This window comes from Actinoplanes sp. NPDC024001 (assembly GCF_040638955.1).
In the GTDB taxonomy this organism is placed as follows: Bacteria; Actinomycetota; Actinomycetes; order Mycobacteriales; family Micromonosporaceae; genus Actinoplanes.
This window is the reverse complement of record NZ_JBEZZB010000073.1, coordinates 1-49,549: the sequence shown is the minus strand read 5'-3', so window position 1 is coordinate 49,549 and position 49,549 is coordinate 1. Positions and strand designations below refer to the sequence as shown.

Sequence of the window (49,549 nt, the reverse complement as noted above, 5' to 3'; positions counted from 1 at the left end):
GCGCCCAACGTTTACAGCGTGGACTACCAGGGTATCTAATCCTGTTCGCTCCCCACGCTTTCGCTCCTCAGCGTCAGTATCGGCCCAGAGACCCGCCTTCGCCACCGGTGTTCCTCCTGATATCTGCGCATTTCACCGCTACACCAGGAATTCCAGTCTCCCCTACCGAACTCTAGCCTGCCCGTATCGAATGCAAGCTCGGAGTTGAGCCCCGAGTTTTCACATTCGACGCGACAAGCCGCCTACGAGCTCTTTACGCCCAATAAATCCGGACAACGCTCGCGCCCTACGTCTTACCGCGGCTGCTGGCACGTAGTTGGCCGGCGCTTCTTCTGCAGGTACCGTCACTTGCGCTTCGTCCCTGCTGAAAGAGGTTTACAACCCGAAGGCCGTCATCCCTCACGCGGCGTCGCTGCATCAGGCTTCCGCCCATTGTGCAATATTCCCCACTGCTGCCTCCCGTAGGAGTCTGGGCCGTGTCTCAGTCCCAGTGTGGCCGGTCGCCCTCTCAGGCCGGCTACCCGTCGTCGCCTTGGTAGGCCATTACCCCACCAACAAGCTGATAGGCCGCGAGTCCATCCCAAACCGAAAAACTTTCCACGTCCATGCCATGCGGCAGGAAGTCGTATTCGGTATTAGCCCCCGTTTCCGAGGGTTATCCCAAAGTCTGGGGCAGGTTACTCACGTGTTACTCACCCGTTCGCCGCTCGAGTACCCCGAAGGGCCTTTCCGCTCGACTTGCATGTGTTAAGCACGCCGCCAGCGTTCGTCCTGAGCCAGGATCAAACTCTCCAACAAAATCTTTGGAAAAGCGTCCCGGCAACAAAATGTTGCCAAAGGAATCTCCCACCCATCGCCTAAACGATGAGCCGGGGTATTGCCATAATTGGCACTGGCTTATCAAGCACCCTGTTGAGTTCTCAAAGAACAACCGCACACCATCCTGCGTTCCGCTTTCGCGGCCCGCCGCCCGGGGCACTCGCTCTACTTTACTAGGCCTTCCTGGCGTTGTCAACCGGTTGATCCCGGTTGGTGCCGATCTAGCCGAGTAAGTCCCTTAGCCGAGCCCACAGCGCTGCCATGGTCTCGATTCAGAGGATTTGGCAGGACGGCCGCTGCGGATCTCTCCGCTCGCTCGCCCGTTTCCCTGCCGGCTCGGAGAACATTACCCGCCGGTTTCCGCGACCTCCAAACCGGGTCCCAGTGTTCCGCGTCTCCCCAGGTCAGCGCAGGGAAATCGCGAACCCCAGCGCGGTAGGGAGGTCGGAAGGCTCGAAGCCGGCAGGGAGAACTCGGATGGCTCAAGGCAGGCAGGAGGACGCGCAGGCCTCAAGGCCGGCAGGGGAAGCCGGAAGCCTCAAGGCCGGCGGACCTCGACCGAGCCGGCGCGGACCCGGACCGGCAACACCGGCTGGTCGTTGCCCGCAGGGCCGTGCACCACGAGACCGTCGGCCAACCGGAAGGTGCTCCCGTGCCACGGGCAGACCACACACGCGTCCGAGCCGCTGCCCTCGACGTCACCCTCACCGAGCGGTCCGCCCTCGTGCGAGCAGCGCTCGATCAGCGCGGTCACCCGGTCCCCCTGCCGGAAGAGCAGCACCGGTACGTCACCGGCCCGGCGTACGGCCGGTTTGCCCTCGGGCAGTGAGGAGAGCGAGCTGACCTCGGTCCATTCCTCGGGGACGCGAGCCACCTCCGTCGCCGCGTGGCTGATGCCCCCGCCCTGGGCGTACGAGAGATGGCCGCCCAGATAGGCCCCTGCCCCCGCAACCGACAGGCCGGCGAAGGCCAGCGCCCGGCCCTGCGCATGCCGCCCTCGCAGCCGGGCCACCAGCGAGCTCGCGTAGAGACCGACCGCGACCGCGTTGGTCATCGCGTGGACCAGGCCGACGCGGCGCCGGTCCTTGGTCATGTCGGACCAGTCGACCCAGCCGGCAACCGCCGCGGGCGCGACACCCACCGTGCCGGCGGCGATCAGAGCCGTTGCCGCCCGCCCGCTCCCGGGCACGAGACGCTCCGAAAGCAGGTCGAGAACCGCGGCGGACATGAACGCCCCGACCGGAACCTGCACGAGGACCGGGTGCAGCGGATGCCCCAGCCAGGTCCCGTGCAGCAGGTCGCGCAGGCGACGTGGCCGCACCACGCTGGTAACCGCGGACTGGATCTTGTCGCTGGCGCCGTCGAGGGCGTCTGCCTGTTCGAGCCGGGAGAGTGCCTGCCGCAACATAACTAGGCGGTTCCCGGCGGCGGGCCGGTCAAACACCGCCGGCCGCATGAAGGGCCGCACCGCCGGGTAGGCAAGCGGCCGACAGTGGGCGCGAGGGAGAAGACCATGGCTGCCGTCTCGGTGGATCGGCTCCAGCCGGGTGATCACGCGTGCCTGACCTACACCGATCCGGAGGAGCGGCTGGACCTGCTCACCGCCTTCGTCAGCGCCGGCCGCACGCGCAACGAGCGGGTCGTCTGTTTCTCCGACAGGGCCGAGGTGAAGGCGCTGCCTCTCTGGGGGCCGGGTCAGAGCCCGGATGCGAAAGCCATGGTCGCCCGGCTGGCCGAGGAGATGTCGGCGGCCGAGCGGGACGGGAACGCGGGCCTGCGGGTCGCCACGGACATGTGCTGGGCGATTCGTCCCCGGGCTGGCGCCGAGCAGTTGCTGGTCTTCGAGAACGAGGTGGGCGCGCTCTTCGGGACCGGCCGACTCACGATGATCTGCGAGTACGACCGGGAGAGCTTCGACCCGGTGACGCTGGGGTACGCGGCGCGGGTCCATCCGCGGATCGTCGCGGCCACGGTCTATCACGAGGACGGCCGGCTGCGGATCTGCCGCCAGCACGTGCCCCCGGGCGTACGGGTGAGCGGTGAGCTGGCCGCCGCCGGGGCGGAGCCGCTGGCCGCCGCCCTGGCCGAGGCGGTTCGCCTCGACCCGGACGTGCACGTGAACCTGAACCGGGTCACGGCCATGGACCCGGCGGTGGCCGCCTGCCTGATCCAGGTCGCGGAAGCCCTGCCGTGGGGGCGGCACATGGTGGTGACCTGTCCCACCCCCATCGGGCGGATGCTGGAGGGCGTACCCGCTCTGAAGGTGATCAGCCGAGAGCTTTGAGCGCGTCGCCGATGCCGCGGTGGAACGTGGGGTACGCCCAGATGGTGCTGAGCAGGGTCGAAATCGGCACCTCGGCGTGGATCGCCACCGACAGCGCGCCGATCATCTCCCCGCCGGACGGGCCGGCCGTGGTGGCGCCGACCAGCACCCCGCGGTCCTGATCGGCGACGACCTTGATCAGGCCCTCGTTGCCGGGCCCGTGGATGAAACCGCGCGAGGTGGCGGAGAGCGGCACCTGGCCGACGCGGACGTTCAGCCCGGCGTCGCGGGCCTGCTTCTCGGTGAGGCCGACCGCGCCGATCTCCGGGTCGAGGAAGGTGACCCGGGGCCGGGCCCGGTAGTCGGCACCGGGACCGCCCTGGCCGAGGATGTCGCGGACCGCGATGTCGGCTTCGTACATGGCCATGTGGGTGAAGTTGCCGTTGCCGGTGACGTCACCGACCGCCCAGACCCCGTCGGTGACGCGCATGCGGTCGTCGGTGGTGAGGGCACGCGCGGACGGGTCGAGGCCCAGTTGGTCGACGCCGAGGTCGTGCAGCCGCGCTGTACGCCCGGTCGCCACCAGCAGCTTCTCGCCGGTGAGGGTGGAACCGTCGGAGAGGGTGACGGTGAAACCGTGGTCGTACCCGACGTGGGTGGCGCGGACTGCGGTGTGGATGCGGATCCCGTCCGCCTTCATGGCCGCCGCGGCGACCTCGGACGACTCCGGCTCCTCCATGGCGAGCACCCGGTCACTGCCCTCGATGATCGTGACCTGGACCCCGAAGCGGGCGAAGGCCTGCGCGAACTCGCAGCCGATCGCGCCGCCGCCGAGCACCAGCATCGAGCTCGGCAGGGTGGGCGTCTCGACCGCGTCCCGGTTGGTCCAGTACGGCGTATCGGCGAGACCGTCGACCGGCGGGATGACGGCCGCGGTGCCGGTGGCGATGACCAGGCCGCGGCCCGCCACGAACTCCTCGTCGCCGGCCCGGACCCGGCCCGGGCCGGTGATCGTCGCCGTGCCACGGACGAAGGTCCCGCCCTTGCCGGTGAAGCGGTCCACCGCGACCTTGTCGTTCCAGTCGTCGGTGGCCTCGTCGCGGATGCGCTTGGCGACCGGGCCCCAGTCGGGGTCCACTGTGGCCGATCCGGCCAGGCCGGGGATCCGCCGCGCCTCGGCCAGAGCCGTGCCGGCCCGGACCATGATCTTCGTCGGGATGCAGCCCCAGTACGGGCACTCGCCTCCGACCAGCGTGTTCTCGACGCCGACCACGTTCAGTCCGGCCGCGGCCAGCCGGCCCGCGACCTCCTCGCCGCCGACTCCGAGGCCGACGACCACCACGTCCACTTGCCGCTCTGTCCCCATGGGGTTCAGCTAAGCACTAGATCCGCGCCGAGAAGTTCTCATGTGTCGCGCGCCGCAGACGATTTCTGACCTTCGCAAGCGGGAACACCGGCGGCCGTGAGGGGGCGGTGACGGGCATGGCTGGTGCCTGTCATCCTCACGGCCGCCACCCGTTTCTCGACCGCGGTGACGTGGGGCGCGGGACCCGCCGGTTGAACGTTTTGACGGACGCAACCTCCGACGGGCCCCGCCCACACCCGCCCGGACAACCGGGCGGAGGTCAGGGCCGCAGCCAGACCGCCTCATCCCGGTGTGACTCGAGCGGGCCGGGGTAGTCGAGGCCACGGCGCACCGGATCGGCAAGACGCCACGGCTGGTGCACGGCGGCGCCGTCGATTCCCTTCAACTCCGGTACGTAGCGACGAACGTACACGCCTTCGGGGTCGAAACGCAGGGCCTGGCGGATCGGGTTGAAGCGCCGGTAGGGCCGGGTGTCGTTGCCGGTGCCCGCAACCCACTGCCAGTTGCCGGAATTGTTGGGGACGTCCCCGTCGAGCAGCCAGCGGAAGAACCACTCCACACCGATCCGCCAGTCCAGGCCGAGGTGCTTGGTGAGGAACGCGGCGGTGATCAGACGTGCCCGGTTGTGCATCCAGCCCTCGGCACGCAGCTGGCGCATGCCGGCGTCGACGATCGGCACCCCGGTCAGCCCGTCCTGCCAGTGCTCGCGGGCGTCGTCGTCATAGCGCCACCCCTGGTCGCCGGCGGGCCGCATGGGCTCGGTGGAGAGTTTCGGGAACGCGTGCGCCACCTGGTAGTAGAAATCCCGCCAGCAGAGCTGGCGGACGAAAGCCTCGGCGCCACGCGATCGGGCAGCCTCGGCGACGGCGAGCGGCGAGACACAACCCCAGCGCAGGTACGGGCTGAGCCGGCTCGTTCCGTCCGCGGGCATGTCGTCGTGTGCGCCCTCGTACCCCTCGATCTGGCGCAACCAGCCGCTCAGCCGGCGGCGGCCGATGGTCTCGCCGCCCTCGGCGGCGTGGGGTGACTCGCCGTCGGGAATCTTCGGCAGGCTCCCGGTCGCGACCCCGTCCGGCAGCGTGATCCGCTGCGGGGTGGCGACCGGCGATCGCCAGGCCGCGGCCGACCAGGCCCGGAAATAGGGCGAGAACACCCGGTACGACTCGCCGCCGCCACCGGGGCGCACCGCTCCCGGCGACAGCACCGTGACGCCGGGTGTGACGCGCAACTCGGTCCGCTCGCGCTCGCACTCGTCGCGCAGCCGGCGCTCCCGGCGCCGGGCGTAGCCGGTGACGTCACCGGCCACCGCGACCCGGTCGGCGCCGGTCTCCCGAGCCAGGCGCATCGTCTCCGCCACCGGATCGCCCTCGCGGATCACCAGGTCGCCGCCGAGGCGGCGCAGCGACTCGCGGAGATCGGCCAGCGACTGGTGCAGGAATCGCAGCCGGTTGGCGGAGAGGCCGGCCAGGGTCGGGTCGAGCACGTAGAGCGGAACGATCCGGTCAGCGCCGGCCAGCACCGGGTTGTCGTGCACCCGCAGGTCACGGGTGAGCAGGGCGACCGTGACACCCATGTCAGACCGGGATCTGGACCGGGGTGCCGGGCCGGGTGAGCAGGTTGCGGACGGCGACCGCCACCCGGCGCTGGTTCGGCACCTTGGCGCGGCGGGCGAACACGTCGTAGCCGGCCGCCTCGATCTCGTTGAGGATGCCGCCGTAGAGCTGGTAGGCGGTGCGCATGCAGGCCTGCGAGGCCGGTTCGAGCAGCGGGATCCCGGGGGCGGCGGCCGCGTAGTGCTCGCGGGCCCGGGCCACCTCCGACTTGATCAGCTCCTTGATCGCCGGGGTGGCGACACCGCGCTGGAGGATGCGGCGGGTCACCCCGTACTCCGAGAGGTGTTCCTCGGGCAGGTAGATCCGGCCGCGCTGGAGATCCTCGGCGACGTCCCGGATGAAGTTGGTGAGCTGGAAGGCGAAGCCGAGCTGGCGGGCCGGCTCGCGGGCCGCGGCCGGGTCGGAGGAGCCGAGGATCGGCAGCATCATCGTGCCGATCACCGCCGCCGAGCCCTCCATGTAGTCGAGCAGGTCGTCGTAGGTGCGGTAGCCGGTGACCGTGATGTCCATGGCCATGCTGCGCAGGAACTTCTCGAAGTCATCGAGGTCCAGGTCGAACACCGCGATGGTGTGCAGCACGGCGGGCAGCAGCTCGTCGTCGATCTCCTCGCCGCGCAGGCCGGCGAGGAAGCGCTCGGACCACGCGGTGAGCAGCGCGGCCCGCTCGGCGGACGGTCGCGACTCGGTGCGATCGACGATCTCGTCCGCATATCGGGTGAATCCATAGAGGGCATGCACATGCCGGCGCTTCCACGCCGGTAGCAACCGGGTCGCCAGGTAGTACGTCCGCCCGTGCTCTCGGTGCAACTCACGGCAGCGCGCATAAGCGGCCGCCAAATCGGTATCCATGCCGGGCCTCCGGGCTAAATCGACGCACGAATCGACGCAACTTCTCAAAATTAGGGTACGGTACTGAGCGTGGCCAATCACACCCTCGAGGGAAATCGGCTCGATACGATCCCCCGCCAGCCGGTCTCACACCCTGCGCTGATCAGCGCCGTCGAGGGGACGCTGGCCGATTTCCTCGCCTGCCAGATCGCCGCCCTGGACGCCGTCGACCCCGCCCTCGGCGGGTTCGCTCGCACCGCCCGGGATCTCGTCATGGCCGGCGGCAAGCGACTCCGCCCGACCTTCGCCTACTGGGGGTGGCGCGGCGTGGCCGGCGCCGCCGAACCGGTCGAGGCGGTATTACCCGCCCTCGGCGCACTCGAACTCATGCACACGTTCGCGCTGGTCCACGACGACCTGATGGACGAGTCCGACACCCGCCGCGGCCGGCCGACCGCACACCGGCTCTTCGCCGCGCAGCACGGCGACAAGTTCGGCGGTTCCGCCGCCATCCTGGTCGGCGACCTCTGCCTGGTCTGGGCGGATCAGCTGTTGGCGCGGACCGCGCTGCCGGCGACCGCCCTGCTGGAGGTTCGTGCCCGTTACGACCGGATGCGGGTCGAGGCGATCGCCGGGCAGTACCTCGACGTGCTCGGCGAGACCGACCCCGGCTCGTGGTCGGTGGAGCGGGCCCTGCTCGTCGCCCGGCACAAGACCGCTAGCTACACGGTGCAGTGGCCGCTCGGATTCGGGCTCGCCCTGGCCGGCGGCGACTCCCGCCTCGAGGAGGCGTACCGGGATTACGGGCTCGCGGTCGGCGAGGCGTTCCAGCTCCGCGACGACCTGCTCGGTGTCTACGGCGACCCGGCGATCACCGGCAAGCCGGCCGCCGACGACCTGCGCACCGGCAAACCCACCACTCTGCTGATGCTGGCTCATCAGCTGGCCACACCGGAACAGCGGGCGGAACTGTCCAGCCCGCTGCCCACCGACCTCGCCGGAGCCGTCAACCCCGCCGAGGGCTCCGGCGAGCTCATCGCCCGGCGTGCCCGGATCATCACCGAGACCGGCGCTCCGGCGCGGGTCGAGGAGATGATCCGGGCCCGGGTCGCGGAAGGAGTGGCGGCGCTGACCGGCGCCCCGATCCATCCCGACGCGCGCACCGCCCTCATCGAGCTGGCGACCACCGCCACGTGCCGCCCGGCATGATGAGACTCCACCTCCCCCCGATCCTTGGAGCCGTGACGTGCGTACCGTGACCGGAGCCACCGACCATGTCGTCGTGGTCGGCGCAGGCCTGGGCGGACTGGCCTGTGCTCTCCATCTCGCCGCGGCCGGGCGCCAGGTGACCGTCGTCGAACGCGAGACGGTGCCCGGTGGCCGGGCCGGCCGCCTCTCGGTCGGCGGCTACGAGTTCGACACCGGGCCGACTGTGCTGACCATGCCGGACCTGATCGCCGAACCCCTCGCGGCGGTCGGTGAGAAGCTGAGCGACTGGCTGGAACTACAGCCGCTGGACCCGGCGTACCGGGCGTACTACCCGGACGGCTCCACTCTGGACGTGCGTACCGACACGACCCGGATGGCCGCCGAGATCGCCCGCGTCTGCGGCCCCCGCGAGGCCGACGGATATCTGCGGTTCGTCGACTTCACCCGGCAGCTCTGGCATCTGGAGCGCGACCACTTCATCGGCCGGAACCTCGACACCCCGGTCGATCTGATGAACCTCAACCTGCTGAAACTGCTCGGCATGGGCGGGTTCCGGCGGCTGCAGCCGAAGATCAACGAGTACTTCCGGGACCCCCGGACCCAGCGGATCTTCTCGTTCCAGGCCATGTACGCCGGGCTGGCGCCACACGACGCGCTGGCCATCTACGCCGTCATCGCGTACCTCGACTCGGTCGCCGGCGTCTACTTCCCGGTCGGCGGCATGCACGCCGTGCCCAAGGCCCTGGCCGGCGCCGCCGAGAAGCACGGAGTCACGTTCCGCTACGACACCACTGTGGAGCGGGTGACCACCGCGAACGGCCGGGCCACCGGAGTGATCACCGCCGGCGGCGAACACATCCCGGCTGACGTGGTCGTGCTCAACCCGGACCTGCCGGTCGCCTACCGCGACCTGCTCCCGGCCCGCCGGCAGTGGCGCCCGCTGCGTTACTCGCCGTCATGCGTGGTCCTGCACATCGGGTCGAACCAGCACTACTCGAAGATCGCCCACCACAACATCCATTTCGGCAGGGCATGGAAGGGCACCTTCGACGAGGTGATCAACAAGGGTCTCCTGATGAGCGATCCGTCCCTGCTCGTCACCAACCCGTCGCACACCGACCCGTCCGCGGCGCCCGAGGGCAAGCAGTCGTACTACGTGCTGGCGCCCGCACCCAACCTCGAGGCCGGCCCGATGGACTGGCGGGGCGGCCTGGACCGGCGCTACGCCGATGAGCTGCTGCGCGTGCTGGAAGGCCGCGGCTACATCGGCTTCCGCGACGGGGTCGAGGTGCAGCGCATCGTCACCCCGGCCGACTGGGCGGACGACGGCATGGCTGCCGGCACCCCGTTCGCGGCCGCGCACACGTTCGCGCAGACCGGCCCGTTCCGCCCGTCGAACCTGCACCCGACGCTGGAGAACGTGGTGTTCACCGGGTCGGGCACCCAGCCCGGCGTCGGCGTGCCGATGGTCCTGATCTCCGGAAAGCTGGCCGCCGCCCGGATCACCGCTGGGAGAAATGCGTGACGATTCGGGAGACCCACCTGGTCGAGCTCGTCGACGAGATCGGCACACCACTCGGCTCGGCAACCGTGCGGGAGGCGCACCAGGCGCCGGGGCAGCTGCACCGCGCGTTCTCGGTGTTCCTCGCCGACGACACCGGCCGGGTGCTCCTGCAGCAGCGGGCGGCGGCGAAGACCCGCTTCCCGCTGCGGTGGGCCAACACCTGCTGCGGGCACCCCGCGCCGGGCGAGGACCTCGCGGTCGCGGCCGGGCGGCGGCTCACCGAGGAACTCGGGATCCCGGCGGTGCCGCTGACCGAGGTGGGGGTGTACACGTACCGCGCCGAGGACCCGGTCACCGGGCGGGTCGAGCACGAGTACGACCACGTGCTGCTCGGGCGAGTCCCGGACGGCATCGAGTTCCAGCCCGAACCGGCCGAGGTGGCACGGCTGCTCTGGGTGGCGCCGGCCGACCTGCCGGAGCGGGTGGCGGGGGATCCGGAGTCGTACGCGCCCTGGCTCGGCGGTGTCGCCGAACGGCTCCTGACCGCGCTCCCCTCGTCCACGCCGGCGGAGCGGCCGGGTGGGAACTGATGGCCTGAGCGCCGGCGCTGCCGCACGCCGCCTGGGCGTCGCGGTGACCACCTTGCGCACCTGGCACCAGCGGTACGGCCTCGGCCCGAGCCGCCACGAGCCGGGACACCACCGGCGGTACACCGTCGAGGACATGGTCCGGCTGCAGGTCATGCAGCGGCTCACCGCGCAGGGCGTGGCCCCCGCGGAAGCCGCTGCCTGGGCGCGCCGATCGCCGGTGCCGGACGAGACCACTCCGGTCGACGCCCCGGCCACCACTCCGGTCGACGCCCCCGCCGGCGGAGGCCAGGCGATCGCCCTGGGCGTGCGGGCCGACCCGGCCGCGCGCGGGCTGGCCCGGGCCGCCATGCGCCTGGACGCGCCGTCGATGCGCTACATCATCGAGGGCGCGATCACCGGGCGCGGCGTCGTGCCCACCTGGAACCAGGTGATCATGCCGGTGCTCATCGGCATCGGCGACCGGTACGAAGCCACCACCCGCTTCGTCGAGGTCGAGCACCTGCTCTCCCGCACGGTCACCGAGGCCCTGGCCGCCGTGCCCCGGCCGCCCCGCGACCGCGCCCCGCGCGTCCTGCTCGCCGCCGCCGACGAGGAGCAGCACACGCTGCCGCTGGAGGCGCTGGCCGCGGCGCTGGCCGAGCTGGGGGTGCCCACCCGCCTTTTCGGGGCCCGGGTGCCGCCCCGGGCGCTCCTGGACGCCGTGGACCGGACGGGCCCGGCTGTGGTGGTGCTCTGGTCCCAGCTGCCGACCACGGGCGGTGTGGAGCAGCTGGAGCGGGTGCTCGCCGTACCCCGTCCGCCGTTGATCGTCGCCGCGGCCGGACCGGGCTGGCCGGTCACCGATCTGCCCCCCGAAGTGACTCCGCTGGGCAATCTCGCCGACGCGGTCCGTACGGTTGCCGCCGGCGCCGCCGAGTGAGCCGCGCGTTTGCGCTGGTCAGAGGCGCGCGCAAAGAAAAGGGGGTACCGATTTGGAGACCGCTCGGTCGATCACATATGCTTTGCAGGCCTCAAGCGGGGCGGGCGAAAGCCACCAAGCACTGCCGATCGCACAGCCAGAGCGATATGCAATGATGGCGGAGTTGCCCTCATCGTCTAGTGGCCTAGGACGCCGCCCTTTCAAGGCGGTAGCACGGGTTCGAATCCCGTTGGGGGTACTGGTAAGTTAGCTGCGCGAGCGGCTGACAAGCCGGAGCAAGACAGTTACATAGCAAGGTCCTGTGGAGCAGTTGGAGTGCTCGCCGCCCTGTCAAGGCGGAGGTCGCGGGTTCAAGTCCCGTCAGGACCGCAACACCAGCCACGGCCAGGTAGCTCAGTTGGTACGAGCGTCCGACTGAAAATCGGAAGGTCGGCGGTTCGACCCCGCCCCTGGCCACCAAGCCTCTCGCCGGGCTTTGAGCGTCGTCCACCTGCGGAAACGTATGGTGGACGTTCTGCTTTTCCGATGCCTTGATGGCGGCTTGGTCGTTCTTCCGGCTGGTTGACGCCCACCGGCCCGCGTGCTCGCATGATTTGATGCGATTCGACGTCGACACGAAGGCCACGCCCGAGCAGGTGCGCCGCGCGCTTACGGACTTCACCGACCGCAGGTTGCAGATCTGGAACCGCACCCTCGACCCGAAGAAGTACGAGCTGCGCGAGCAGGGCGACACCTGGGCGGTGGCTCGGGAGAGCACGCCGGGGTCACCGTTCTGGGTGGTCTCGCGCTACGACTGGTCCGACGCCGCCGTGATCCGCTGGACGGTCGTGGAGAGCAGCTACGGGGGAAGCGGCGGCGGGTTCGTGCGCATCGCTCCGGCCGAGCACGGAGGCAGCCGGCTCCACGTCGAGTGGGTCAACACCGGCGCCCGCCTCGCCCAGCGGCCGCTGCTCGTCCTGCTGCATCACGGCCCGATGGCCCGGGTGATCCGCGGGATGTGGGCCTCCGCGCTGGATCGGTATGCCCAGTCTCACCAGGGGATGTAGTACTCACAGTTGATCTGGATGTCCGAGGGCTCGCGCACCTGGCAGTTGTCCCCGGCAACGGTCGCGTTCGGGCCGCCGTCGAGGGTGTCCGGGCCGTCGCCGTGCCCGCCGGAGTCGAGCATGTCCTCGCCCTCCTCGCCGTAGAGCAGGTCGCGGCCGCTGTCGCCTTCCAGCCGGTCGTTGCCGGCGCCACCGCGGATGACGTCGTCACCGGCCAGGCCGACGATCCGGTTGCCGGAGGCGTTGCCGGTCAGCCGGTCCGCGCCGGGGCCGCCCCTGATGTCCTCGACGTCCGCGCCGACCGTGTCGCGCTCCCCGGCCTGGCCGTCGTCGCGGGAGGCACCGTCCAGGTCGACGGTGAGCGCCTTGCGGTAGGTGCGGTAGTCGGCCGTGTCGCGGCCGGAGCCGCCGAGCAGCACGTCGGCGGAGACCGTGGACTGGCCGCTGTCGCCGGCGAGAACATCGTTCCCGGAGTCACCTGCCAGGCGGTCGCTGCCGTGATCGCCGAAGAGGCTGTCGTCGCCGGAGTCGCCGGAGAGCTTGTCGTTGCCGTATCCGCCGCTCAGGACGTCGTTGTCGGCGCCGCCGTGGAGGACGTCAGCCGAACCGCCGCCGATGATCTGGTCGTGGCCGGCACCGCCGTACAGATAGTCGGTGCCGTCGTCGCCGGAGAGCCGATCGTTGCCGGAGCCGGCGGAGATGCGGTCGTTGCCGGTGCCGCCGGTCAGGCGGTCGGCGAGCGGGCCGCCGAAGAGTTGGTCGCTGCCGGTGCCGCCGCTCGCGGAGATCGCCAGGCCGCTCCGGTTGGTCACCGAGTCGTTCCGGTCGTAGGTGTAGACCCGCACCCGGGTCGGCGCCTTCGACGGCGTGCAGCGCACCTTCGTCCTGTCGCCCTTGACCTTCTTGCAGCCCTTGCCGGCCTTGACCGCAACGCTGTCGTCGATCGTGACGGTCTTGCCGGAGCGGGTCACCACGACCCGGTTCTGCTTGCCCTTGGCCGCCTTGAACTGCACCGTCGTGGCCTCGACCACGGACGCCGTGCCGGTGCTCGCCGCCTGCGCCGGGGAGACACCGGAGCCGACCATCGCGACGACGGCGAGAAGGGTGAGACCGACAGGGGTAGGGCGCACCTGGAACCTCCTCGGGGCGGTGCGAAGGATCATAGAACGATGCTGATACGAATGTGGCCCCGCCGGGACACCGGCGGGGCCACACAACGCTGCTCGTTACTGCTTGCTGGACTCGCAGTTCACCACGGTGTCAGCGGAGTCCGTCACGCAGGTGTCGCCGGCGGCGGTGGCGTTCGCTCCACCGTCGACCTTGTCCGCGGGCTTGCCCGGGGAGTTGGTGCGGATGAAGTCGTCGCCGTCCTCACCGTGGATCTCGTTGTTGCCGGACTCGCCGATGAGCCGGTCGTTGCCGGCCCCGCCACGGATGACGTCGCCGCCCCACCAGCCGCCTTCGATGTTGTTGGCGGCGGCGTTGCCGGTCAGCGTGTCGCCGTACTGGCCACCGGTGATGTTCTCGACGTCGGCGCCCACGGTGTCGTACTCACCGGCCTGGCCGTCGTCGCGGGCGGCGCCGTCGAGATCGATGGTGAGCGGCTTGCGGTAACCGGAGTAGTCGACCGTGTCCACACCGGAACCACCGAGCAGAACGTCCGCGTAGACCCGCTGAGGGCCATTGGTGCTGGCGTCGATCCACTCGCCCGTGAGGTTGTCGTTGCCGGCGCCGCCCTCGAGCCGGTCGTCGCCCTCGTAACCGATCAGGTAGTCGTCGCCGTCGCCGCCGCGGAGCGTGTCGTTGCCGACGTCACTCACCGGGTCACCGATGATGGAGACGCCACCGCCGTAGGCGATGTCGTTGCCGGTGCCGCCGTCGATGATGTCGTTGCCGAGGTCACCGATGCCCCAGTCGCGGTCGTCGCCGAGCGCGATCCGGTCGTTGCCGTCCCCGCCGTAAACGGTGTCCTGGCCGCCCTCGCCGTAGGCGATGTCGTTGCCACCACCCAGGTAGATCTTGTCCCGGTCAGCACCGCCGGCGACCCAGTCCGTACCGGTGCCGGTGTAGATCGTGTCGAGACCGTTCTCGCCGCGAACGGTGTCGGCGCCGGTGCCCGAGTCGATGTAGTCGCTGCCGGAACCGCCCCAGATCTTGTCGCTGCCGGACTCGCCGGCCAGGTAGTCGGCGCCCGACCCGCCGATCAGCCGGTCGTCACCGGTGCTGCCGTACGCCGTCATCGGCAAGCTGGTCCGGTTGGTCACCGAGTCGTTGCGCGAACCGAGGTACACCCGCACGCGCTTCGGCGTCTTCGACGTCTTGCACTTGACCTTGGTCTTGTCGCCCTTGACGGCCTTGCAGCCCTTGCCGGCCTTGACCGCGACCTTGTCGTCGATGGTGACCGTCTTGCCCGACCGGGTCACCACGACCTTGTTCGTCTTGCCGGAGGCCGCCTTGTACTGCACCGTGCCGCCGCTCATGGACGCGAGGCCGGCGGAGGCGGCCTGCGCCGGAAGGGCCGTGACACCGACGACAGCGACGGTGGTGAAGAGAGTGAGGCCGACCCCGGTCAGCCTTTTCATGGATGCCATCTCGAACTCCCCGTGTATTCGCGGGTACCGATCCTAGGCCCTGACAGCAAGAGGTCCGCGCCGTCACGGGGGGAACGGCGCGGACCCGCGCCCAAAGATAGTCGTCATCACCGAGATGTTCGACCTGAGCGGCCGAACACATAGCTACTCCACAGGTGGCCGGAACCGAAACGGCCCGGTCCGAAGAGACCGGGCCGTTTCGTTCAAAGCTGTGTCTCAGCCGCGCAGGTCCGCGAGACGCGCCGCAACGCCAGCCGCCTCCTTGGACGCCGTCACACCGAGCTCGCAGCCGGTGGTGGCGCCGGCGTTGAGCACCAGGCAGAAGTCCTTGCCGGAGCCGCCGTCCAGGCGGTCGCGGGCGCTGTTGCTGCCGATCTGCTCCCCGGCCGAGGTGAGGCTCTCACCGATGAGGTAGTCGTTGCCACCCTCACCCTTGATGGTGTCGTGGCCGCCCTCGCCGAACCCGTAGTCGACGCCGGTTCCCAGGAACACACGGTCGTTGCCGGTGCCCGCCTCGACGATGTCGTCGCCGGTGCTCCCGTAGATCGTGTCGGCACCGGACTCGCCGAAGATGACGTCCGCGCCGCCCTTGCCGTACAGCGTGTCGCTGCCGCTGCCGCCCTGCAGCTGGTCGGCGCCCGAGCCGCCCCACAGCTTGTCGCTGCCGGTGCCGCCGGCGGTCAGCAGGAAGACCGAGGTCTTGTTCTTGACCCAGTCGTTCTTGTCGCCGAGCGCGACGCTCAGGGTCTTGGTCTTCTTGCTGGTGGTGCACTTCACCTTGGTGCGGCTGACCGACTTGCAGCCCTTGCCGGCCTTGATGGCGACCTTGTCGGTGATGGTGACGGTGCGGCCCTTGATGGTCAGGGTCACGCCGTTGGCCTTGCCCATCAGGGCGCGGAACTCGACCTTGCCGGTTCCGACGGTCCGCACCAGGCCGGCGCTGGCGGCCTGGGCCGGGGTGGCGAGAACGGCGGTGGAGGCGACGGCCGCGGCGGTCGCGCCGAGCAGAGCCAGAGCCTTGCGGTTGAACAGGAACATGTGATTCCCCCGTGTGGGCATCGTGATCGACTGTGCAGCCTAGGCAGGGCAGGCAAGCCCGGCGACCTTCACAGTGATCGACAGTCGGTCAAGCGGATCAGAGAGCCGGTTCTGCAGAACGGCACCGTATCGACGCGTTGCTCGCGCAGCCTACCCATAGTCAGGCGTCGAGATCAAGCTCAGCAACCGAGTTCGGCGCCGTACCGGCTCGAAGTGGCGTGCATCACTATCCAGACACGCTCCACTCCGGGCAGTCGCCGGATGCCCGGGACCGGCCCGCAGTCGAACTCCCGACCCACCGCCACCAGGCGGAACGACTCGGACATGGTCTCCACCTGGATGCCCTCGACCCGGTCCGGCTGGTGCTTCCACGCCTCGCGCAGCCTAGCCAGCGCTTGATCACGTGTCTCCAGGCGAACGTCACCGGCGCCCGGGAACCCGGTCAACTCCGACCGGATGGCCGACCTCTGCTCGGCCGTGATGCCCGGCTCCAGGAAGACGGCCACCTCGAATTGGCGATCCGGCTGATAACGCCACCCGGCGGCGATCATCACCGAGGTGGCCGCGACCGCGCCGATGACCAGCGCGGCCCCGGCCACGGCCACCAGCAGGAGCCAGCGCCGCGGCGATTCGCGGCGCTCGGCCTCTGCCTCTGGCGTGTCCAGGGCCAGCAGCTCGGCTTCAAGATCACGGTCGGGCATGATCCGAAGCTATCTCAGGCGCGCTCGCAGCCCACCCGAGTGTCCGACGTGGAGGCCGCGCAGAAGTCCCCGAGAGGACCGTGCGTGCCGCCGTCGAGCGAGTCCCGGCCCGCGCCGCCGTAGAGGTCGTCGGTGCCGGCGCCGCCGAAGAGGGCGTCGTTGCCGTTCCAGCCGGAGATCGTGTTGTCGCCGTTGTTGCCGGTGAGGCGGTCGTTGCCCGGACCGCCGAGCAGCTGCTCCACGTCGGCGCCGATGGTGTCGTGCTCACCCGGCTGGCCGTCGTCGCGGCTCGCCCCGTCCAGGTCCGCGGTCACCGGCCGGTACGCGTGGTGGTAGTCGACCAGGTCGACGCCCGAACCGCCGAGCATGACGTCAGCCGCGTAGCAGCCGGCTTTGCCGGAGCCGTCCCGGCAGTCGTCGCCCTGGAGCCGGTCGTTGCCGTGCCCGCCGTCGATCCAGTCCCGGCCGTCGCCGCCGTAGAGGATGTCGTCGTCGGCGCCGCCGTAGACCTTGTCGTTCCCGCCCAGCGTCATGATGTGGTCGTAGCCGCCCTCGCCGTAGACCACGTCGTTGCCCGAGTTGCGGCCGGCGGAGTCCATGACCCCGTCGTCGCCCGGCCCGGCGTAGATCACGTCGTTGCCGTCGTCGCTGTCCAGGGTGTCGTTGCCGGCGTACCCGTAAAGCGTGTCGTTGCCGGTCCAGCCGCGCAGGATGTCGCCGCGCGGGCCGCCGTGGAGCTTGTCGCTGCCGGTGCCGCCGTCCGCGGTCATGGCCAGGCCGGTCCGGTTGGTCACCGAGTCGTTCCGGTCGTAGGTGTAGACCCGCACCCGGGCCGGCGCCTTCGACGGGGTGCAGCGCACCTTCGTCCTGTCGCCCTTGACCTTCTTGCAGCCCTTGCCGGCCTTGACCGCGACCCGGTCGTCGATCGTGACGGTGTTCCCGGAGCGGGTCACCACGACCCGGTTCTGCTTGCCCTTGGCCGCCTTGTACTGGACCTTCGTCGCCGAGACGACCGAGGCGACGCCGGTGGGAGCCGCTGCGGCCGGGGCTGCGAACGCCCCGATCGCAACGATCGTGGTGGCCAGACTGAGGGCGAGAGGCGTCGTGTATGGCATGCGATCTCCTGGATCAGCAGCGGTGAATACCGCAAGTCCGAAGATCATAGAACGATACCGTTACGACGCGCCGCCCCGAAGGCTCATGCTTCGCAGTTGGTCACGGTGTCGGTGGCATCCGCCTTGCAGGTGTCGGTGTTCGCCCCACCGTCCGCCCGGTCCGGGCCCCGACCGGAGTCCGTCTCGGTGTTGATCCGGTCGTCGCCGTCCTCGCCGTAGACCTGGTCGTTGCCGTCCTGACCGCCCCAGAGGTCGTCGTTGCCGGCGCCACCACGGATGACGTCGTTGCCGAGAACTCCGTAGATTCCGTTGGCGGCCGCGTTACCGGTCAGCACGTCGTTGCTCCAGCCGCCGCTGAGGTCCTCGACGTCCGCGCCGACCGTGTCGTACTCGCCGGCCTGACCGTCGTCGCGGGCGGCGCCGTCCAGGTCGACGGTGACCGGCTGGCGGCGGGCGCTGTAGGTGACGGAGTCGACGCCGGAACCACCCAGGATGACGTCCGCGCCCACGTGCGGCTGGGCCGGGTCGAAGTTCGTGAAGTCGCCGGCGAGGTGGTCGTTCCCGGCGCCGCCCTCGATCCGGTCGTTGCCCTGGAAGCCCTCGATGTTGTCGTTGCCGTCGCCGCCCCGGAGCGTGTCGTTGCCGAAGTCGGCGATCCGCTCACCGTCGACAGCGATGCCCCCGCCGTTGAGGTTGTCGTTGCCGGCACCGCCCTCGATGAGGTCGTGGCCGGACGTCTGGTACGCGTCCTCCCCGATCCCGAAGTCGGCACCGTCACCGAGGTAGATCCGGTCGTTGCCGTCGCCACCCCAGACCTTGTCGTCACCGGCCTCGCCGTAGACAGCGTCGTTGCCGTCGCTCGCGTTGATGCTGTCGTTGCCGGTGCCGCCGGCGATCCAGTCCGCGCCGGTGCCACTGTTGATCCGGTCGTTGCCGGACTCGCCGCGCACGCTGTCTGCGGCGGAGCCCGCCTCGATCCGGTCGTTGCCCGCGCCGCCCCAGATGCTGTCCTTACCGCTCTGGCCGGAGAGGTAGTCCGCCGCCGACCCGCCGACCAGACGATCGTTGCCGGAGCTGCCGTAGGCCGTGAGCGCCACACCGCTCCGGTTGGTCACCGAGTCGTTGCGGGCGCCGAGGTAGACCCGGACCCCGGTGGGCGCACTCTTCGTCGTGCACTTGACCTTGGTCTTGTTGACCTTCTTGCAGCCCTTGCCGGGCTTGAGCGCGACCGTGTCGTCGATCGTGATCGTCTTGCCGGACCGCGTGATGACGACCCTGTTCGTCTTACCCGCGCCCGCCTTGAACTGCACGACCTTCGAGCCGACCACCGAGGCGACGCCGGAGGACGCCGCCTGCGCCGGGGTCGCCGTGAGGCCGGCAACCGCGATGCTGGTGAAGATCGTCAGGCCGACGCCGGCCAGCCGACGGGAATGTGACATCGATGGATCCTCCCCATGAATCCGGCGGCAGCGAAGCCGCAGCGCGCCGATCAAAGGGCTTGTCTACAAGGGAAGTCGGAGCACGAAGGCGGTGACACCGACCGCGCCGAGCGCCATCGCGCCGGCCGCCATCGCCCGGCCGGTCGCCGGCAGTCCGGACCGGGCCCAGCCGCCGGCCCGGCGCAGACCGGCGGCTCCCCAGACCAGGGCGACGATCGACGGCACCAGCAGCGGGCTGAGCACCAACCCCACGATGCCGAAGACCAGCGCGTGCAAGGCGGGCGAGTTCCGGCCCGCGGCCAGATCCGCGGCCGGCTCACCCATCCCCCAGCGGAACCTCCGCTTCGGTACGGACGGTGACGTGATCGACATCACAAACGGTGCCGGCTGGAGATGACCCGTCCAGCGAAAGCCGTCCCACCACCGCTGTTGTGGTGACCCCGCCGGATCGGCGTACCAGCCGGCGGGCACAGCCGTGGCGGTCGCGTCACTCATCGTGGTGCTCCAACTCTGTACGGGCCGACGGTCCGGAACTGATCGGGCGTCGCCGATCAGACTTAAGGGATTGCACCGCGCGAAACGGCACCTCTTGTAGGCCGCCGTCCCGTCAATCAGAGTGATATCGAGATCGGTGCTGAACCTGGAGCGTGGCGAGGAGACAACGTCGTGCAGACCTTCACGAACGAGGCTGAGCATGCGGCTTTCACCCTGGCGGAGGCGCTGAGCGAGAAGGCGATGACCTGCATGAAGTACGCCGAGGAGGCGGCCGAGGCGTTCCGCACCGGCCGGATCGCGATGCGGCGGCAGTTCAAGGCCCGCGGCTTGTCCGAAGCAGAGGCTGACATTCGCTGGTCCGGCACGTCGCAGGCGACCCGCGCCATCGCCAACAACGATTTCTTCATCTCCCAGGCGTCGATGTACAACAACGCCGCCGCCGCGCAGTACGCGAAGGCTCTCTACCTCAAGATGAAGTGACCGCGCTGCCGCCCAGCTGGGCGTTCTGCCCGGCCCGGTAACCCCGGGACCGCCCGCTGCCCTGCAACCGCCGCGGTGGCAGTTTGGCCAGCTGCGGGTAGGCCTCGTTGCGGCGCCGCTCGACGAGATCGGTGCGGTCGACGAGCGCCAGCTCGGCGCCGGGCGTCCCGGCCGCCGCCGATCGCTCGGCCTCCCACAGCCGCGCGCTGATCGCCTGGCTGTAACCGACCAGCCAGGACCGCCGGTAGGCGGCCGGATGCTCACCCCACGGCACCGGGCTGGCGGCCAGGCCGTGCGCCGCCTGCACCAGCAGTGAGGTGAAGAGCAGCTCGACCCGTTCCAGGTCGGCGGCGTGCCCGAAGAGGTGGCTGCGCGCGAGACTGCGCCGGTCCAGGTGCACCACCCGGCAGCGCAGCGGCGCGGCCACCGCCGCAAGCAGCCCGGCCTTGTCCCGCGCGTAGGGCGCGTCGATGGTGATCACCCGATCGCCGATCGGGTCGGCCGCCGGATCGGCGACCGCGAGCATGGCCTGATCCACGCCGTATTTCGCGATCAGCTCGGCGGCCTTCTCGGTGAAGGCCTCGGCCTCGTCCGGCGTGCACGCCGGATCCTCGGCCATAGCGAGCAGCTTGCGCACGCGCGCCAGCAGAGCATCAGACATGAGTCGTACGCGTGGAGCCGGTCACGCAGCCCGGTGCCGCAGTGTGGCGACCGTGGAACCGGCGAGGGCGAGCAGGCAGTCGGGCAGCCGCCCGTCCGCGATCGCGGCGCCGAACAGGGCCTCACCGGTGGGGAAGTCACCGTTGACGTAGGCGCTGACGAACCGGGCCACCCAGCGCTTGTCATAGCGCGCGTCGTCGATCCCGGGGAACTCCAGCGTCCACGCGCCACCCGGCGGCACCTGGCCGACCATGGTCGCCGCGAGGCACCAGGCCACGTCCCACGCCCCGACGACGCCGTCCCGGTCGACGACCGCGTCGAAGGTGTCGGCGACGGCGGCGCTGTCGCCGGTGAGGGCGCAACGCAGGATCTGCGCGGCGTCGTCGAACGCGTCCTGTGGTACTTCGGTCACGTCAGAAAAGGTACGTCCAACCGTCAAGGAACGCTCGTCGACGAGGGAATTCAGGCACCACGAAGGAGACAGGTAATCCTTGCGGTACACACCCGGTCGCCGGCCTCGTCCTCGATGACCACCTCGTACGTCGCGACCGCCCGGCCCCGGTGCACCGGCAGTGCGACACCGGTCACCAGACCGGAACGGGCCGCCTTGTGGTGGGTGGCGTTGATGTCGACGCCGACCGCGAACGGCCGGTCCACGGTCTGCCCGTGCAGCACCGCGCCGACCGAACCGAGCGTCTCGGCGAGCACGCACGAGGCCCCGCCGTGCAGCAGCCCGTACGGCTGGGTGTTGCCCTCGACCGGCATCGTGCCGACCACCCGGTCCGCGCTGGCCTCGGTGATCTCGATACCCATCCGCTCGGCGAGCGCACCGCCACCGTTGCTGGTGAAGAGGTGCTGCAGACCGTCTTTCGCGATATCCACGTCGGCGTACGTTACCGGCGAGTGAACGCCGTACCAGCGACAACCGTCACAGCCGGGTTGACTGATCCGGCGATCATTCGGGTACTGACGGGCGATCGGGGCCGGACGGACCGGCCAGGGGAGGAACGTCGTGAGCGAGCCGCAGGAGATCATCGAGACCCGCGGGGACGACCGCGTCGACCTGGTGACCAGCGACGCGAACGGTGACGGCCGGACCGATGTCTGGGTGGCCGACACCGACGGCGACGGCAAGCCGGACCTGTACCAGTTCGACACCGACGGCGACGGCAAGGTCGACATCACGATGGTGGACCTGGATGAGGACGGCACGCCGGACGTGGTCGTCGACGGCGACGGCGGGCTGCCCCCGCAGTCCTGATCAGGAGCCGCCGAGGGCGGAGAGCGCCACCCACACCACCGCGATAGCCACGACGGTGGTGCCGACCGTGGAGGCGGTGTGCCGCCAGGAGCGGGCACCCTCCACCGCCTCCGGATGGCCGAGTTCTTCCAGGACCGCCCGGTGCTCGCGGACCGCGGCACAGTGCGGGGTCGCCGCGTCCGGGTCACGGCTCAACTCGACGGCCAACTGGGCCTGGGCGCGCTGCAGACGTCGTACCGCTGCTCTGCCGCGACGGCCGGCACGCGCCGCGGCGTGCCGGCGGGCCGCCGCGCGCCGCGACCCGGAGCCCAGCACCCGCAGCTCGCCGGCCGTGATCAGCTGCGGGTCGCGCAGCGTGGCGAGCTTGGCCACGTAGTAGGCCGCCTCCTGGTCGTGCGCGCGCCGCACCAGATAGAGGATGAGCAGCAGCGGCGGCAGGCCCTTGAAGACCAGCACCGCGAGCAGCGCCAGCGCGCCGTCGCCCAGGCCGTCGCGGAAGAGCGGCGAGTTCCAGAGCACGTGGGACGCCCACGCGCCGAAGAGGGCGAGCCCGGCGATCGCGAGCCGGTGCGTGCGGGTCCGGTGCGGGTTCACCACCAGATAGCCGATGCCCGCGCCGGCCAGCGCACCGAACAGGGTGTGACTCCAGACGCCGGCCAGGAAGCCGCGTACCAGGAAGGTGGTGACCACCGGCTGGACCTGGTCGCCCTGACCGGCCATCGCCACCGCACCGATCGCGAACACCACGTCCTCGACGATCTGGAATCCGAGCCCGACCAGGGCGCCGTAGACGACCCCGTCGAGCACGCTGTTCACCTGCGCCCGGGCGATCAGGACGATGGCCACCACGCCGAGCGTCTTGGCGATCTCCTCGACGGTGGGACCGGCGAGCGCGGAACCCCACTCGGCGGCGAGGCCCGGCGAGCCGAACTTGGCGATCAGGTTGTCCAGCGCGGTGCTGCCCGGGATGGACACCGTGGTGGCGACCAGGCCACCCCACGCGAAGGCCAGAACACGCAGGCTCGGCGGTTCCCGCTCCAGGAAGTCCAGCTCGGAGACAAAGAGCCAGAAGGGTACGGCGAGCAGCGCGAACAGCAGGATCGCGGTGACCGTGGCCACCGGGTACACGCTGAGGAACCGCCCGGCGATCTGGGAGATCCGCAGCGCGCCGACCGCCAGCAGAGCGGCGACCACCCAGAACGCGGGCTGACGGGTGAGCGCGGCCGCCCGGTCAGCCCCGGGCCGGACCGGCTCGCTCATCTAACGCCCTCGAAGCGCAGGCTGCGGGTGCTGGTGTCGATGGCCGGCAGGGTGCGCCCGAGGTCGAGGTCCGCGCCGGTGACCGTGACCTCGATGGTGAAGCCGTGCGCGACGAAGACGGCGTACCGGCCGCCGCGGTCCCCCGCCGTGTACCCGCCCTGGATGCCGGCCAGCCCACCGGCGGTCGAGACCGCCAGCTGGGTGCCGGTGACCTGGTAGCCGGAGGTGCCGGTGATGCGCTGGCGCAACCGCAGCGCGGCGGCGGTCAGGTCGCCGTCGAACGGCTGGACGACGATCGCGTACTGCACCGGGCCGAGCCGGAAGAGCGCCGAGCCGCGCTCGTCGCCGGGCCGGGTGCCGGTCAGGTCGAGCGTCGCGCCCTCGGGCGGGACGATGGTGACCCCCGCACCGACCTCGTAGGGCCGGCCCGCGGCGACCGCGCGCTCGGCCGGGACGGCCCGGTCCAGCCGGGGCAGCCCGAAAGCGAGACCGGCCAGGATCAGAACGATGACGAGCGCCAGGGGCAGGCCGACGGTACCGGGGAGATCGGTGACCTGACTCCGCGTAACCCTCCCCATCCGTCCAAGTTAACGGCGGTTACCCGTTGATGTCCGGAGAACCGGTGGCCGGCCACTGTGGATGGTCGATCAACCTGGCAGATTACGCATTTGTCCGTTTTACCGACAGGTGCTGTGATGGCACGACAGCGGTAAGCCATACCCCGTTGTCACTGCGGTGAAAGACGTGACCCTCGTCCGCCATCACGTCTGCGGCGACGCGGAGAACCACCACATCCGCCGAGCGCCGGCGACCGACAGTGATCGCGGTCGGCAGGTCGATCGAGAGGTGCACGTGGTGCCGGCTCCGCGGCCGCAACCCGTCCCGCAGGATCGACTCCAGGTTGGCCCGGGGCGTCCCGTGGAACAGCTCGTCCGGCGGCACGGCCGGCGGCAGATCGAGGTCGACGGCGACCCGGCGGGAATGCCCCTGGCTGGCGCGGATCCGGTCCACCCCGTCCGGACCCGGCACCACCGCGAACCGGGCCTTGTCATTGCCGGCCACCACGATGTCGAGCTCGGCCCGGCTGATGCCGAGGGCCCCCAGCAGCTCCGGGACCGGCACCCAGCCGTTCGCGTCGAGGATCAGGCCGGCCACCTCGGGCCGGTGCCGCAGCACCAGCGACAGGCGCTTGCTCAGCCGCACCTGCTCGCGGCTCAGGCTCATCCGGCGAACTCCATGACGGCAAGGTAGTACGGCCGGTCCCCGTCGTCGATCGCTTTCAACCGCCACGCGGTGCCGGCCAGCAGGTCCTCCAGCTCGGTCACGGAGCAGTTCAGATAGTCGAACCACTCGGTGGTGAGCTCCCGGTACCGCAGCCGCAACCGCAGCTGACCGCCGAGCCGCCCGCGCTCACGGTTCCACCGGTGGTACGCCACATGCAGCGGATCGCGGGTCCCGTACGGATCGGTGCCCTGCGCGACGATCCGGGCCCCCGGGGCCGCGAGCCGGGCCAGGGCGGCCAGGAAGACCGGCGCCCGCTCGGGTCCCTCGAGCAGCCCCAGGTTGTTGCCGAGCAGCAGGAAGGTGTCGTAGCGGACGCTGGCCCGGGAGAACTCGTCCACGGTGTTCAGCACGGTGTCGTTCAGGCCGCGCTTGCGGGCCACCTCGATCGCGCCGAGCGAGGTGTCCAGCCCGGTCACCGCGAAGCCGCGGCGCTGCAGTTCGAGCGCCGACCGCCCGGCGCCGACCCCGACGTCGAGCACCCGGCCCCGGCACAGCCGCAGGGCCCGATGGTCGTACGGCTGCCAGGCGTCCGGCTCGTCCAGGTAGTGATCGGCGGGCGCCCCGTTGATCAGCCCGTCGTCGCGCTCGATGACCTCGATGACCGGCCGCGGCAACCGCCCGCCGGCCAGTGGCCTCGGCCCGATCCCGGTGCGCACCGCGTACGCGTCCCTGATCATCTCGCCGAAGGCGTCACCGATCACGGGGGCAGTCATGGTCACTACTCTTGAGGACATGGCCGCCCTGGAGCAACTCGGTTCGGAGAAGTACGTCCTGCTCACCACGTTCCGCCGGGACGGGCGCGCGGTCGGCACCCCGCTGTGGGTGGTGCCGGACGGCGCGGGTCTGGGGTTCTGGACCGTCGCCGGCAGCGGCAAGCTGAAGCGGATCCGCAACAGCGGCCGGGTCACCGTGGCCGCCTGCGACGTCCGGGGCAACCCCACCGGCGAGCCGCTGGAGGCCACCGCCCGGATCGGCGATCACAGCGACCGGCTGCGCATCGGCGAGAGCATCAAGAAGAAGTACGGCCTGATCGGTCGCCTGACCATGCTCGGCAGCAGGCTCCGCCGGGGCGTCGACGGCACGGTCGCCGTCCTCGTCGACTGACCACTGCCGGACCCCGGAAATGACAGACGGCGCCGGCTGATGCCGGCGCCGTACTGACATACACGTCGGAACGAAGAAGGGGCGATCGCCTTCCCCAGCGCTCGCCCCTTACAACGATCTCGGTCGACTCGGTCAGTCGCCCTGGCGCTGCGTGGGGATCTGCCCCTGCAGCAGGGCGCGGACCTCCGACTCCCGGTAGCGACGGTGGCCACCCAACGTGCGAATTGCGCTGAGCTTGCCCGCCTTCGCCCACCGAGTAACGGTCTTCGGGTCGACACGGAACATCGACGCCACCTCGGCCGGCGTTAGTAGCGGCTCAGGATCGTGCGTACGCGATGCCATCGGTCACTCCTCCACAGGTACCTAAAAACATCGGCCGGGGTCCCGCCGGCCGGTGCGTCTCTCATGGTCCGGCTAGTCCCCGATGTCCGACATGGGCCGAACGGACGAACGTCCCCAGATAGATGGATGAAGCATGCCCGATTTTTACGCGTTTTCTACGCCAGATAGTGTCTCGTTTAGTCCGATTATCACGCTTCGCGGACCGGCGATTACGAAGAGTGTTCGCTTCGGGAGCGCTCCCCGTGGTTGAGAAAAATACCCGTCTGTCCTATTTCCGCAGGTCAGTTGCATCGCTCGAGAAGCTGGACCAGACGCCACCGAGCGACCAGCTTCTCGTAGGCCTCGCTGGCTGACTCAGCGTCACCGCGAGAAAGTGCCGAAAGTCCGGCTGCCACCAGTCCGGGGGAATCGTCCTCCGCAAGGCTGTCCTCCGGGAGGAGGTTGACGAGGCCGCCGTAGTCGAGCTCCACCACCGACCGGGGATGGAACTCCTCCAGCCAGCGGGTGCCCTCCTCGACCGCCTCGGTGATCGGGGCGTCACCCAGCGCCTTGCGCAGCACCGACACCGCCCGGTGCGCCCGGCGCCGCGCCTTGGAGATCTCGGTGCGGTAGCGCAGCGTGCGCCGCCGGCCGGAGAGCGAGATCTCCCGCTCCTCGAGGTCGACGAAGGCGAACCATCGCAGCGGCACGCCCCAGGTGGCGATCTGCTCGTGCACCCGCGGCACGCCCTGCTCCAGCACCTTGGCGCCGCTGCGCCAGTCCTCCACCACGGCCTTGGCCTGACCGGCGAGCACCGGCGGCACGAACGCGTCGGCGAGCACCGCCGGCACGCCGTCCCGCGCGTTCAGGGCAGCTTCGGCGACCCGCAACCGCAGGTTCCACGGGCACACCAGAATGGAGTTGTCCCACTCCAGCACGTACGCCTCGTCGGGCAGGTCGGGCAGGCGGGTCCAGCCGGCGCCGAGCGCCTCCAGCACGGCGGTGCGCTGCCGGACCGGACCCTCGATCGGACCCAGATCCCGGCCCTCGCGCGCGTACTGGCGCCAGAAGACCTGCCGGTCCCGGTCGAAGGCGGTCAGCGGTTCGTAAACCCGTAGGTAGGACGCGAACAGTGACGGCACGGCGCGATCCTTTCACGAATTCGGCCGGGTGGAATCTCCCGCGCGGACGTAATCGCCGTGGCTTGCGCGCGACTACGCTCGCAAGCACCGGCCCACCCCGCCGGGCACCGTGGCCCCACGAAGGCCGAATCCAGATCAGGAGAACAAGCGATGGGTGTGTTCGACACCGACGGCAGCGAAGCCACCGGGCACGAACAGGTCGTCTTCTGCCAGGACCGGGCGACCGGTCTGAAGGCGATCATCGGTATCTACTCGACGGCGCTCGGACCAGCGCTGGGTGGCACCCGGTTCTACCCGTACGAGAGCGAGGAGGCCGCCCTCGCCGACGTGCTGAAGCTGTCCCGCGGCATGGCCTACAAGAACGCCCTGGCCGGCCTGGACCTCGGCGGCGGCAAGGCGGTCATCTGGGGCGACCCGGTCCGCGACAAGAGCGAGGCGCTGCTGCGGGCGTACGGCCGCTTCGTGGAGTCGCTGCGCGGCCGCTACTACACCGCCTGTGACGTCGGCACCTACGTCCCGGACATGGACGTGGTCTCCCGCGAGACCCGCTACGTGACCGGGCGCAGCGTGCAGAACGGCGGCGCCGGCGACTCCTCGGTTCTCACCGCCTGGGGCGTCTTCCAGGGCATGCGCGCTGCCGCCGAGCACACCTGGGGCAGCCCGTCGCTCAGCGGCCGCACCGTGGGCATCGCCGGTCTCGGCAAGGTCGGCAAGTACCTGGCCGGGCACCTGCTCACCGACGGCGCCACCGTGGTCGCCACCGACGTGAACCCGCTGGCGCTGGAGTGGGCCCGCACCACCCACCCGGAGATCGAGCTGGTGGCCGACACCCAGGCCCTGATCACCTCCGACATCGACGTCTACGCCCCCTGCGCGCTCGGTGGCGCCCTGAACGACGACACCGTGCCGGCGCTGCGGGCCAGGGTGGTGGCCGGTGGCGCCAACAACCAGCTCGCCCACCCCGGCATCGGCAAGAGGCTGCAGGACGACGGCATCCTCTACATCCCCGACTATCTGCTGAACGCCGGCGGCGTGATCCAGGTGGCCGACGAGATCCAGGGCTTCGACTTCGAGCGCGCCAAGCTCCGGGCGACCGGGATCTTCGACACCACCCGCCGGATCCTTCAGCTCGCCGGGGACGAGGGTGTGCCGCCCGCGGTCGCCGCGGACCGGCTCGCCGAACGGCGGATGGCGGAGGTCGGCCGCCTCCGCTCGATCTACCTCAGCTGAGACGGTTAAGTCGGGTGAGATGGCTGCCGCGCGGCGCTGGAATGAATGAACTGCGACGCGCGGCAGTGTCACACGCAACCCGAGGTGCCGAACGCGCCGTCGTCCATGTACCGTAAGACCCACGAGAGATGCCTGACGTCATCGGGGCCCGCCTTCGGGCTGCCCCGAATTCTGTGCGAGGGGGTCGAGCCATGGGGCGCGGCCGTGCTAAGGCCAAGCAGACGAAGGTGGCCCGGGAGTTGAAGTACCACTCCCCGAACACCGACCTCACCGCCTTGCAGCGCGAACTGGCGGGTGCCCGTCAATCCGACCGTCATTTCGACGACGACAACGATGAGTTCGTCGACGATGACGAGGATGACGCTGAGGACGACCAGGACACCTGGTCGCCGACAAGGCGGCGCTGACCCGTATTGCACAGAGCACGCGGACTGACCGCGTGCTTCCGTGTGTCGTGGTCACCCACATCCAACGGTTACAACGATGAAGCCCACGCGGGCCTTTCTGGCCGCGTGGGCTTCGACTCCGGTCACGCCTCAGCGCGGCCGGTTGTTCCAGTTGTAGAACGTCGGAATGTTTTCGAAGTGGTTCCAGGCGCAGACCGCCGAGCCGCCGTCCTGCGGCGTTTCCTCGGCACGTCTCTGCCTGGCGGCCTCCCCCTCCGCGATGAGCGCGGCCAGGCCGGCTCGGGTGTCGTGCACCCGTGCCGTCACCGGATCCGTCTCCACGCCGTCAGACAGCCGTGGCTTCGTGATCTCGGGCATGGTCCAGCACTCCCTCCAATAGGCGAATCTTGCTGTTGCGGCAGTGGTCCGTCTCGGTGATGTCGAAACGGCCACGTTCGAAGTAGCGGTTGGCCGCGTGGGCACCGCCACAGAAACCGAAGTAGGGGCAGGTCTGCCGGCATGCCTCGATGCCGCGCAGGAACTCGCCGATCCACGGTGTGCCCTCGGCCTCGGCGAGAATCCGGGGCAGCGGGGTGCTCAGCACGTTGCCGCTGCTGAAGTCGCCGTACCGGGGATCGTGGAAGCCGGCCAGCTCGGGCGAGAGCAGCACGACCGAGCCGTCGTGGGCGATCGTGGGGATCGGGTCCAGCTGCCGGGGCAGCAACTCGTCGGCGGTGCCGTCGAGGACCGCTGCCGCGTACCGCAGGGACCACTCCACCTCGCGCAGGTGGATCCGCGGGTCACGGCGCCACGCGGCGACCAGCTCGGCCCAGAAGGCGCTCACCGCGGCGGCGTCGTGACGGTTCTGCCGCTTGTTGACGCCTTCCAGCTCCTCGACGTTGATGCCGAGCACCTCGCAGCCGAGGTCGAGGAAGTACTCGTACAGCTCGGTGGCGACGCCCGGCTTCGGATCACCGACCACGCACAGCGTGGAGAACGGGATGCCGTGCCGGCGTAGCGCTTCGACGCCCCGCATGATCAGGTCGTAGGCCGGCTTGTTGCCCCGGTCCACCCGGTCACCGTTGCGTTCCCGCGGCCCGTCCACGCTCACGCTGACCCGGACGTCGTGCTCGACGAAGAACTCGCACCAGGCGTCGTCGATCAGCGTCGCGTTCGTCTGCACGTGGTGCTCGATGCCCGCGCCGAACGGCGCGAACAGCGCGGCCAGGTGGGCCGGACCCGCGGCGAGCGGCTCACCCCCGTGCCACACCACGGAGAACCGCCCGGTACGCGCGAAGTCCGCCACCCCGTCCGCGACAGCGGCCGCCACCTCGACCGGCATCTTCCGGTTCTCCTGCCGGAACGGCAGGTAGCAGTAGTCGCATGCGAGGTTGCACAGCGTAGTGGGCTGCATGACGACGTAACTGGGAACCGCCGAGATGCCCCGCATCCCACTCCAGGCACAGCCCATATCACTCCTGTCCGGCACCCAGCCCCCGCCCGGGGCCGGCAGGCCCCAGCCGTTGAGCGGCACCATCCCACCCAGCTCAGGCCGGTATCGGCCTCGAGCCGGTGACCCGTGCGGCGCCAGCCCACCCAGCTCAGGCCGGTATCGGCCTCGAACCGGTGACCCGTGCGGCGCCAGCCCACCCAGCTCAGGGCCGGTATCGGCCTCGAGCCGGTGACCCGTGCGGCGCCAGCCCACCCAGCTCAGGGCCGGTATCGGCCTCGAACCGGTGACCCGTGCGGCGCCAGCCGCCCGGGTCGGACCGTGCGGCGCTAGCCGCCCGGTCATGCTAGGCCTCGCGGTCCACCCTCAATGCGAAAGATCCGCATGTGCCGGACATCGACACACGCGGATCATTTCACGTTTGCGCTATCGCGAACCAGACTCGCTTTTCCGAAGGGTCAGCCCCGGGTGTAGGAGCCCATCATCTGCACCTCGCCGGAGCCCTCCAGGACCTCGCCGACCTGCCAGGCCTCGACACCACGCCCGGTCAGGTACGCCATCGCGCGGTCCGCGTCGTCCGCGGACACGATCGCGAACATGCCGACGCCCATGTTGAAGGTGGCCTCCATCTCGGAGTCCTCGATGCGGCCCTTCGCCTGGATCAGGTCGAAGATCGGCTGCGGGCGCCAGGTGGACCGGTCCACCACGGCGTCCACGTGGTCGGGCAGGATGCGCACCAGGTTGCCCGGGATGCCGCCGCCGGTGACGTGCGAGAACGCCCGGACGTCGGTCTCCTCGATCAGGCCCAGGCAGTCCTTGGCGTAGATCTTGGTGGGGGTGAGCAGCTCCTCGCCCAGGGTGCGCTGGGTGCCGAAGTCGTCGACCACGGTGTCCAGCCGCATCCGGCCGGCGCCGAGCAGCACGTGACGCACCAGCGAGTAGCCGTTGGAGTGCAGGCCGGACGAGCGCATCGCGATCACCGCGTCGCCCACCTCGACCCGCTCACGGCCGAGGATCTCGCTCTCCTCGACGACGCCGACGCCGGTCGCGGACACGTCGTACTCGTCCGGGCGCAGCACGCCGGGGTGCTCCGCGGTCTCGCCGCCGAGCAGGGCACAACCCGCGTAGCGGCAGCCGTCGGCGATGCCGGCGCCGATCTCGGCCACCTTGTCCGGCACGACCTCGCCGCAGGCGATGTAGTCGAGCAGGAAGAGCGGCTCGGCGCCACACGCGACCAGGTCGTCCACGACCATGGCGACCAGGTCGATGCCGATCGTGTCGTGGATGTCGAGCTGCTGCGCGATCACCAGCTTGGTGCCGACGCCGTCGGTGGACGAGGCCAGGATCGGGCTCTTGTACTTCTGGGTGTTCAGCCGGAACAGGCCGGAGAAGCCGCCCAGGTCACCGATCACCTCGGGCCGGGTGGTCTTCTTGACCTTCGACTTGAGCAGCTCGACGGCCCGGTCACCCGCATCAATCGAGACACCCGCGTCCGCGTACGTCGCCGAGCGCTTACGAGTGCCGCGGCCGCCACCGGCTGTCCACAGCTGGCGGTCCGCGCGCTGGGCTTGCTCACTCTCAGCGCCGTTCGATCCGGCACTGTTGCGCTCGGACACGTGCGTCACGGTTCTCCCCTTAGCGGTTCTGTGAATCTGAAAGTCACGGGTGGTGCAGCGCGCCGGCCCCACCGGGGCTGGCGACCAACGGGGTCGACGCTGACCGCTCGTCGTCGGCGTATTCACGCGCCTCGTAGTCGGACTCGAGCTCGGAGACCGCCGCGTCGGTCGCCTCTTTCGAGGCGCCCGGCATGCTGGCACGCCGGCCGACGCCCTCCAGCACGTGTTTCCCGATGAGGTCCCCGGTCGGGAGCTCGATCGGGTACTCACCATCGAAGCAGGCCATGCAGAGGCGCGTCTTCGGCTGCTCGGTCGCCTGGACCAAGCCGTCCAGCGAAACATAACCCAGGCTGTCGGCACCGATCGAGCGGCGGATGCCGTCGATCTCCAGGCCGTTGGCGATCAGCTCGGCGCGGGTGGCGAAGTCGATGCCGTAGAAACACGGCCACTTCACCGGCGGCGAGGAGATCCGGACGTGCACCTCGAGGGCACCGGCCTCCCGCAGCATCCGGATCTGCGCCCGCTGGGTGTTGCCCCGCACGATCGAATCGTCGATCACCACGATCCGCTTGCCGCGCACGACCTCGCGCAACGGGTTCAGCTTCAGCCGGATGCCGAGCTGGCGGATGGTCTGCGACGGCTGGATGAAGGTCCGGCCGACGTAGGCGTTCTTCATGAAGCCCGCGCTGTACGGGATCCCGGAGGCCTCGGCGTAGCCGATCGCGGCCGGGATGCCCGACTCCGGCACACCGATCACCAGGTCGGCCTCGACCGGGTGCTCCTTGGCCAGCTTGCGGCCGACCTCGACGCGGGCCGAGTAGATGTTGCGGCCGGCGATCGTGGTGTCCGGACGGGCGAGATACACGTACTCGAACAGGCAGCCCTTGGGCTCGGGCGCGGCGAACCGCGACGACCGCAGGCCGTGCTCGTCGATCGCGATGATCTCGCCCGGCTCCACCTCGCGGACGAAGCTGGCGCCGGTGATGTCGAGGGCGGCGGTCTCGCTGGCGACCACCCAGCCGCGCTCCATCCGGCCCAGGACCAGCGGGCGAACACCCTGCGGGTCGCGAGCCGCGTACAACGTGTTCTCGTCCATGAAGACGAAGCTGAAGGCGCCGCGCAGAGTCGGCAGCAGCTCGAGGGCCGCGGCCTCGACCGAAAGGTCGGGGCGGCTCGCCAGCAGCGTGGTGACCAGCGCCGTGTCGGATGTGGCGTCGCCCACCTCGAGGCCGCGCTCGGCGACCTCCTTGGCGAGCTCCGCGGTGTTGACCAGGTTGCCGTTGTGGGCCAGCGCGATCGTGGTGCCGGCCGGGGTGGCCCGGATCGTCGGCTGCGCGTTCTCCCAGTTCGACCCGCCGGTGGTCGAGTAGCGGGCGTGGCCGATCGCGAGGTGGCCGCGCAGGCTCGCCAGGGTCGGCTCGTCGAAGACCTGGGAGACCAGGCCGATGTCCTTGTAGACGACGACTCCGGAACCGTCGCTCACCGCGATGCCGGCAGCCTCCTGGCCACGGTGCTGGAGAGCGTAAAGCCCGAAGTACGTGAGTTTGGCAACTTCTTCCTCGGGGGCCCAGACGCCGAAGACGCCGCAGGCATCCTGGGGGCCGCGCTCCTGGGGGTCGAGATCGTCGGTCAACCGGCCGTCGCCTCGGGGCACCTGCTCGCTCCCTCGCGTTGTTAAATCTGCGCAGTGGATCTGCATAAACGGCTCGAAGCGCTGATCTGCTCGAACTCGCGGGTCCGCTCCGATCGCCCAGTGTACGCGAGCCCGGGGGCACCGGCCCCGGGCTCATCAGCCGGTGAGCGGCAGGTACTCGGAGAGATCGGTCCGGATGCCGCTCGCCCGCAGGCGCCCGTCGCGGACCGCGTCGTTCCAGTCCAGGCGCCCGGAGGCCACGAGCAGCCAGGTCACCGGGTCCGTTTCGACCACATTGGGCGGTGTGCCGCGCGTATGCCGCGGTCCGGCAACGCACTGAATAGCACCGAAAGGTGGAATCCGTACCTCCACCGATCGGCCAGGCGCTCGTCGGGACAACTCGGTCAGCAGGGCTCGGACGGCGTCACGGAGCACCGGACGGTCAGGGTCGACACCCCGATCCAGCGCGTCCAACGCCTCGGACACCGACTCGGATTTATTGTGCGCAGGGGACACGTCGGGACGATACGACCCGGTCTGCCGACAACGGCACACCGCCCTGGGTCGCGCGAGAGACGTGTGGCAGGGCATAGTTGCCGACGGTGTACAAGTCGCGGGATCTCATCGGGCGCCGAAACCGGTGACCGCGACCGGAAGGCGGTGGACGTGACGACGCACCTACGAGGCCGGACGACTCAGGCCGGTGCGTTCCTGGCGCTGGTCGTCGGCCTGGTGGCCGGCGTGCAGACGGCTGCTCTGGCGGACCCACCCTCCGTGCAGATCCAGTCACTGTCGTCGACCGAGGTCGATGCTGGAAGTACTGTAACCATGCAGTACACCGTTAGTAACCCCGGGCCTGGAGATGGCGAGGAAGAGCCGGGCGGCGGTAACAACGGCAACAACAACTCGGCGACCATCAAGGTCAGCGGCATGAGCTGCCGGGGCGACTGCAGCCCAGTACGGCAGATCCAGCAGTCCGAGTCGTTCACTGCGACGCTGACCGCGCCGAACGTCAACCCCGGCGAGCAGCAGTCGATCACCGTCACCGTCACCGCCACGATCAACGGCGAGACCGGCCAGGCCAGTCAGACCGTCGTCGTCCGCGGGCCGGAGGCGCCGCAGACCGTGCGGCAGGTTTCCGGCACGGTGCGCGACAACGACGGCAAGAAGCTCTCCGGTGTCTCGGTCGCCATGCAGGACAGCGCCGGGCACCAGTACGACACGACCACCAACGGCGACGGCGGCTTCTCGTTCACGTCGTCGGACAGTAACCCCATCGCGCCCGGCCGGATCACCGTCGGCGCGATCAAGGACGGCTACCAGGCCAAGAAGATCGACGTGCAGGGCAACGCGGGCCGCTCGGTGAGCACGAAGATCACGCTGAAGAAGCTCGCCACCGAGACGCCCTCGGCGTCGCCGTCGGTCAGCGCCTCGGCCACGGTCGAGCCGACCGAGGAGCCCGCCGAGGACGACGCCACCGAGGAGGACGCCGCGTCCGCCCCGCCGCCCAACACCGGCCAGCAGACCACCTCCGGCGAGTCCGGTGGCAGCAACTGGCTGCTGATCATCATGGGTGCGCTGCTGGTGGCGGCCGGTATCGGCGCCTTCATCCTGGTCTGGCTGCGCCGCAAGAACAGCGGCGGCGAGGACAGCTCGCTGGACGGGCCGACGCCCGGCTTCGGCGGTCCGGGTGGCGTGCCGGCGACCGGTAACCAGTTCGACGCGACGCGGGTCGCTGCTCCGGTCGGGGCCGGCCCGGGCGGCGACGCCACGATGGTCGCCCCGGCGGGCGGCATGCCCGGCGACATCAGCAACGCCCCGACCATGGTTCACCGCCCGGTCGTCGAGGACGAGTTCCCCGACCCGTACGGCGCTCCGGTCCCGCCCGCGGGCGGCTTCGCCGGCAACCAGTGGGGCGGCGAGCAGGGCGGCGGCTACGGCGGCGACCAGCCGTACGGGCAGCAGACCAACGGGTACGGCGGTCCGCAGGGCGGCTACGGCAACGAGGGCGCCCCGCCGCAGCGCTACGACGAGCACACCAGCCTGTACCAGCCGGAGCAGTCGCAGCAGCCGCAGCAGCCGCAGCGCTACGACGAGCACACCAGCCTCTACCAGCCCGAGCCGGGCGGTTACGGCGACCAGGGCGGCTACGGCGGCGGCCAGCCGTACGGGCAGCAGGGTGGCTACGACGACCAGGGCGGCTGGGGCGGCGGCCAGGGCGGCGGTTACGGCCCCCAGCAGGGCGGCGGCTACGACCAGCAGCAGTACGGCTATGACCAGCAGCAGCAGGGCGGCTACGGCGACCAGGGCGGTTACGGCGGCGGCCAGCAGCAGTACGGCCAGCAGCAGGGCGGCGGCTACGGGCAGCAGGGCGGTTACGACCAGCAGCAGCCCGGCGGGCCGTATGACGACGACGGCTACGACCAGCAGCGACCGCAGCAGCAGGGCGGTTACTACGGCGGTCCGCAGCAGCCGGGTCAGCGGCCCAACCGCGACTGGATGGACGACTGACCTGAAGCAGTGAAAAGAGAGGCCCCGCTGATGCGGGGCCTCTCTTTTTGGCGGGGTGCCGGAAACACGGAAGCCGGCCGGTGCGACACCGGCCGGCTTCTCGCTGCTGGCTGTGGATCAGGCGTTGCCGGGCGCCGAACCGATCGGCCCACCCGGAGCCTGCGGGTCGGTGATCTCCAGCGTCACCGAGCGCACCACGGCCGGCTCGGCCTCGGCGTCGGCGTGCCGGCTCACCAGTTCCGCGGTCCCGCCGAACAGGTCGCGCAGCGTCGCCGAGAAGGCCGCCCGCAGCTCGTCCAGCGGGATGCTGAACTGACCCTGCACCTCGAGCGCCGTCTCCTCGGAGGTGACGCCGATCGGGGTGCACGGCACGCCGTGCTCGGCCGCGAGAGCGGTGAACGCCTTCTCGTGCCCGCGCGGCACCGCCACCACGGCACGGCCCGCGGACTCGCTGAACAGGTGGACGAACGCCGAGGTGCCGTCCTCCGGCAGGGTCACCTTCGCGCCGACGTTGTTGCGCAGGCAGCTCTCCACCAGCACCTGCGACAGGCCACCGTCGGAGAGGTCGTGCGCGGCGCTGACCAGGCCGGCCTTCGAGGCCCGGCCCATCACGGCGGCCAGGGCCTGCTCGGCGGCCAGGTCCACCTTCGGCGGGCGGCCACCCAGGTGACCGTGGGTCACCCAGGCCCACTCCGAGCCGGAGAGTTCCGTACGGGTCTCACCGAGCAGGAAGAGCAGGTCGCCGCCGGCCTTGGCGGGCGCCGGGAAGCCCATCGGGATGCGCCGGGTGACGTCGTCGAAGATGCCCATCACACCGACCACCGGGGTGGGGTGGATCGCGGCGGCGCCGGTCTGGTTGTAGAAGCTGACGTTGCCGCCGGTCACCGGGGTGCCCAGCTGCTGGCAGCCGTCGGCCAGACCGTTCACCGCCTGGGCGAACTGCCACATCACGGCCGGGTCCTCGGGGGAACCGAAGTTCAGGCAGTCGGTCACGGCGATCGGCTCGGCACCGGTGACGGCGACGTTCCGGTACGCCTCGGCGAGCGCGAGCTTGGCCCCCTCGTACGGGTCGAGGCGGGCGAACCGGCCGTTGCCGTCCACCGACAGCGCCACGCCGAGACCGGTCTCCTCGTCGATGCGCAGCACACCGGAGTCCTCCGGCTGGGCCAGCACGGTGTTGCCGAGGACGTACCGGTCGTACTGCTCGGTGACCCAGGTCTTGTCGCACAGGTTCGGCGAGGCGATCATCCGCAGCACGGTCTCGCGCAGCTCGTCACCGTTCGCCGGGCGCGGCAGCGTCTCGGCCCGGTCGGCCTGGAGCAGGATCAGGTCGGACGGCTCCCGCAGCGGGCGCTCGTAGACCGGACCGTCGTCGGCGAGCGAGCCGGGCGGCACGTCCACCACGACGTGGTCGTTCCAGGTGATCAGCAGGCGGCCCGGGGTGCCGTCCGCGTTGGCCGCGGTGACCTCACCGATCGCGGTGGCCCAGACGCCCCACTTCTCGGCGACGGCCAGCACCTTGTCCAGGTTTTCCGGCGTCACGATGAGGAGCATCCGCTCCTGCGACTCGCTGGCCAGGATCTCGGTCGGTGACATCGAGGCCTCGCGCAGCGGCACCCGCTCCAGCCAGACCCGCATGCCGGTGCCGGCCGCCGCGGCGGTCTCGGTGAGCGCGCAGGTCAGGCCGGCGCCGCCGAGGTCCTGGATGCCGCTGACCAGGCCGGCGTCGTAGAGCTCGAGGCAGCTCTCGATCAGCAGCTTCTCCATGAACGGGTCGCCGACCTGCACCGACGGGCGGCGCTGCTCGGCCTCCTCGTCGAAGGTCGCCGACGCCAGCACGGAGACACCGCCGATGCCGTCCCGCCCGGTCCGCGCGCCGAGGAGCACGACGACGTTGCCGACGCCGGTCGCTTCCTTCTTCTGCAGCCGCTCGACCGGCAGGACGCCGATGCTGAGCGCGTTGACCAGCGGGTTGCCCTGGTAGCAGGGGTCGAAGACGATCTCGCCACCGATGTTCGGCAGGCCGAGGCAGTTGCCGTAGCCACCGATGCCGGCGACGACACCGGGCAGCACCCGGGCGGTGTCGGGGTGGTCGGCCGCGCCGAAGCGCAGCGGGTCCATCACCGCGACCGGGCGGGCGCCCATCGCGAGGATGTCGCGCACGATGCCACCGACGCCGGTCGCCGCACCCTGGTAGGGCTCGACGTAGCTGGGGTGGTTGTGCGACTCAACCTTGAAGGTGACCGCGAGCTTGTCGGAGATCTGCACCACACCGGCGTTCTCGCCGATGCCGGCCAGCATCCGGGTGTTCTTCGGGACCTTCTTGACGAACTCCCGCAGGTGCACCTTGCTCGACTTGTAGGAGCAGTGCTCGCTCCACATGATCGAGTACATCGCCAGCTCGGACGCGGTCGGCCGGCGGCCCAGGATCTCGCGGATCCGTGCGTACTCGTCGTCCTTGAGACCGAGGTCGGCGTGCGGCTGCAGCTCGTCCGGCGTGGCCGCCGCGCGCTGCACCGTGTCCGGCCCGTCCTCGAACTCATTGACCAGCACGTCGGTGGCGGCGAAGCCGCTCGGCTTGTTGGTCGGTCCGGTGGCCGCCGCCGGCGGCTGGTTCGGCACGCCGCGCGAGGTCTCCGCCCCGCTGGTGGCCGTCTCCGGCTGCGTGGTCATCGCTGTCCCCCTGCGAGCTGACCGTCCGCGGACGCCCCGGCCAGGGCCTGCAGGACGGAGGTGAAGAAGCCGAGGCCGTCGAGCGACGGGCCGGTCAGCGCCTCCACGGCGTGTTCCGGGTGCGGCATGATGCCGACGACGTTGCCGGCCTCGTTGGTGATCCCGGCGATGTCGCGCTGCGAGCCGTTCGGGTTGCCGCGGATGTAGCGCGCGATCACCCGGCCCTCGCCCTCGAGCTGATCCAGCGTCCGCTGGTCGGCGACGAAGCAGCCCTCGCCGTTCTTCACCGGGATCAGGATCTCCTGGCCCGCGGTGAACCGGTTGGTCCAGGCGGTGTTGGTCGCCTCGACCCGCAGCCACTGGTCACGGTTACGGAAGTGCAGGTGCTGGTTCCGGGTCAGCGCGCCGGGCAGCAGATGCGCCTCGCAGAGGACCTGGAAACCGTTGCAGATACCGAGCACGGGCAGACCGCCACGTGCGGCATCGATGATCGACTCCATCACCGGCGCGAACCGGGCGATGGCGCCGCACCGCAGATAGTCGCCGTACGAGAAACCGCCGGGCAGCACCACGGCGTCGACACCGTGCAGATCCGGGTCGCCGTGCCAGAGGCGCACGGCCTCGGCACCAGCGATCCGGGCAGCGCGGGCCGCATCCCCGTCATCGAGCGAACCAGGGAAGGTGACCACACCGATCCGCATGGTCAGGCGACCTCCGCCGCGGCGTCCTCGACGATCCGGACGTCGAAGTCCTCGATCACGGGGTTGGCGAGCAGCTTGTCGGCGATCTCGCGAGCCCGATCAAGGTCGGGTTCACCGGCGAAATCGATCTCGATCCGGCGACCGATGCGGACAGAGGAGACATCGGTGACGCCGAGCCGGGGCAGCGCATTCGCCACCGCTTGACCCTGCGGGTCCAGGATCTCCGGCTTGAGCATGACGTCGACCACGACGCGAGCCACGGGCACTCCTGACTGATAGGTGTAAGCACGCGAAGCCTACCTGGTGAACCCTGTCGGCAAGCCAAGGGCCGGTGTCAGCAGGCTGACGGAACGGTCATTGAGCTGGGAATCTCGCCGTGATCTCGCACACCAGTGCGTTTCGGACATCCGGCATCGGCCGGGGGTCATCACACCGTGATATGTGTCGATTGGATTGTGGGCACCGAGCCGGCCATGGCCTACGTTGCATCCATCGAATTCGATTCACCCCCGCGGGCGCACCTCGTCGACCCATCCCCAGAAAGGAATATCGACGTGCGCATTCGACTGCTGGCCGCACTGGCGGGTCTCGCCGCCGGTCTCGTCGCGCCGTCGGCCGCCCAGGCTGACGACGTCACCCCCTACATCATCGGCGGGAGCACGGTCTCCTCCGCGCCATGGGCCGCCGCCGTGCTGAGCAACGGGAGCTTCACCTGCTCCGGCTCGCTCATCTCGGCCAACTACGTGCTGACCGCACGGCACTGCATCAGCGGCACCATGTCGGTACGGATCGGCAGTGTGAACCGGACCTCCGGCGGGGTGACCCGTACCGTCTCGTCCACCTCGAGCCGCTACGACCTCGCGCTGATGCGGCTGAGCAGCCCGGTCAGCACCAGCTACATGCCGCTGTCCAGCGCGTACCCGCCGGTCGGCTCGACGAACTCGATCTACGGCTGGGGCATGACCTGCTACTCCGGCTGCTCGGCGTCGACCGTGCTGAAGACGGCGAGCGTCCGGGTCACCTCGACCAGCGCCACCGACGCCTACGGCGGCCGGGCGATCGCCAGCACCCGGATCAACGGCAACGCCTGGCGGGGCGACTCCGGCGGCCCGCAGGTCTACAACGGCGCCCAGGTGGGCGTGGCCTCGACCGCCGACGGGTCGAGCCGCCAGTACTACGGCAGCGTGGCTTACAACCGGGCCTGGATCACGTCAGTCGCCGGCGTCTGATCCTGACCGCACCGCGCCCGCCCGTTCGTCAGAACGGGCGGGCGCATCGCTGCTAGAGGATGGGCGCGGGCGCGTAACCCGCGGCCTCGGGGTGCCGGGCGACGATCGCGGCGATCCGGTCGGCCACCGCCTGCACCTGGGCCGGTGCGGCGCCGACGAAGGCGGCCCGGTCGGCCACCAGGGTGTCGATCTCGGCGCGGGACAGCTGCAGCCGCTCGTCCGCCGCCAGCCGGTCGAAGAGGTCGTTGACGGCCGCGCCCTTCTCTCGCATGGCGAGCGCGACGGCGACCGCGTGCTCCTTGATCACCTCGTGCGCCACCTCCCGGCCGACGCCCTTGCGCACCGCCGCGACCAGCACCTTCGTCGTGGCCAGGAAGGGCAGGAAGCGGTCCAGCTCGCGGGCGATCACCGCGGGGTACGCCCCGAACTCGTCGAGCACGGTGAGGAAGGTCTGGAACAGCCCGTCGGTGGCGAAGAACGCGTCCGGCAGGGCGACACGGCGCACCACCGAGCACGAGACGTCACCCTCGTTCCACTGGTCGCCGGCCAGCTCACCGACCATCGACAGGTAACCCCGGACGATCACCGCGAGCCCGTTGACCCGCTCCGACGACCGGGTGTTCATCTTGTGCGGCATCGCCGACGAGCCGACCTGGCCGGGCTTGAAGCCCTCGGTGACCAGCTCCTGGCCGACCATCAGCCGGATCGTGGTGGCCAGCGACGACGGCCCGGCGACGATCTGCGCCAGCGCGGAGACCACGTCGAAGTCGAGCGAGCGCGGGTAGACCTGGCCGACGCTGCTCAGCACCCGGGCGAAGCCGAGGTGCTCGGCCACCTTCGCCTCCAGCTGGGCGAGCTTGTCGAAGGAGGCGTCCAGCAGGTCGAGCTGGTCGGCGGCGGTGCCGACCGGGCCCTTGATGCCGCGCAGCGGGTAACGGCCGATCAGGTCGTCGAGCCGCTCGTAGGCGATCAGCAGCTCCTCGGCGGCCGAGGCGAACCGCTTGCCGAGCGTGGTGGCCTGCGCCGCGACGTTGTGCGACCGGCCGGTCATCACCAGGTCGGAGTGCTCCACGGCAAGCGCGGCCAGCCGCGCCAGGGTGGCCACCACCCGGCCGCGGATCAGCTCGAGCGAGGCGCGGATCTGCAGCTGCTCGACGTTTTCCGTCAGGTCACGGGAGGTCATGCCCTTGTGGATCTGCTCGAAGCCGGCGAGCTCGCTGAACTCCTCGATGCGCGCCTTCACGTCGTGCCGGGTGATCCGCTCCCGGGCCGCGATGGAGTCCAGGTCGACCCGGTCCAGCACCGCCTCGTAGGCCTCGACGACACCCTCGGGCACGGCCACGCCGAGGTCGCGCTGGGCCTTCAGGACGGCGAGCCACAGCCGCCGCTCCATCCGGATCTTCTCCTCCGGGGACCAGAGTGCGACGAGGTCGGTGGAGGCATAGCGGGCTGCAAGCACGTTCGGGATGGTCACGGCAGCGATTCTCCCACGGTCGCGGCGACGGCCCGGACGGCCCGCGACTCACGGCTCCATCGCGAAGAGCGCCACCGTGGTGCTGGTCCGCACGGTGCCGGGGCTGCCCGGTGGCTGCGCCGCCGCGTGCAGATCGCGCAGCGCCGCGGCGATCCGGTCGCGGATCTCGTGCCAGGTTTCCGGGTCGATCCAGAGCTCGGCCTCGTCCCGCACACCGGCACCCCGGCGGGTGACCGCGGCGGCTGCCTCATGGCGATAGCGTTTCGCCGTGCCGCCGCGAATCTTCTCCTCACCGGCCACCGCGATGTGCCCGGCGGAGAGAAGATTGCGCAGGTGATAACTGGCGTTCGCGTGGGTGATGCCGAGCTCGCGCGCGACCTCGGCCGCGGTCAGCGAGGACGCCGTGAGCAGGGACATGATCCGCAAGCGCACCGGGTGGGCGAGCGCACGCAGCTCGGCCGTGGCACCGGGCGAGGCTTCTCCCAACGACATGTTGGGGAGTCTATGAAGGCGGCGAGCCGACCGTCCAACAATTGTTGGAGAGTGGCACACTGCACGAAGACGCGGCATCCTCGCTAACGTTACTGACGAGTAGGTTCGACGCTCATCCCGAAAGGTCAACTGATGACTGAATTCAACCCCGAGTCGCTCTCGTCGATCGGCCCGAAGGAGTTCGCTCAGCTCGTCAAGTCCACTCCGGACTCGAAGATCGCCGAAGTGATGGCCTCGGACGCCCGGACGAAGATCCTCGACGAGGTGTTCAACCGGATGCCCACGCTGTTCCGCGCCGACAAGGCCGGCAACACCTCGGCGGTCATCCACTGGATCATCACCGGCGGCGCCGGCGGAGCCAGCGACACCTACGAGACCGTGATCGAGAACGGCGCCTGCACCGTCACCAACCAGCCGGCCCGCGAGCCGAAGCTGGCCATGACCATGGACGCGGTCACGTTCCTCAAGACGGTCGCCGGCGACGGCAACCCGATGATGCTGTTCATGACCGGCAAGATCAAGGCGAAGGGTGACCTCTCCCTGGCCGCCAGCATCGCCAAGCTCTTCGACATCCCCAAGGGCTGATCCTGTGGTGAGGTCCGGGCGCCGGCCCGGACCTCACAGCAAACCCCGGTCCCGGGCGTAGATCGCCGCCTGCGTACGGTCCCGCAGCCCCAGGCGCTCCAGGATCCGCGAGACGTGGTTCTTCACGGTGCCCTCGCTCAGATGCAGCCGGGTCGCGATCTCCCGGTTCGTGGCGCCCACCGCGACCAGCCGCAGCACCGCCTGCTCCCGCTCGGTCAGGTCGATCCGCGCGGGCCGCTGCGGCGCCGCCCGGTCCAGAGCCGTCACCAGCCGCCGCAGCGCCGCGCTGTCGTGCTGGTCGACCCCCGCCCGGGCCAGCCGGACCGCCTGGACGAGTTCCCGCGGCGGCAGATCCTTGAGCAGATAACCGCCGGTGCCGGCACGTAACGCCCGGACGACGTACTCCTCGTCGTCGAAGGTGGTCAGCATCAGGACGCGGCAGGTGGGCAGCCGGTCCCGCAGCAGCTCGGCCGCGCGCAGCCCGTCCAGCACCGGCATCCGGACGTCCATCAGCACGACGTCGGGGTTCGTCTCGCACGCCAGCGCGACCGCCGCCCGGCCGTCCGCGGCGGTGCCGACCACCTCGATGCCGGGCTCAATGCTCAGCAGCGACGCGATCCCCTCCCGGATCAGCGCCTGGTCGTCCGCCACGAGCACGCGGATCAGCTCCGGCGTCACCGGACCACCGCGATCACCCGGGTGCCCCGGCCGGGTGACGACTCCACCCGCACGCTGCCGCCCAGCGCGGCCAACCGCTCCCGCATGCCACGCAGCCCGCTGCCGGTCGCCGCGTCGGCGGTGAATCCCTTGCCGTCGTCCTCGACCTTCAGCTCCGCGGCACCGCCCGCGCAGCGCAGCATCACCGAGACCCGCTCCGCGTCGGCATGACGGCGGGCGTTGGTCAACGCCTCCTGCGCGACCCGGTAGAGCGCCTCCAGACCGGTCCGGTCGTGTGCCGACTCGTCGCCGCTGATCTCCAGCGTGATCCGGAAGCCGGCGTCGTCCAAACCGTCGGCCAGCGACTGGAGAGCTGCTGCCAGCAGGAAAGGCTCGGCCCGCAGCGCGCCCACCGACTCGCGCACCTCACGCAGTGCCCGCCCCGCGGCTTTGTGCGCGTCGGTGACGGCCCGGTCCGCGACGGCCGGATCCCGCTCCCGGAACGCCGCCGCCTTCGCCAGCTGCACGCTGATCGCGGTCAGATGGTGGCCGAGGCTGTCGTGGATGTCCCGGGCCAGCCGGTTGCGCTCGTCGGCCGCGCTCAGCTCGGCCACCCGGCGCTGCGCCAGCCGCAGATCGCTCACCAGCCGCTCGGCACGCAGCCGGCTGCGCTGCTGCTCGGCGGCGACGGCCGCCGCCGAGACGGCGAGCACCAGGCCGATGAAGAACATCAGCAGGTCGGAGACGATCTCCGGCTGGTCCCACCAGCCCGGCACCGCGCTCGCCCGGACCGCGGCGGCGGCCAGATAGGCCACCGCCAGGCCGAGACCGGCCAGGCGGCCCAGCGAGAAAAACGCGAAGAACGGCACCAGGACGTAGAGCACGCGCGCGAAGCCGCCCGGGTCGGCAGCGTTCACCGCTTCCAGCAACAGCATGCGTACGGCGAGCAGCACGATCGCCCGCATCCGGGACTGCGGCCCCCGCCCGTCGGCCTGCTCCACCCCGAGCAGCAGCACCAGAGCCACCACGAACACGGCAACGCTCGCCCGGGACGCCTCCGGGGCCAGCCCGGCGAGAACGAAGTAGAGACCGGTGAGCAGCACCGCGCCGTAGATCAGCGAGGCCACCCACCGCAGCGGCGGCGTATCCACAGCCATGCCAGTCAGGCTAGGAGACCGGGGTACGGATTCCTACGGCCGCCATCAAGGTCTGGCCGAAGGTCATGTGCCGAACGGCATGCCCCGCGTCCGGGTCTGGCCGGGCGGCACTGTCGGCGCGCAGGCGGCGCCCGGCACGGTGGCGGCATCCGCTACCGAAGGAGTCCAACATGTCCGATCGGACGCTCTACCGCCTCGCCGGTTACGCCGGTGTCCTCGGCGGCGCGATCCTCCTGGTGTCCGTCGCCCGCCGAGCCGGGGTGATCCCGGAGAACGGCTTCACCCACGCCCTGGCGCCCTCGGCCAGCGCTCTGCTGCTGCTCACCCTTACCGCGCTCTACCTGCGCGAACGGCAGGCCGCGGGCCGGCTCGGACTGGCCGGGTTCGTGCTGCACCACCTCGGGCTGAGCGGGCTGTTCGCGATCGAGTTCCTCACCCACGCGGTGCTGCAGTACCAGGACGCGGCGACCCGGGAACAGGTGCTGACCGGGCCGGGCCGCCCGTACTTCCTGGTGGTGGCGATGATCTTCCTGGTCGGGGTGCTGCTCTTCGGCATCGCCTCGTGGCGGGCCGGCGTGCTGCCCCGGATCGCACTCGCCCTTTACGTGCCGGGTCTCTGCCTCGCGGCGTTGCGCACCTCGGTCCCCGAGGCGGCCTACCTGGGCGGGCTGGCTGTCGGGGCGGCCGGCGTCATGTGGCTGTCGACGGCACTGTTCCAGGAGGCGGAAGGCGCCGGGACCGAGTCGTCTCGGCGCGCTTCCCGCGTACCCCTCAGATCTTGATCTTTCCTTCGACCGCGCGCAGCGCGATGTCGGTGCGGTACTGCGCGCCGTCCAGGCGCACGCCCTCGACGAGGGCGTAGGCGGCCTCGCGGGCCGCCGGCAGATCGGCGCCGCACGCCGTCACGCTGAGCACCCGGCCGCCGGCCGAGACCAGGGCACCGTCCGCGTTGCGGGCGGTGCCCGCGTGGATGACACCGGGCGCCTCGGCGCCCTCGATCACATCACCGGTACGCGGCACACCCGGGTAGTTGTGGCTCGCCACCACCACCGTGATCGCCGAACCGTCCCTCCACCGCAGCGGCTCGTGCGACGCCAGCGTGCCGGTGGCGGCCGCGTTCAGCAGACCACCCAGCGGCGTCTCCAGCAGCGCCAGCACCACCTGGGTCTCCGGGTCGCCGAAGCGCGCGTTGAACTCGATCACCTTCGGACCGTCCGGGGTGAGCGCGAGTCCGACGTAGAGCAGGCCGGCGAACGGGGTCCCGCGGCGGCGCATCTCGGCCAGGGTCGGCTCGACGGTCTCCCGCAGAACACGTTCCACCAGGTCGGCGGGCGCCCAGTCGAGCGGGGCGTAGGCGCCCATGCCGCCGGTGTTCGGACCCTCGTCGCCGTCCTTGAGACGCTTGAAGTCCTGCGCCGGCATCAGCGGGGCGGCCGCGGTGCCGTCGGTGACCACGAACAGCGAGACCTCGGGACCGGACAGGTACTCCTCGATGACGACCTTGCCGCACGCCTCGGCGTGGATCAGGGCCTCGTCGAGGTCGTCGGTCACCACCACGCCCTTGCCGGCGGCCAGGCCGTCGTTCTTCACCACGTAGGGCGCGCCCAGCTCGTCGAGCGCGGCCCGGACCGCGGCCATGTCGGTGCAGGCGAAGGAGCGGGCGGTCGGCACCCTGGCGGCCGTCATGACCTCCTTGGCGAACGCCTTGGAACCCTCGAGCTGGGCGGCGGCCGCGCTCGGGCCGAAGCAGGCGATGCCCTTGGCCCGCACCGCGTCGGCGACCCCGGCGACCAGGGGCGCCTCCGGGCCGATCACCACCAGGTCGGCGCTCAGCTCCACGGCGAGCGCCGCGACCGCGGCGGGATCGGTGGCCTTGACCTCGTGCAGCTCGGCGACCTGGGCGATTCCCGGGTTGCCCGGCGCGGCGGCGAGGAAGGTGACGGACGGGTCGGCGGCAAGCCCGACGGCAAGCGCGTGCTCGCGCCCACCGGAGCCGATCAGAAGTACGCGCACGACGGCCCATCCTACCTGCGCGACCGTCGCGTAAACTTCGGCAGTACCCGGACTCCTCCAGGTACGACCCGTTCGGGAAAGGCATTACCGAAGTGCCGGTGATCGTGTTGGTCGGCGCCCAGTGGGGCGACGAGGGCAAGGGCAAGGCGACGGACCTGCTGGGTGACCGGCTGGATTACGTGGTCAAGTTCAACGGTGGCAACAACGCAGGCCACACTGTCGTCATCGACGGCGAGAAATACGCACTCCACCTCCTGCCGAGTGGCATCCTCTCCCCGAACGTCGTACCGGTGATCGGCAACGGCGTCGTCGTGGACCTCAACGTGCTGTTCCAGGAGATCGACGGACTGGAAGCGCGCGGCATCGACACGTCCCGGCTGCGGATCAGCGCCAACGCGCACGTCATCGCGTCCTACAACCGCTCGATGGACAAGGTCAGCGAGCGGTTCCTCGGCGCCCGGCGGATCGGCACCACCGGCCGGGGCATCGGCCCCACCTACGCCGACAAGATGAACCGGGTCGGCATCCGGGTGCAGGACCTCTTCGACGAGTCGATCCTGCGGCAGAAGGTGACCGCGGCGCTGGCCTTCAAGAACCAGGTGCTGTCGAAGATCTACAACCGCAGCGCGGTGAAGGCCGAGGACGTCGTCCAGGAGCTGCTCTCCTACGTCGACCGGCTCCGGCCGTATGTGGCGGACACCGCCCTCGAGCTCTCCCAGGCGATCGACAACGGCAAGGTCGTGCTCTGCGAGGCCGGTCAGGCCACCCTGCTCGACGTCGACCACGGCACCTACCCGTTCGTGACCAGCTCGAACGCGACGTCCGGCGGCGCCTGCACCGGCTCCGGCATCCCGCCGACCCGGATCGACCGGGTGGTGGCCGTGCTCAAGGCCTTCACTTCCCGCGTCGGCGAGGGCCCGTTCCCCACCGAGCTGCACGACAAGTTCGGCGACTACCTGCGCGAGGTCGGCCACGAGTACGGCACGACCACCGGCCGCCCGCGCCGGATCGGCTGGCTCGACCTGGTCATCGGCCGCTACGCGCAGCGGATCAACGGGGTCACCGACTTCGCACTGACCAAACTGGACAACTACGACGGGCTGGACGAGATCCCGGTCTGCGTGGCATATGACGTGAACGGCGTCCGGCACGACGAGATGCCGGTCAACCAGACCGATTTCCACCACGCCAAGCCGATCTACGAGACGCTGCCTGGCTGGAAGGAAGACATCTCCGGCTGCCGCAGCTTCGAGGACCTGCCGAAGGACGCGCAGCGGTTCGTCGAGTTCGTCGAGCAGCGCATCGGTGCGCGCATCTCGATCGTGGGTGTCGGGCCGGGCCGTGAGGCGGTCATCGAGCGGCACTCGGTCCTCGGGGCATAAACAGTGCCTCCCCGCGGCGGAAAACCGATGCCAACCCGAACGGCAACCGACGTCGTGCTCCTCAGCCTCGCCGAGGGGTCCGGGTCCGGCGACGCCTGCGGATCCGGGTGCGGTGGGTGCGGGTCGGCTGCCACGGCGACCTGCGCACCCCGTACCCCGGTGTTGGCCTGTGCTGACGCCCTGCGTGCCGCCGGCGCGCGCGTCGAGACCGTGATGGCCGGGTCGGACAAGGAGATCGACGAGGTCCTGGCCCGGCTCGACGGCCCGGCCAGGCCGGACGGCCTGACCTGGCCCGACCCGGACAGCAAGGTCCGGCTGGTGGTGGCGAGCGCCACCGACGGTCAGCTGCGCGCGGTCATGCGGCGGCTGGTCCGGCGGTACGCTCCGCCGCCCAGCAAGCGCCCGGCCGACCTGCCGGCCGCTCGCACCGTGCCCGACCTGCCACCGATCGCGATCCTGCCGCTCGACGCGGGCAACAGGGACGATCTCGCCGCACAGCTCGGCCTGCCCCGCACCCCGGCCGAGGTCGCCGCGGCCGTGCTCGCCGGCGGTGTCCGGCGGCTCGATCTGCTGCGTAACGACGGCGGTTCGGTCACCTTGGACGGTGCGCTGCTCGGCGGCACCGGCGACGACGGTCGCGCGGTGCCGTGGCGCGGCCGGGTGGAGGTCGACGACGCCGTGCTCACCGACGGCGAGGAGCCGGTCCTGGCCTGCGCGGTCGGCAACGGCGGTGGCTACGCCGAGTTCGACGGCCTGCGGCTGCTCAGCGAGGGCGACCCCACCGACGGGCGGGTCGAGGTCGCGGTGGCGGTCCCGGTCGTGGTGAAGAAACGGTTCCGGGCTGACCGGACGGGGATCCAGGTGCGCCGGGCCCGGGGGCGGGCCGTCTCGGTGCTGCCCCGCGACGGGGACCTGCAGTTCCTCGACGACGGGGTGGCGGGGTCGACGAGCCGCAAGCGGTCGTGGTGGACCGAGGCGGGGGCTTGGGCGGTGTACTCGGGCTGACGACATCGCGGGTTTGCCTGGGTTTTCCGCTGCGGGGCAATTCTGTGTCACCCTGAGCGGACATTCGGCCAGATGTCGCCTAACGGGAGGTCGTCTTCGTGGAGGACGAGCACGCCGACCGCACGACGGCCCGGGACGTGGAACCGTTCTGGGCCGAGGATCCGACCAAGCCGACCGGCGTGGTCCAGGTGGAGCCGGGAGTGTTCCGGCCATCCGGGCCGCAAGCGCCGGCCCAGCGGACGCCGCCACCCGGCCCGCAGGCGCCGGCCCAGCGGACGCCGCCACCCGGCCCGCAGGCGCCGGCCCA

Annotated in this window: 50 protein-coding genes, 3 tRNA genes, 1 rRNA gene and 2 pseudogenes; 21 read left to right on the top strand and 35 right to left on the bottom strand. The window is 70.4% G+C overall.

What is annotated here, in order from left to right:
* Window positions 1–798 (bottom strand): 16S ribosomal RNA (locus AB0F81_RS26940); the annotation flags it as partial.
* A 559-nt stretch (window positions 799–1,357) separates the two neighbouring features.
* Window positions 1,358–2,227, bottom strand: a complete 870-nt coding sequence (locus AB0F81_RS26935) for a Rieske 2Fe-2S domain-containing protein (protein WP_360201555.1) — start codon at window positions 2,225–2,227, stop codon at window positions 1,358–1,360.
* A 105-nt stretch (window positions 2,228–2,332) separates the two neighbouring features.
* Between AB0F81_RS26935 and AB0F81_RS26930 the strand changes: the two genes are divergently transcribed.
* Entirely contained in the window at window positions 2,333–3,103 is a 771-nt protein-coding gene (locus AB0F81_RS26930; RefSeq protein ID WP_360201553.1) for an MEDS domain-containing protein, read from the top strand.
* Here AB0F81_RS26930 and AB0F81_RS26925 read toward each other — a convergent pair.
* The 3 genes from AB0F81_RS26925 to AB0F81_RS26915 all read right to left on the bottom strand — a co-directional run bounded on the left by AB0F81_RS26925 (window position 3,087) and on the right by AB0F81_RS26915 (window position 6,910).
* On the bottom strand, window positions 3,087–4,448 hold the full coding sequence (locus AB0F81_RS26925) for an NAD(P)/FAD-dependent oxidoreductase (RefSeq protein ID WP_360201551.1): 1,362 nt from the start codon (window positions 4,446–4,448) through the stop codon (window positions 3,087–3,089). The genes AB0F81_RS26930 and AB0F81_RS26925 overlap by 17 nt on opposite strands.
* Before the next feature lie 259 nt (window positions 4,449–4,707).
* A complete protein-coding gene (locus AB0F81_RS26920) occupies window positions 4,708–6,021 on the bottom strand; it encodes a deoxyribodipyrimidine photo-lyase (protein WP_360201550.1) in 1,314 nt (437 codons plus the stop codon).
* A 1-nt stretch (window position 6,022) separates the two neighbouring features.
* Window positions 6,023–6,910: a phytoene/squalene synthase family protein gene (locus AB0F81_RS26915; protein ID WP_360201548.1), complete on the bottom strand. Its 888-nt coding sequence runs from the start codon at window positions 6,908–6,910 to the stop codon at window positions 6,023–6,025.
* A gap of 108 nt (window positions 6,911–7,018) precedes the next feature.
* Between AB0F81_RS26915 and AB0F81_RS26910 the strand changes: the two genes are divergently transcribed.
* From AB0F81_RS26910 to AB0F81_RS26875, 8 genes are all read left to right on the top strand, one after another.
* The gene (locus AB0F81_RS26910) at window positions 7,019–8,098 is read left to right on the top strand and encodes a polyprenyl synthetase family protein (protein ID WP_360201561.1); all 1,080 of its coding nucleotides are present in this window, start codon (window positions 7,019–7,021) and stop codon (window positions 8,096–8,098) included.
* 37 nt (window positions 8,099–8,135) lie between these two features.
* Window positions 8,136–9,623, top strand: a complete 1,488-nt coding sequence (gene crtI / locus AB0F81_RS26905) for a phytoene desaturase family protein (RefSeq protein WP_360201547.1) — start codon at window positions 8,136–8,138, stop codon at window positions 9,621–9,623.
* Window positions 9,620–10,192: an isopentenyl-diphosphate Delta-isomerase gene (gene idi / locus AB0F81_RS26900; RefSeq protein ID WP_360201545.1), complete on the top strand. Its 573-nt coding sequence runs from the start codon at window positions 9,620–9,622 to the stop codon at window positions 10,190–10,192. Before crtI ends, idi begins: the two co-directional genes overlap by 4 nt.
* Window positions 10,182–11,111 carry a MerR family transcriptional regulator gene (locus AB0F81_RS26895; RefSeq protein WP_360201543.1) on the top strand — a complete coding sequence of 310 codons (930 nt, stop codon included), beginning with the start codon at window positions 10,182–10,184 and terminating at the stop codon, window positions 11,109–11,111. Before idi ends, AB0F81_RS26895 begins: the two co-directional genes overlap by 11 nt.
* Window positions 11,112–11,276: 165 nt before the next feature.
* A tRNA-Glu gene (locus AB0F81_RS26890) sits at window positions 11,277–11,349 on the top strand.
* Between the two features lie 57 nt (window positions 11,350–11,406).
* Window positions 11,407–11,480: transfer RNA gene (locus AB0F81_RS26885), tRNA-Asp, on the top strand.
* Between the two features lie 13 nt (window positions 11,481–11,493).
* Window positions 11,494–11,570 (top strand) — tRNA-Phe (locus AB0F81_RS26880).
* A 137-nt stretch (window positions 11,571–11,707) separates the two neighbouring features.
* Window positions 11,708–12,157, top strand: coding sequence for an SRPBCC family protein (locus tag AB0F81_RS26875; protein WP_360201541.1), 450 nt, complete (start codon window positions 11,708–11,710; stop codon window positions 12,155–12,157).
* Here AB0F81_RS26875 and AB0F81_RS26870 read toward each other — a convergent pair.
* The 8 genes and pseudogenes from AB0F81_RS26870 to AB0F81_RS26835 all read right to left on the bottom strand — a co-directional run.
* Window positions 12,142–13,287: a calcium-binding protein gene (locus tag AB0F81_RS26870; protein WP_360201539.1), complete on the bottom strand. Its 1,146-nt coding sequence runs from the start codon at window positions 13,285–13,287 to the stop codon at window positions 12,142–12,144. The two genes, AB0F81_RS26875 and AB0F81_RS26870, sit on opposite strands and share 16 nt — an antisense overlap.
* Window positions 13,288–13,383: 96 nt before the next feature.
* Window positions 13,384–14,739: a calcium-binding protein gene (locus AB0F81_RS26865; RefSeq protein WP_360201537.1), complete on the bottom strand. Its 1,356-nt coding sequence runs from the start codon at window positions 14,737–14,739 to the stop codon at window positions 13,384–13,386.
* Between the two features lie 225 nt (window positions 14,740–14,964).
* The gene (locus AB0F81_RS26860) at window positions 14,965–15,807 is read right to left on the bottom strand and encodes a calcium-binding protein (RefSeq protein WP_360201535.1); all 843 of its coding nucleotides are present in this window, start codon (window positions 15,805–15,807) and stop codon (window positions 14,965–14,967) included.
* 158 nt (window positions 15,808–15,965) lie between these two features.
* Window positions 15,966–16,487, bottom strand: coding sequence for a permease-like cell division protein FtsX (locus AB0F81_RS26855; protein ID WP_360201533.1), 522 nt, complete (start codon window positions 16,485–16,487; stop codon window positions 15,966–15,968).
* Window positions 16,488–16,501: 14 nt separating this feature from the next.
* On the bottom strand, window positions 16,502–17,602 hold the full coding sequence (locus AB0F81_RS26850; protein WP_360201531.1) for a calcium-binding protein: 1,101 nt from the start codon (window positions 17,600–17,602) through the stop codon (window positions 16,502–16,504).
* A gap of 83 nt (window positions 17,603–17,685) precedes the next feature.
* Window positions 17,686–19,041: a calcium-binding protein gene (locus AB0F81_RS26845; protein ID WP_360201529.1), complete on the bottom strand. Its 1,356-nt coding sequence runs from the start codon at window positions 19,039–19,041 to the stop codon at window positions 17,686–17,688.
* 63 nt (window positions 19,042–19,104) lie between these two features.
* The gene (locus AB0F81_RS26840) at window positions 19,105–19,365 is read right to left on the bottom strand and encodes a hypothetical protein (protein ID WP_360201563.1); all 261 of its coding nucleotides are present in this window, start codon (window positions 19,363–19,365) and stop codon (window positions 19,105–19,107) included.
* Between the two features lie 66 nt (window positions 19,366–19,431).
* Window positions 19,432–19,536: pseudogene (locus AB0F81_RS26835) on the bottom strand (DUF2510 domain-containing protein); the annotation flags it as partial.
* A 171-nt stretch (window positions 19,537–19,707) separates the two neighbouring features.
* Between AB0F81_RS26835 and AB0F81_RS26830 the strand changes: the two are divergent.
* Window positions 19,708–20,016 carry a hypothetical protein gene (locus AB0F81_RS26830; RefSeq protein ID WP_360201528.1) on the top strand — a complete coding sequence of 103 codons (309 nt, stop codon included), beginning with the start codon at window positions 19,708–19,710 and terminating at the stop codon, window positions 20,014–20,016.
* On the opposite strand, the gene AB0F81_RS26825 is transcribed toward AB0F81_RS26830, so the two are convergent.
* Genes AB0F81_RS26825 through AB0F81_RS26815 form a run of 3 tightly spaced genes read right to left on the bottom strand, consistent with a single transcriptional unit; the run spans window position 20,003 to window position 21,537 of the window.
* On the bottom strand, window positions 20,003–20,677 hold the full coding sequence (locus AB0F81_RS26825; protein ID WP_360201526.1) for a DUF2786 domain-containing protein: 675 nt from the start codon (window positions 20,675–20,677) through the stop codon (window positions 20,003–20,005). The two genes, AB0F81_RS26830 and AB0F81_RS26825, sit on opposite strands and share 14 nt — an antisense overlap.
* 21 nt (window positions 20,678–20,698) lie before the next feature.
* Window positions 20,699–21,088: a hypothetical protein gene (locus AB0F81_RS26820; RefSeq protein ID WP_360201525.1), complete on the bottom strand. Its 390-nt coding sequence runs from the start codon at window positions 21,086–21,088 to the stop codon at window positions 20,699–20,701.
* 50 nt (window positions 21,089–21,138) lie between these two features.
* The gene (locus AB0F81_RS26815) at window positions 21,139–21,537 is read right to left on the bottom strand and encodes a hotdog fold thioesterase (RefSeq protein ID WP_360201560.1); all 399 of its coding nucleotides are present in this window, start codon (window positions 21,535–21,537) and stop codon (window positions 21,139–21,141) included.
* 151 nt (window positions 21,538–21,688) lie between these two features.
* Here AB0F81_RS26815 and AB0F81_RS26810 point away from each other — a divergent pair, with 151 nt between their 5' ends.
* Complete coding sequence (locus tag AB0F81_RS26810) at window positions 21,689–21,937, top strand: hypothetical protein (protein ID WP_360201523.1); 249 nt, start codon at window positions 21,689–21,691, stop codon at window positions 21,935–21,937.
* On the opposite strand, the gene AB0F81_RS26805 is transcribed toward AB0F81_RS26810, so the two are convergent.
* The 4 genes from AB0F81_RS26805 to AB0F81_RS26790 all read right to left on the bottom strand — a co-directional run bounded on the left by AB0F81_RS26805 (window position 21,938) and on the right by AB0F81_RS26790 (window position 25,194).
* Window positions 21,938–23,197 carry a PrsW family intramembrane metalloprotease gene (locus tag AB0F81_RS26805; protein WP_360201521.1) on the bottom strand — a complete coding sequence of 420 codons (1,260 nt, stop codon included), beginning with the start codon at window positions 23,195–23,197 and terminating at the stop codon, window positions 21,938–21,940.
* Window positions 23,194–23,775 carry a hypothetical protein gene (locus AB0F81_RS26800; RefSeq protein ID WP_360201520.1) on the bottom strand — a complete coding sequence of 194 codons (582 nt, stop codon included), beginning with the start codon at window positions 23,773–23,775 and terminating at the stop codon, window positions 23,194–23,196. The genes AB0F81_RS26805 and AB0F81_RS26800 overlap by 4 nt, the downstream gene beginning before the upstream one ends.
* 82 nt (window positions 23,776–23,857) lie before the next feature.
* On the bottom strand, window positions 23,858–24,421 hold the full coding sequence (locus AB0F81_RS26795) for an RNA 2'-phosphotransferase (RefSeq protein WP_360201518.1): 564 nt from the start codon (window positions 24,419–24,421) through the stop codon (window positions 23,858–23,860).
* A complete protein-coding gene (locus AB0F81_RS26790) occupies window positions 24,418–25,194 on the bottom strand; it encodes a methyltransferase domain-containing protein (protein ID WP_360201516.1) in 777 nt (258 codons plus the stop codon). Before AB0F81_RS26790 ends, AB0F81_RS26795 begins: the two co-directional genes overlap by 4 nt.
* 19 nt (window positions 25,195–25,213) lie before the next feature.
* On the opposite strand from AB0F81_RS26790, the gene AB0F81_RS26785 reads away from it, so the two are divergent.
* Window positions 25,214–25,585: a PPOX class F420-dependent oxidoreductase gene (locus AB0F81_RS26785; RefSeq protein WP_360201558.1), complete on the top strand. Its 372-nt coding sequence runs from the start codon at window positions 25,214–25,216 to the stop codon at window positions 25,583–25,585.
* Window positions 25,586–25,717: 132 nt separating this feature from the next.
* Here AB0F81_RS26785 and AB0F81_RS26780 read toward each other — a convergent pair whose 3' ends face one another.
* Together AB0F81_RS26780 and AB0F81_RS26775 are read right to left on the bottom strand one after the other, a co-directional pair.
* A complete protein-coding gene (locus AB0F81_RS26780) occupies window positions 25,718–25,927 on the bottom strand; it encodes a BldC family transcriptional regulator (RefSeq protein WP_014687221.1) in 210 nt (69 codons plus the stop codon).
* Window positions 25,928–26,208: 281 nt separating this feature from the next.
* Window positions 26,209–27,048, bottom strand: coding sequence for a hypothetical protein (locus AB0F81_RS26775; protein ID WP_360201514.1), 840 nt, complete (start codon window positions 27,046–27,048; stop codon window positions 26,209–26,211).
* Between the two features lie 150 nt (window positions 27,049–27,198).
* Between AB0F81_RS26775 and AB0F81_RS26770 the strand changes: the two genes are divergently transcribed.
* Complete coding sequence (locus tag AB0F81_RS26770) at window positions 27,199–28,278, top strand: Glu/Leu/Phe/Val dehydrogenase (RefSeq protein ID WP_360201512.1); 1,080 nt, start codon at window positions 27,199–27,201, stop codon at window positions 28,276–28,278.
* A gap of 191 nt (window positions 28,279–28,469) precedes the next feature.
* The gene (locus tag AB0F81_RS26765) at window positions 28,470–28,685 is read left to right on the top strand and encodes a DUF3073 domain-containing protein (protein WP_360201511.1); all 216 of its coding nucleotides are present in this window, start codon (window positions 28,470–28,472) and stop codon (window positions 28,683–28,685) included.
* A 129-nt stretch (window positions 28,686–28,814) separates the two neighbouring features.
* On the opposite strand, the gene amcA is transcribed toward AB0F81_RS26765, so the two are convergent.
* The 5 genes from amcA to AB0F81_RS26740 form a co-directional block, all read right to left on the bottom strand.
* A complete protein-coding gene (gene amcA / locus AB0F81_RS26760; RefSeq protein WP_360201509.1) occupies window positions 28,815–29,042 on the bottom strand; it encodes a multiple cyclophane-containing RiPP AmcA in 228 nt (75 codons plus the stop codon).
* Window positions 29,011–30,114: a cyclophane-forming radical SAM peptide maturase AmcB gene (amcB, locus tag AB0F81_RS26755; protein ID WP_360201507.1), complete on the bottom strand. Its 1,104-nt coding sequence runs from the start codon at window positions 30,112–30,114 to the stop codon at window positions 29,011–29,013. Before amcB ends, amcA begins: the two co-directional genes overlap by 32 nt.
* Before the next feature lie 458 nt (window positions 30,115–30,572).
* The gene (gene purM, locus AB0F81_RS26750; protein ID WP_360201505.1) at window positions 30,573–31,739 is read right to left on the bottom strand and encodes a phosphoribosylformylglycinamidine cyclo-ligase; all 1,167 of its coding nucleotides are present in this window, start codon (window positions 31,737–31,739) and stop codon (window positions 30,573–30,575) included.
* Between the two features lie 34 nt (window positions 31,740–31,773).
* Window positions 31,774–33,384: an amidophosphoribosyltransferase gene (gene purF / locus AB0F81_RS26745; RefSeq protein ID WP_360201503.1), complete on the bottom strand. Its 1,611-nt coding sequence runs from the start codon at window positions 33,382–33,384 to the stop codon at window positions 31,774–31,776.
* 135 nt (window positions 33,385–33,519) lie between these two features.
* The gene (locus AB0F81_RS26740) at window positions 33,520–33,879 is read right to left on the bottom strand and encodes a sterol carrier family protein (RefSeq protein WP_360201501.1); all 360 of its coding nucleotides are present in this window, start codon (window positions 33,877–33,879) and stop codon (window positions 33,520–33,522) included.
* 150 nt (window positions 33,880–34,029) lie between these two features.
* On the opposite strand from AB0F81_RS26740, the gene AB0F81_RS26735 reads away from it, so the two are divergent.
* Complete coding sequence (locus tag AB0F81_RS26735) at window positions 34,030–35,874, top strand: carboxypeptidase-like regulatory domain-containing protein (protein ID WP_360201499.1); 1,845 nt, start codon at window positions 34,030–34,032, stop codon at window positions 35,872–35,874.
* A 117-nt stretch (window positions 35,875–35,991) separates the two neighbouring features.
* Here the strand turns inward: AB0F81_RS26735 and purL are convergent, their stop codons facing one another.
* Genes purL through purS form a run of 3 tightly spaced genes read right to left on the bottom strand, consistent with a single transcriptional unit; the run spans window position 35,992 to window position 39,508 of the window.
* Window positions 35,992–38,547, bottom strand: coding sequence for a phosphoribosylformylglycinamidine synthase subunit PurL (purL, locus tag AB0F81_RS26730; RefSeq protein WP_360201497.1), 2,556 nt, complete (start codon window positions 38,545–38,547; stop codon window positions 35,992–35,994).
* Window positions 38,544–39,254, bottom strand: a complete 711-nt coding sequence (gene purQ / locus AB0F81_RS26725) for a phosphoribosylformylglycinamidine synthase subunit PurQ (protein WP_360201557.1) — start codon at window positions 39,252–39,254, stop codon at window positions 38,544–38,546. Before purQ ends, purL begins: the two co-directional genes overlap by 4 nt.
* Window positions 39,251–39,508 (bottom strand): phosphoribosylformylglycinamidine synthase subunit PurS, encoded by a 258-nt coding sequence (gene purS / locus AB0F81_RS26720; protein ID WP_360201496.1) that lies wholly within the window; start codon window positions 39,506–39,508, stop codon window positions 39,251–39,253. Before purS ends, purQ begins: the two co-directional genes overlap by 4 nt.
* 294 nt (window positions 39,509–39,802) lie before the next feature.
* On the opposite strand from purS, the gene AB0F81_RS26715 reads away from it, so the two are divergent.
* Window positions 39,803–40,477 (top strand): trypsin-like serine protease, encoded by a 675-nt coding sequence (locus AB0F81_RS26715; RefSeq protein WP_360201494.1) that lies wholly within the window; start codon window positions 39,803–39,805, stop codon window positions 40,475–40,477.
* 52 nt (window positions 40,478–40,529) lie between these two features.
* Here the strand turns inward: AB0F81_RS26715 and purB are convergent, their stop codons facing one another.
* The gene (gene purB, locus AB0F81_RS26710) at window positions 40,530–41,951 is read right to left on the bottom strand and encodes an adenylosuccinate lyase (RefSeq protein WP_360201492.1); all 1,422 of its coding nucleotides are present in this window, start codon (window positions 41,949–41,951) and stop codon (window positions 40,530–40,532) included.
* A 48-nt stretch (window positions 41,952–41,999) separates the two neighbouring features.
* On the bottom strand, window positions 42,000–42,443 hold the full coding sequence (locus tag AB0F81_RS26705) for a helix-turn-helix domain-containing protein (protein WP_360201491.1): 444 nt from the start codon (window positions 42,441–42,443) through the stop codon (window positions 42,000–42,002).
* Between the two features lie 132 nt (window positions 42,444–42,575).
* On the opposite strand from AB0F81_RS26705, the gene AB0F81_RS26700 reads away from it, so the two are divergent.
* A complete protein-coding gene (locus AB0F81_RS26700) occupies window positions 42,576–43,028 on the top strand; it encodes an SCP2 sterol-binding domain-containing protein (protein WP_360201490.1) in 453 nt (150 codons plus the stop codon).
* 33 nt (window positions 43,029–43,061) lie between these two features.
* Here the strand turns inward: AB0F81_RS26700 and AB0F81_RS26695 are convergent, their stop codons facing one another.
* Together AB0F81_RS26695 and AB0F81_RS26690 are read right to left on the bottom strand one after the other, a co-directional pair.
* Window positions 43,062–43,706 carry a response regulator transcription factor gene (locus AB0F81_RS26695; protein ID WP_360201488.1) on the bottom strand — a complete coding sequence of 215 codons (645 nt, stop codon included), beginning with the start codon at window positions 43,704–43,706 and terminating at the stop codon, window positions 43,062–43,064.
* Window positions 43,703–44,842 (bottom strand): sensor histidine kinase, encoded by a 1,140-nt coding sequence (locus tag AB0F81_RS26690; RefSeq protein WP_360201487.1) that lies wholly within the window; start codon window positions 44,840–44,842, stop codon window positions 43,703–43,705. Before AB0F81_RS26690 ends, AB0F81_RS26695 begins: the two co-directional genes overlap by 4 nt.
* Before the next feature lie 170 nt (window positions 44,843–45,012).
* On the opposite strand from AB0F81_RS26690, the gene AB0F81_RS26685 reads away from it, so the two are divergent.
* Window positions 45,013–45,624, top strand: a complete 612-nt coding sequence (locus AB0F81_RS26685; protein WP_360201486.1) for a hypothetical protein — start codon at window positions 45,013–45,015, stop codon at window positions 45,622–45,624.
* Here the strand turns inward: AB0F81_RS26685 and purD are convergent.
* Window positions 45,614–46,855: a phosphoribosylamine--glycine ligase gene (gene purD, locus AB0F81_RS26680; RefSeq protein ID WP_360201485.1), complete on the bottom strand. Its 1,242-nt coding sequence runs from the start codon at window positions 46,853–46,855 to the stop codon at window positions 45,614–45,616. The two genes, AB0F81_RS26685 and purD, sit on opposite strands and share 11 nt — an antisense overlap.
* A gap of 92 nt (window positions 46,856–46,947) precedes the next feature.
* Between purD and AB0F81_RS26675 the strand changes: the two genes are divergently transcribed.
* The 3 genes and pseudogenes from AB0F81_RS26675 to AB0F81_RS26665 all read left to right on the top strand — a co-directional run.
* Window positions 46,948–48,237: an adenylosuccinate synthase gene (locus AB0F81_RS26675; RefSeq protein WP_360201484.1), complete on the top strand. Its 1,290-nt coding sequence runs from the start codon at window positions 46,948–46,950 to the stop codon at window positions 48,235–48,237.
* 27 nt (window positions 48,238–48,264) lie between these two features.
* The gene (locus AB0F81_RS26670) at window positions 48,265–49,242 is read left to right on the top strand and encodes a diacylglycerol kinase family protein (RefSeq protein ID WP_360201483.1); all 978 of its coding nucleotides are present in this window, start codon (window positions 48,265–48,267) and stop codon (window positions 49,240–49,242) included.
* Window positions 49,243–49,340: 98 nt separating this feature from the next.
* Window positions 49,341–49,549 (top strand): annotated as a pseudogene (locus AB0F81_RS26665) (hypothetical protein); the annotation flags it as partial.

What these genes read in the sequence shown, in the direction of transcription:
- AB0F81_RS26855 (WP_360201533.1), bottom strand. Translation starts at nt 16,487, where the DNA reads ATGCCCGACCGTGATCTTGAAGCCGAGCTGCTGGCCCTGGACACGCCA.
- amcB (WP_360201507.1), bottom strand. Translation starts at nt 30,114, where the DNA reads ATGCGGGGCATCTCGGCGGTTCCCAGTTACGTCGTCATGCAGCCCACT.
- AB0F81_RS26930 (WP_360201553.1), top strand. Translation starts at nt 2,333, where the DNA reads ATGGCTGCCGTCTCGGTGGATCGGCTCCAGCCGGGTGATCACGCGTGC.
- AB0F81_RS26850 (WP_360201531.1), bottom strand. Translation starts at nt 17,602, where the DNA reads ATGCCATACACGACGCCTCTCGCCCTCAGTCTGGCCACCACGATCGTT.
- AB0F81_RS26705 (WP_360201491.1), bottom strand. Translation starts at nt 42,443, where the DNA reads ATGTCGTTGGGAGAAGCCTCGCCCGGTGCCACGGCCGAGCTGCGTGCG.
- AB0F81_RS26685 (WP_360201486.1), top strand. Translation starts at nt 45,013, where the DNA reads ATGTCCGATCGGACGCTCTACCGCCTCGCCGGTTACGCCGGTGTCCTC.
- purL (WP_360201497.1), bottom strand. Translation starts at nt 38,547, where the DNA reads ATGACCACGCAGCCGGAGACGGCCACCAGCGGGGCGGAGACCTCGCGC.
- AB0F81_RS26765 (WP_360201511.1), top strand. Translation starts at nt 28,470, where the DNA reads ATGGGGCGCGGCCGTGCTAAGGCCAAGCAGACGAAGGTGGCCCGGGAG.
- AB0F81_RS26780 (WP_014687221.1), bottom strand. Translation starts at nt 25,927, where the DNA reads ATGGCATCGCGTACGCACGATCCTGAGCCGCTACTAACGCCGGCCGAG.
- AB0F81_RS26860 (WP_360201535.1), bottom strand. Translation starts at nt 15,807, where the DNA reads ATGCCCACACGGGGGAATCACATGTTCCTGTTCAACCGCAAGGCTCTG.
- amcA (WP_360201509.1), bottom strand. Translation starts at nt 29,042, where the DNA reads ATGCCCGAGATCACGAAGCCACGGCTGTCTGACGGCGTGGAGACGGAT.
- AB0F81_RS26800 (WP_360201520.1), bottom strand. Translation starts at nt 23,775, where the DNA reads ATGGGGAGGGTTACGCGGAGTCAGGTCACCGATCTCCCCGGTACCGTC.
- AB0F81_RS26785 (WP_360201558.1), top strand. Translation starts at nt 25,214, where the DNA reads ATGGCCGCCCTGGAGCAACTCGGTTCGGAGAAGTACGTCCTGCTCACC.
- AB0F81_RS26690 (WP_360201487.1), bottom strand. Translation starts at nt 44,842, where the DNA reads ATGGCTGTGGATACGCCGCCGCTGCGGTGGGTGGCCTCGCTGATCTAC.
- AB0F81_RS26805 (WP_360201521.1), bottom strand. Translation starts at nt 23,197, where the DNA reads ATGAGCGAGCCGGTCCGGCCCGGGGCTGACCGGGCGGCCGCGCTCACC.
- AB0F81_RS26925 (WP_360201551.1), bottom strand. Translation starts at nt 4,448, where the DNA reads ATGGGGACAGAGCGGCAAGTGGACGTGGTGGTCGTCGGCCTCGGAGTC.
- AB0F81_RS26795 (WP_360201518.1), bottom strand. Translation starts at nt 24,421, where the DNA reads ATGAGCCTGAGCCGCGAGCAGGTGCGGCTGAGCAAGCGCCTGTCGCTG.
- AB0F81_RS26825 (WP_360201526.1), bottom strand. Translation starts at nt 20,677, where the DNA reads ATGTCTGATGCTCTGCTGGCGCGCGTGCGCAAGCTGCTCGCTATGGCC.
- AB0F81_RS26770 (WP_360201512.1), top strand. Translation starts at nt 27,199, where the DNA reads ATGGGTGTGTTCGACACCGACGGCAGCGAAGCCACCGGGCACGAACAG.
- AB0F81_RS26840 (WP_360201563.1), bottom strand. Translation starts at nt 19,365, where the DNA reads ATGGGTGAGCCGGCCGCGGATCTGGCCGCGGGCCGGAACTCGCCCGCC.
- AB0F81_RS26845 (WP_360201529.1), bottom strand. Translation starts at nt 19,041, where the DNA reads ATGTCACATTCCCGTCGGCTGGCCGGCGTCGGCCTGACGATCTTCACC.
- AB0F81_RS26920 (WP_360201550.1), bottom strand. Translation starts at nt 6,021, where the DNA reads ATGGGTGTCACGGTCGCCCTGCTCACCCGTGACCTGCGGGTGCACGAC.
- AB0F81_RS26865 (WP_360201537.1), bottom strand. Translation starts at nt 14,739, where the DNA reads ATGAAAAGGCTGACCGGGGTCGGCCTCACTCTCTTCACCACCGTCGCT.
- AB0F81_RS26915 (WP_360201548.1), bottom strand. Translation starts at nt 6,910, where the DNA reads ATGGATACCGATTTGGCGGCCGCTTATGCGCGCTGCCGTGAGTTGCAC.
- AB0F81_RS26700 (WP_360201490.1), top strand. Translation starts at nt 42,576, where the DNA reads ATGACTGAATTCAACCCCGAGTCGCTCTCGTCGATCGGCCCGAAGGAG.
- AB0F81_RS26935 (WP_360201555.1), bottom strand. Translation starts at nt 2,227, where the DNA reads ATGTTGCGGCAGGCACTCTCCCGGCTCGAACAGGCAGACGCCCTCGAC.
- AB0F81_RS26875 (WP_360201541.1), top strand. Translation starts at nt 11,708, where the DNA reads ATGCGATTCGACGTCGACACGAAGGCCACGCCCGAGCAGGTGCGCCGC.
- AB0F81_RS26670 (WP_360201483.1), top strand. Translation starts at nt 48,265, where the DNA reads ATGCCAACCCGAACGGCAACCGACGTCGTGCTCCTCAGCCTCGCCGAG.
- AB0F81_RS26790 (WP_360201516.1), bottom strand. Translation starts at nt 25,194, where the DNA reads ATGACTGCCCCCGTGATCGGTGACGCCTTCGGCGAGATGATCAGGGAC.